This is a genomic window from Parasporobacterium paucivorans DSM 15970 (assembly GCF_900141895.1).
Taxonomy (GTDB): Bacteria; Bacillota; Clostridia; order Lachnospirales; family Lachnospiraceae; genus Parasporobacterium; species Parasporobacterium paucivorans.
Map to the genome: position 1 here is coordinate 1 of NZ_FQYT01000016.1, position 57,671 is coordinate 57,671.

At 41.9% G+C, this 57,671-nt stretch carries 60 protein-coding genes and 2 pseudogenes (1 of these 62 running past the window's edge); 10 read left to right on the forward strand and 52 right to left on the reverse strand.

Going from position 1 to position 57,671, the window contains the following annotated elements; translation table 11 throughout:
* The 4 genes from BUA79_RS07880 to BUA79_RS07895 all read right to left on the reverse strand — a co-directional run.
* Positions 1–716: reverse transcriptase domain-containing protein (locus BUA79_RS07880; RefSeq protein WP_242941668.1), on the reverse strand; the 716-nt coding region annotated here is incomplete at its 3' end.
* Positions 713–874 (reverse strand): hypothetical protein, encoded by a 162-nt coding sequence (locus tag BUA79_RS12540; protein WP_178138563.1) that lies wholly within the window; start codon positions 872–874, stop codon positions 713–715. The genes BUA79_RS07880 and BUA79_RS12540, both read right to left, overlap by 4 nt.
* A gap of 306 nt (positions 875–1,180) precedes the next feature.
* The gene (locus tag BUA79_RS07890) at positions 1,181–2,248 is read right to left on the reverse strand and encodes a uroporphyrinogen decarboxylase family protein (RefSeq protein ID WP_073993895.1); all 1,068 of its coding nucleotides are present in this window, start codon (positions 2,246–2,248) and stop codon (positions 1,181–1,183) included.
* 87 nt (positions 2,249–2,335) lie between these two features.
* A complete protein-coding gene (locus tag BUA79_RS07895) occupies positions 2,336–3,223 on the reverse strand; it encodes a LysR family transcriptional regulator (RefSeq protein ID WP_073993898.1) in 888 nt (295 codons plus the stop codon).
* A 279-nt stretch (positions 3,224–3,502) separates the two neighbouring features.
* Between BUA79_RS07895 and BUA79_RS07900 the strand changes: the two genes are divergently transcribed.
* A complete protein-coding gene (locus BUA79_RS07900; protein ID WP_073993899.1) occupies positions 3,503–4,381 on the forward strand; it encodes a carbohydrate-binding domain-containing protein in 879 nt (292 codons plus the stop codon).
* Positions 4,382–4,437: 56 nt separating this feature from the next.
* On the opposite strand, the gene BUA79_RS07905 is transcribed toward BUA79_RS07900, so the two are convergent.
* From BUA79_RS07905 to BUA79_RS12380, 10 genes and pseudogenes are all read right to left on the reverse strand, one after another.
* The gene (locus BUA79_RS07905; protein WP_073993900.1) at positions 4,438–5,544 is read right to left on the reverse strand and encodes a DVU_1551 family NTP transferase; all 1,107 of its coding nucleotides are present in this window, start codon (positions 5,542–5,544) and stop codon (positions 4,438–4,440) included.
* Positions 5,541–6,137, reverse strand: coding sequence for a histidine phosphatase family protein (locus BUA79_RS07910; RefSeq protein WP_073993901.1), 597 nt, complete (start codon positions 6,135–6,137; stop codon positions 5,541–5,543). The genes BUA79_RS07905 and BUA79_RS07910 overlap by 4 nt, the downstream gene beginning before the upstream one ends.
* Positions 6,138–6,152: 15 nt before the next feature.
* On the reverse strand, positions 6,153–6,281 hold the full coding sequence (locus tag BUA79_RS12800; protein ID WP_278308911.1) for a hypothetical protein: 129 nt from the start codon (positions 6,279–6,281) through the stop codon (positions 6,153–6,155).
* Positions 6,282–6,286: 5 nt separating this feature from the next.
* Positions 6,287–7,624 carry a radical SAM (seleno)protein TrsS gene (trsS, locus tag BUA79_RS07915; RefSeq protein ID WP_073993949.1) on the reverse strand — a complete coding sequence of 446 codons (1,338 nt, stop codon included), beginning with the start codon at positions 7,622–7,624 and terminating at the stop codon, positions 6,287–6,289.
* 16 nt (positions 7,625–7,640) lie between these two features.
* Complete coding sequence (locus BUA79_RS07920; protein ID WP_073993902.1) at positions 7,641–7,916, reverse strand: hypothetical protein; 276 nt, start codon at positions 7,914–7,916, stop codon at positions 7,641–7,643.
* Between the two features lie 6 nt (positions 7,917–7,922).
* On the reverse strand, positions 7,923–8,303 hold the full coding sequence (locus BUA79_RS07925; RefSeq protein ID WP_073993903.1) for a C-GCAxxG-C-C family protein: 381 nt from the start codon (positions 8,301–8,303) through the stop codon (positions 7,923–7,925).
* Positions 8,304–8,387: 84 nt separating this feature from the next.
* Complete coding sequence (locus tag BUA79_RS12805; RefSeq protein ID WP_278308912.1) at positions 8,388–8,519, reverse strand: hypothetical protein; 132 nt, start codon at positions 8,517–8,519, stop codon at positions 8,388–8,390.
* A gap of 163 nt (positions 8,520–8,682) precedes the next feature.
* Positions 8,683–10,167 (reverse strand): sodium:solute symporter family protein, encoded by a 1,485-nt coding sequence (locus BUA79_RS07930; protein ID WP_073993904.1) that lies wholly within the window; start codon positions 10,165–10,167, stop codon positions 8,683–8,685.
* A 137-nt stretch (positions 10,168–10,304) separates the two neighbouring features.
* Entirely contained in the window at positions 10,305–11,330 is a 1,026-nt protein-coding gene (locus BUA79_RS07935) for an XdhC family protein (RefSeq protein ID WP_073993905.1), read from the reverse strand.
* 15 nt (positions 11,331–11,345) lie between these two features.
* Positions 11,346–11,545: pseudogene (locus BUA79_RS12380) on the reverse strand (DVU_1557 family redox protein).
* 357 nt (positions 11,546–11,902) lie between these two features.
* Between BUA79_RS12380 and BUA79_RS07940 the strand changes: the two are divergent.
* Positions 11,903–12,793, forward strand: a complete 891-nt coding sequence (locus tag BUA79_RS07940) for a LysR family transcriptional regulator (RefSeq protein WP_073993906.1) — start codon at positions 11,903–11,905, stop codon at positions 12,791–12,793.
* 387 nt (positions 12,794–13,180) lie between these two features.
* On the opposite strand, the gene BUA79_RS07945 is transcribed toward BUA79_RS07940, so the two are convergent.
* On the reverse strand, positions 13,181–14,452 hold the full coding sequence (locus BUA79_RS07945; RefSeq protein WP_143147894.1) for a DVU_1553 family AMP-dependent CoA ligase: 1,272 nt from the start codon (positions 14,450–14,452) through the stop codon (positions 13,181–13,183).
* A 158-nt stretch (positions 14,453–14,610) separates the two neighbouring features.
* Between BUA79_RS07945 and trsM the strand changes: the two genes are divergently transcribed.
* On the forward strand, positions 14,611–15,252 hold the full coding sequence (trsM, locus tag BUA79_RS07950) for a DVU_1556 family methyltransferase (protein ID WP_073993908.1): 642 nt from the start codon (positions 14,611–14,613) through the stop codon (positions 15,250–15,252).
* Between the two features lie 11 nt (positions 15,253–15,263).
* Here the strand turns inward: trsM and BUA79_RS07955 are convergent, their stop codons facing one another.
* The 6 genes and pseudogenes from BUA79_RS07955 to BUA79_RS12895 all read right to left on the reverse strand — a co-directional run.
* Positions 15,264–15,458, reverse strand: coding sequence for a DVU_1557 family redox protein (locus tag BUA79_RS07955; protein WP_073993909.1), 195 nt, complete (start codon positions 15,456–15,458; stop codon positions 15,264–15,266).
* Complete coding sequence (locus tag BUA79_RS07960; RefSeq protein WP_073993910.1) at positions 15,458–17,692, reverse strand: pyridine nucleotide-disulfide oxidoreductase/dicluster-binding protein; 2,235 nt, start codon at positions 17,690–17,692, stop codon at positions 15,458–15,460. Before BUA79_RS07960 ends, BUA79_RS07955 begins: the two co-directional genes overlap by 1 nt.
* Before the next feature lie 243 nt (positions 17,693–17,935).
* Positions 17,936–20,773, reverse strand: coding sequence for a molybdopterin-dependent oxidoreductase (locus tag BUA79_RS07965; RefSeq protein WP_073993911.1), 2,838 nt, complete (start codon positions 20,771–20,773; stop codon positions 17,936–17,938).
* Between the two features lie 31 nt (positions 20,774–20,804).
* Entirely contained in the window at positions 20,805–21,902 is a 1,098-nt protein-coding gene (locus BUA79_RS07970) for an NAD(P)-dependent alcohol dehydrogenase (RefSeq protein ID WP_073993912.1), read from the reverse strand.
* Positions 21,903–21,924: 22 nt separating this feature from the next.
* Positions 21,925–22,263, reverse strand: coding sequence for a hypothetical protein (locus tag BUA79_RS07975; RefSeq protein WP_143147895.1), 339 nt, complete (start codon positions 22,261–22,263; stop codon positions 21,925–21,927).
* Between the two features lie 501 nt (positions 22,264–22,764).
* A pseudogene (locus tag BUA79_RS12895) lies at positions 22,765–23,093 on the reverse strand (tyrosine-type recombinase/integrase); the annotation flags it as partial.
* Positions 23,094–23,195: 102 nt separating this feature from the next.
* On the opposite strand from BUA79_RS12895, the gene BUA79_RS07985 reads away from it, so the two are divergent.
* On the forward strand, positions 23,196–23,993 hold the full coding sequence (locus BUA79_RS07985) for a PucR family transcriptional regulator (protein ID WP_207647329.1): 798 nt from the start codon (positions 23,196–23,198) through the stop codon (positions 23,991–23,993).
* A gap of 114 nt (positions 23,994–24,107) precedes the next feature.
* On the opposite strand, the gene BUA79_RS07990 is transcribed toward BUA79_RS07985, so the two are convergent.
* The 4 genes from BUA79_RS07990 to BUA79_RS08005 form a co-directional block, all read right to left on the reverse strand.
* Positions 24,108–24,605 (reverse strand): HD domain-containing protein, encoded by a 498-nt coding sequence (locus BUA79_RS07990; protein WP_073993915.1) that lies wholly within the window; start codon positions 24,603–24,605, stop codon positions 24,108–24,110.
* An 8-nt stretch (positions 24,606–24,613) separates the two neighbouring features.
* A complete protein-coding gene (locus BUA79_RS07995) occupies positions 24,614–24,943 on the reverse strand; it encodes a thioredoxin family protein (RefSeq protein WP_073993916.1) in 330 nt (109 codons plus the stop codon).
* A 201-nt stretch (positions 24,944–25,144) separates the two neighbouring features.
* Entirely contained in the window at positions 25,145–26,335 is a 1,191-nt protein-coding gene (locus BUA79_RS08000) for an MFS transporter (protein ID WP_073993917.1), read from the reverse strand.
* A gap of 14 nt (positions 26,336–26,349) precedes the next feature.
* Positions 26,350–27,333 (reverse strand): uroporphyrinogen decarboxylase family protein, encoded by a 984-nt coding sequence (locus BUA79_RS08005; protein ID WP_073993918.1) that lies wholly within the window; start codon positions 27,331–27,333, stop codon positions 26,350–26,352.
* Positions 27,334–27,593: 260 nt separating this feature from the next.
* Between BUA79_RS08005 and BUA79_RS08010 the strand changes: the two genes are divergently transcribed.
* Positions 27,594–29,114, forward strand: a complete 1,521-nt coding sequence (locus BUA79_RS08010; protein WP_073993919.1) for a PucR family transcriptional regulator — start codon at positions 27,594–27,596, stop codon at positions 29,112–29,114.
* Between the two features lie 84 nt (positions 29,115–29,198).
* Here the strand turns inward: BUA79_RS08010 and BUA79_RS08015 are convergent, their stop codons facing one another.
* The 14 genes from BUA79_RS08015 to BUA79_RS08080 all read right to left on the reverse strand — a co-directional run bounded on the left by BUA79_RS08015 (position 29,199) and on the right by BUA79_RS08080 (position 41,437).
* Positions 29,199–30,056 (reverse strand): ADP-ribosylglycohydrolase family protein, encoded by an 858-nt coding sequence (locus tag BUA79_RS08015; protein WP_073993920.1) that lies wholly within the window; start codon positions 30,054–30,056, stop codon positions 29,199–29,201.
* Positions 30,057–30,096: 40 nt separating this feature from the next.
* Complete coding sequence (locus BUA79_RS08020; protein ID WP_242941670.1) at positions 30,097–31,086, reverse strand: GGDEF domain-containing protein; 990 nt, start codon at positions 31,084–31,086, stop codon at positions 30,097–30,099.
* Positions 31,053–31,154: a helix-hairpin-helix domain-containing protein gene (locus BUA79_RS12900; protein WP_334292712.1), complete on the reverse strand. Its 102-nt coding sequence runs from the start codon at positions 31,152–31,154 to the stop codon at positions 31,053–31,055. Before BUA79_RS12900 ends, BUA79_RS08020 begins: the two co-directional genes overlap by 34 nt.
* A gap of 251 nt (positions 31,155–31,405) precedes the next feature.
* Entirely contained in the window at positions 31,406–32,194 is a 789-nt protein-coding gene (locus BUA79_RS08030; protein WP_073993922.1) for a DUF6577 family protein, read from the reverse strand.
* 321 nt (positions 32,195–32,515) lie between these two features.
* Positions 32,516–32,821, reverse strand: coding sequence for a hypothetical protein (locus tag BUA79_RS08035; protein ID WP_073993923.1), 306 nt, complete (start codon positions 32,819–32,821; stop codon positions 32,516–32,518).
* 11 nt (positions 32,822–32,832) lie between these two features.
* On the reverse strand, positions 32,833–33,678 hold the full coding sequence (locus tag BUA79_RS12265) for a hypothetical protein (RefSeq protein ID WP_094757373.1): 846 nt from the start codon (positions 33,676–33,678) through the stop codon (positions 32,833–32,835).
* A 39-nt stretch (positions 33,679–33,717) separates the two neighbouring features.
* Positions 33,718–33,969: a helix-hairpin-helix domain-containing protein gene (locus BUA79_RS08045; protein WP_073993924.1), complete on the reverse strand. Its 252-nt coding sequence runs from the start codon at positions 33,967–33,969 to the stop codon at positions 33,718–33,720.
* Positions 33,970–34,029: 60 nt separating this feature from the next.
* Positions 34,030–34,407 carry a PH domain-containing protein gene (locus tag BUA79_RS08050; RefSeq protein WP_073993925.1) on the reverse strand — a complete coding sequence of 126 codons (378 nt, stop codon included), beginning with the start codon at positions 34,405–34,407 and terminating at the stop codon, positions 34,030–34,032.
* Between the two features lie 64 nt (positions 34,408–34,471).
* Positions 34,472–35,986, reverse strand: coding sequence for a hypothetical protein (locus BUA79_RS08055; protein ID WP_094757374.1), 1,515 nt, complete (start codon positions 35,984–35,986; stop codon positions 34,472–34,474).
* A gap of 37 nt (positions 35,987–36,023) precedes the next feature.
* Complete coding sequence (locus BUA79_RS08060; RefSeq protein WP_073993926.1) at positions 36,024–36,224, reverse strand: hypothetical protein; 201 nt, start codon at positions 36,222–36,224, stop codon at positions 36,024–36,026.
* Positions 36,211–37,224 carry a hypothetical protein gene (locus BUA79_RS08065; RefSeq protein WP_178138564.1) on the reverse strand — a complete coding sequence of 338 codons (1,014 nt, stop codon included), beginning with the start codon at positions 37,222–37,224 and terminating at the stop codon, positions 36,211–36,213. The genes BUA79_RS08060 and BUA79_RS08065 overlap by 14 nt, the downstream gene beginning before the upstream one ends.
* A 294-nt stretch (positions 37,225–37,518) precedes the next feature.
* Complete coding sequence (locus BUA79_RS08070) at positions 37,519–39,945, reverse strand: DEAD/DEAH box helicase family protein (protein ID WP_094757379.1); 2,427 nt, start codon at positions 39,943–39,945, stop codon at positions 37,519–37,521.
* A gap of 20 nt (positions 39,946–39,965) precedes the next feature.
* Positions 39,966–40,559, reverse strand: a complete 594-nt coding sequence (locus BUA79_RS08075; protein WP_073993927.1) for a class I SAM-dependent methyltransferase — start codon at positions 40,557–40,559, stop codon at positions 39,966–39,968.
* On the reverse strand, positions 40,556–41,437 hold the full coding sequence (locus tag BUA79_RS08080; protein WP_073993928.1) for a DUF1643 domain-containing protein: 882 nt from the start codon (positions 41,435–41,437) through the stop codon (positions 40,556–40,558). Before BUA79_RS08080 ends, BUA79_RS08075 begins: the two co-directional genes overlap by 4 nt.
* Positions 41,438–42,231: 794 nt before the next feature.
* On the opposite strand from BUA79_RS08080, the gene BUA79_RS08085 reads away from it, so the two are divergent.
* On the forward strand, positions 42,232–42,561 hold the full coding sequence (locus BUA79_RS08085; protein WP_073993929.1) for a DUF3221 domain-containing protein: 330 nt from the start codon (positions 42,232–42,234) through the stop codon (positions 42,559–42,561).
* Between the two features lie 17 nt (positions 42,562–42,578).
* Here BUA79_RS08085 and BUA79_RS08090 read toward each other — a convergent pair whose 3' ends face one another.
* The 5 genes from BUA79_RS08090 to BUA79_RS12545 form a co-directional block, all read right to left on the reverse strand.
* Complete coding sequence (locus BUA79_RS08090) at positions 42,579–42,908, reverse strand: YolD-like family protein (protein ID WP_094757375.1); 330 nt, start codon at positions 42,906–42,908, stop codon at positions 42,579–42,581.
* Positions 42,898–44,166: a Y-family DNA polymerase gene (locus BUA79_RS08095; protein WP_073993930.1), complete on the reverse strand. Its 1,269-nt coding sequence runs from the start codon at positions 44,164–44,166 to the stop codon at positions 42,898–42,900. Before BUA79_RS08095 ends, BUA79_RS08090 begins: the two co-directional genes overlap by 11 nt.
* Positions 44,167–44,285: 119 nt before the next feature.
* Positions 44,286–44,627, reverse strand: a complete 342-nt coding sequence (locus tag BUA79_RS08100; RefSeq protein ID WP_073993931.1) for a hypothetical protein — start codon at positions 44,625–44,627, stop codon at positions 44,286–44,288.
* A 65-nt stretch (positions 44,628–44,692) separates the two neighbouring features.
* Positions 44,693–45,202: a YaiI/YqxD family protein gene (locus tag BUA79_RS08105; RefSeq protein ID WP_073993932.1), complete on the reverse strand. Its 510-nt coding sequence runs from the start codon at positions 45,200–45,202 to the stop codon at positions 44,693–44,695.
* Between the two features lie 60 nt (positions 45,203–45,262).
* Positions 45,263–45,418, reverse strand: coding sequence for a hypothetical protein (locus BUA79_RS12545; protein ID WP_178138565.1), 156 nt, complete (start codon positions 45,416–45,418; stop codon positions 45,263–45,265).
* A 343-nt stretch (positions 45,419–45,761) separates the two neighbouring features.
* On the opposite strand from BUA79_RS12545, the gene BUA79_RS08110 reads away from it, so the two are divergent.
* The 4 genes from BUA79_RS08110 to BUA79_RS08125 all read left to right on the forward strand — a co-directional run bounded on the left by BUA79_RS08110 (position 45,762) and on the right by BUA79_RS08125 (position 51,907).
* Positions 45,762–46,751 (forward strand): helix-turn-helix transcriptional regulator, encoded by a 990-nt coding sequence (locus BUA79_RS08110; RefSeq protein ID WP_073993933.1) that lies wholly within the window; start codon positions 45,762–45,764, stop codon positions 46,749–46,751.
* A gap of 30 nt (positions 46,752–46,781) precedes the next feature.
* Entirely contained in the window at positions 46,782–48,026 is a 1,245-nt protein-coding gene (locus BUA79_RS08115; protein WP_073993934.1) for an exonuclease SbcCD subunit D, read from the forward strand.
* Positions 47,992–51,486 (forward strand): AAA family ATPase, encoded by a 3,495-nt coding sequence (locus tag BUA79_RS08120; protein ID WP_073993935.1) that lies wholly within the window; start codon positions 47,992–47,994, stop codon positions 51,484–51,486. Before BUA79_RS08115 ends, BUA79_RS08120 begins: the two co-directional genes overlap by 35 nt.
* Positions 51,487–51,646: 160 nt before the next feature.
* Positions 51,647–51,907: an SHOCT domain-containing protein gene (locus BUA79_RS08125; protein ID WP_073993936.1), complete on the forward strand. Its 261-nt coding sequence runs from the start codon at positions 51,647–51,649 to the stop codon at positions 51,905–51,907.
* 59 nt (positions 51,908–51,966) lie between these two features.
* On the opposite strand, the gene BUA79_RS08130 is transcribed toward BUA79_RS08125, so the two are convergent.
* The 8 genes from BUA79_RS08130 to BUA79_RS08165 all read right to left on the reverse strand — a co-directional run.
* Positions 51,967–52,239: a 2Fe-2S iron-sulfur cluster-binding protein gene (locus BUA79_RS08130; protein ID WP_073993937.1), complete on the reverse strand. Its 273-nt coding sequence runs from the start codon at positions 52,237–52,239 to the stop codon at positions 51,967–51,969.
* Positions 52,240–52,266: 27 nt separating this feature from the next.
* On the reverse strand, positions 52,267–53,715 hold the full coding sequence (locus tag BUA79_RS08135) for an FUSC family protein (protein ID WP_178138566.1): 1,449 nt from the start codon (positions 53,713–53,715) through the stop codon (positions 52,267–52,269).
* 273 nt (positions 53,716–53,988) lie between these two features.
* On the reverse strand, positions 53,989–54,414 hold the full coding sequence (locus BUA79_RS08140; protein WP_073993939.1) for an arsenate reductase ArsC: 426 nt from the start codon (positions 54,412–54,414) through the stop codon (positions 53,989–53,991).
* Positions 54,407–55,498: an ACR3 family arsenite efflux transporter gene (gene arsB, locus BUA79_RS08145; RefSeq protein WP_073993940.1), complete on the reverse strand. Its 1,092-nt coding sequence runs from the start codon at positions 55,496–55,498 to the stop codon at positions 54,407–54,409. Before arsB ends, BUA79_RS08140 begins: the two co-directional genes overlap by 8 nt.
* A gap of 39 nt (positions 55,499–55,537) precedes the next feature.
* Entirely contained in the window at positions 55,538–55,843 is a 306-nt protein-coding gene (locus BUA79_RS08150; protein ID WP_073993941.1) for an ArsR/SmtB family transcription factor, read from the reverse strand.
* A gap of 99 nt (positions 55,844–55,942) precedes the next feature.
* Positions 55,943–56,362 carry a potassium channel family protein gene (locus tag BUA79_RS08155; RefSeq protein WP_073993942.1) on the reverse strand — a complete coding sequence of 140 codons (420 nt, stop codon included), beginning with the start codon at positions 56,360–56,362 and terminating at the stop codon, positions 55,943–55,945.
* A gap of 16 nt (positions 56,363–56,378) precedes the next feature.
* The gene (locus tag BUA79_RS08160; protein WP_073993943.1) at positions 56,379–57,032 is read right to left on the reverse strand and encodes a potassium channel family protein; all 654 of its coding nucleotides are present in this window, start codon (positions 57,030–57,032) and stop codon (positions 56,379–56,381) included.
* A gap of 13 nt (positions 57,033–57,045) precedes the next feature.
* Positions 57,046–57,671 carry the 3' end of a cation-translocating P-type ATPase gene (locus BUA79_RS08165; protein ID WP_094757381.1) on the reverse strand. It continues 2,188 nt past the right edge of the window, so the window shows 626 of its 2,814 coding nt (coding positions 2,189–2,814); the start codon falls outside the window, past its right edge; it ends in the stop codon at positions 57,046–57,048.

The window sequence follows — 57,671 nt, forward strand, 5'->3', positions numbered from 1 at the left end:
CCTATTTCTGTTCTCTCAAACATTCCGTTTGCAATAACTCCCGCATTCAGATATTTATGGATGAGTGAAATCAGTCTACCGTCTTTAATGGTTCTGCTAAGTACCTCAATCAGTTTACTCTGACTTACAGTATCAAAGAACTTTTCCAAGTCCATATCCACCACATATACATAGCCATCGTTTACATTCTTTTGGCACTGCTTGAGGGCACCATGTGCTCCTCTTTTTGGTCGAAAACCAAAACTGTTTTCTGAGAATTGTTCCTCATAGATTGGTGTAAGTTCCTGTGTGATTGCCTGTTGAATAACCCTGTCAACTACAGTTGGAACTCCTATCTTTCTAAACTCACCTTTTGTTTCTTTGGGTATTTCTACCCTTCGAACTGGGTTTGGCTTATATTTACCATTCCTTATCTCTTGGATTAGGGTATCTTGATTTTCTCTTAGGAAGGGCAGAAGTTCATCCACCTGCATACCATCAATTCCACCTTTGCCCTTGTTTGCTTTCACCCTTTTATAAGCCTTATTAAGGTTATCTTTTAGTAAAATCAAATCCAAAAGATTGTTCGTCCAATAGTCTGTGATGATACCGCTCTTTTCAGTAATCTTCCCGTAGTCGAACACTTCTGCATACTCTTTCTGTTCCGCCGATACCATTTGCAGATAGTCCTCAATATGAAGTTGTCTGTTCTTAAATCTACTATCAGTTACTTTCATTGCTTGTATCTCCTAAAGTTCAGCCCTTCGCCGATTTTTGCAACCATCGGTTTAATATGGCTTCTGCTGACTTCTCGCCATTCGTTGTTACTCACGGATTTCATACTCTGTTTCCATCCGCTGGCGAGATCTCCCTGGGTACCACACGTTTCTTTCACTCCATCCATCTGCCACATTTACTATAGTTGATTCCGAGTAGTAATTGGACTTTGGTTTGTCTGGCAACCTTATCCTCAACGTATAGCCTCATGTGATTTCTGTTCGTCAGACCAGAGTTTTGCCTCCACCTTCCTTCAGATTCCACCTCACGATGGACACCCTTGGTCTTGGCTGTATCCTTCCCACTACTAGGGCGGATTTGGGACTTTCACCCTTTAGAAACGTGCGCCGCCAGGCGCACCAGCAAAAAGGAGCCCGATTAATTAATAATCGTACTCCTTCTGCTGTCTGTCATAAACACTTTTTTATTTTAACAAAGATAATGTTGGTGCTTCTCCACGCATCGAATAGAATCCCATTCCATATTGGAAATGCTCTTCAAGAAGCGGACCTACAAAATCAAAACCAATGGTAATCGGAAATACTACATAGCTTCCGCCTGGCGCAAGAGAATCTATCACCCTTCTATACTCCTGCTTTATTAATTCCGGAGTAACATGTGGAGCTTCCAGTACATGCTGGTTATCAAACCCTCCGCAAAATGTTATCTTGTCTCCATATTTTTTCTTTAGCTCAGGAAGATTCTTATTACCTGCCTGCAGTGTATCAATAGCATCAATTCCAATTTCTACAAAATCTTCAAATAACGGTTCAATATAACCACAACTGTGATGTTGGTATATTACTCCTTCTTCGTGGCAGGCATCAACCATTCTCTTTAAGTGTGGTTTGATTAGTTTTCGCCATGTTTCCGGATCCATAAACAACCTATCAGCTGCGCCGTAATCATCATGAGCGTTAATAACATCTACTTTATAGTACCTGGCAATCTTCTTAAAGTATTCAATCTTCCAGTCAGCCATCGCTTTAAAATATTCATAGCATTCATCAGGATCTGAAACTAGTGCCATTAGTGCATTTTCAAATCCCATAAGTGAATGCAGACGTTCAAACATTCCGTTAATAACCATGCATAAAACCAATTTATCTTCATCATAAGCACTTCTATTGTCTGCCATCGGAACTATTCCTGCTCCAGCTACAAGCGCCATAAAATCAGTATGTACATCGATATCTGCCTGTTTTTCCCAATCAATAGCTTCCAAATCTGGAAACTTTACATATTCACGCCAATCTGCAATATCCTCAAACATTATTTTTCCTGCGGTAGGCATTGGTGCGTGGGCCTCGGGCACATATGTCCATTCAACTCCAAAATAATCCTTCCCTACAGCTCCTCCACAATATCTTTCCATTTGAGGGCATGACTGTATCATAGAAATATCTGTAAATAAAGTGGGAATATATGCGGGCACTCCGTGCCTGTATGCTATAAGCGCATTTTCTCTGGGTGTCAATTGCTTCTGTTCCATAAGAACCTCCTTGTTTTGCGAATTATCGCTACTAAGGAAATTATACTTTTACTTAATTAATTTGTAAAATGCCCACTTTTTATGCAACTATGCTTTTGAGGCATAGTAGTTTTTCAATAAATCCAAAGCAAAATTTTTATTTTCATCTAAATATGCCAACTCAATAAAGTTATCATCCCGTCCATCCTCGAAAGGATACATTTTCAGAGAGTCTGACCTTACAAGGTCCATTTCCATATTAAGCAGCGCACATCTCATGCCTGACTCAACCCATAAAACAACATCATCCATTGAATCCAAAAAATGCAGGTTTGGATAAAATCCGGCTTCAAGCAGAAATTTATTCACAATAAACTCAACTCCCCCAGGACATTCTTCTTTTTTCACAATGGCCAGAGGTTCATATTTGAAGTCTTTGAATTCCAATTTTTCCTTTTTCGAAAGAGGATTTTTAAGAGGTACCACAAAAGCCGGTTCATATTTTTTTAATTTTATAGTCTTTAATTCCTGATGCTCATTTATATGAAAAGAAAAAGAAATAATTGCGTCAAGTTCATTTTTATTTAATTCCTCCAGAAGTGCGCGAAAACTCTTTCTTTTTATTATAATCTCTATGTTGGGATGATTTTTTTCGAAAATACTGACCATTTCAGGAATGAATTCTTTTATGGAAAGGCCATCCAATATTCCAATATTTAATTTACCTGTAATACATTGACTGGCTAAAGATGCTTTTTTAACGGCTTTTTCATAATCATTCATTAATACAGACAGTTCTTCATACAAGACGATACCTGCAGGAGTTAACGTTAAGCCTTTATTACTACGCACAAATAAAAGCATATTTAACTCTGACTCTATTTCAGTTATCTGTCTTCCTAACGTCGGCTGAGTTATAAATAAATGTTGTGCTGCCTTAGTAAAATTCAGACATTTTGCGGTCTCTAAAAAATATTTGATTTGTGAGATATTCATTTTATTTACCTGCCCGTTTTTAATCTATTTAATTACTGTCATTCCTGTTTAATATCTCTTGATTATATCATAAGTTATTAATCTATCGCGTCACTACTTTCCATATTTACATAATAATTTATCGCAGCCCGTATGTGATGATTTCCTGAACTATATGAACATAACCTGAATATCATCTGAGCGTTCCCTGTAACCTATTGAAAGCAGCACATAAATACGGTAGCATATAAGCTCAGTAGAAAAAAATGAGACTCGTATTTGACTTGAAAGGAAAAATATATGAAAATCAGTGCGCTTAAAAAAGCCGGTGTCATCCTGTGCGGCATGATACTGGGATTCTCCCTTGTCGCATGTGCAAAAAGCCAGGAGAGCACGACGACCACGACCGCTTCTTCGACAGAAAGTTCCTCCACTGCAGAAAGCATCACAACATCAAATGGGAATTCAATCCTTGATGTTTCCGGGCTGCTATCGGAGCGTGACTTAGAACAATCGCCCGATTTGACAAATGCACAGGACATTGAACTCTTTAGCGGAGAAGATGTTACAATCACAGAAGAGGGCATTTACGTAATCAGCGGAACTGTAGAAGATGTCACAATCATTGTAGAGGCAGCTGCAGAAGCAAAAGTTCAATTGGTTTTAAATGGCGTGAGCATTACAAACCAGGATTCCCCTGCAATTTACGTAAAAGAGGCGGACAAGGTCTTTGTGACTACAACTGACAGTGAGAATCATATGGAAGCAACCGGAACATTTGTTGCTGATGGGGATACAAGTTTAGATGCAGTTATCTTCTCTAAGTCAGACCTTGTGTTAAGTGGTACAGGAACTCTTGAAATAATTTCTGCACAGGGAAACGGTGTTACTTCAAAAGATGATCTTAAGGTTACAGGCGGAACATATACAATTACTACAGACAGCGATGGTCTCGAAGCCAATGATTCAATTGTAATATCCGATGGCAATTTCACTTTTGATGCCGGAAAAGATGCTATCCATAGTGAAAACGAAGAGGATGCATCTCTCGGATATATCTATATCGCAGGCGGAACTTTAAATATCACCGCAGCTGATGATGGAATCCAGGGAACGAGTATTGTCCAGATCGATGGCGGAACAATCACAGAGATCACCCAGTCCCAGATGGGCGGCTGAGGTCCCGTAAAATAAACCTCGCAGCTTTAAAAAAAGGAATTCTGCATAGTCACGGACTATTTTAGAATTCCTTTTTTGGTATCTGGCAATGAGCCAAAAATCAACTCATATATCTCCATGGCCTGCTCTTTTCTTCGTTCAACAGCGGCTATGGCCTCTTCATCTCCCCCAAAAAATGCTTTTCTGGCGGTGAATTTCTCTTCTATTGTAATATCCCGGTCATCCTGAACCAGCTTGTCGGCCAGATAAACCACCTCCTTTTCAGAAGGCTTCCGGGGGACTGCGCTTAGAACCATGTGCTCGTCGACGATTTCAGATACATAGAGATATCCCATATCCTTAAGCCATTTCGCGGCAGTTTTTGCATGGTTATCCTGCCCCTTTGCGATGTCATGGAGCAGGCCTGCCGCGCGTATGATATCCGGATCCAGCTTTATTCCTCTTTCCCGCAAAACCTGGCCGATTGAGGCAGCCACGGAAGCGACTTTTTCTGAATGGGCTTTCAGGCTGTCCGCTGCCTTGAAATAATCCTGTATTTCCCTGCAGAGTTCTTCTGAGGGGCAGTCCTTCGTCCTGTGGTATTCCGTCAGCTTACCATAATCCTCCGGGGTGTCCGCATCCATCAGTATGCCCGGGTCGGCAAAGGCCATATTCACAGTCTGACCCTGCAGTCTGGCTATTGCACCCTGCAGCCCCTGACTACCATCATGGTTCAATATCTGATCTATTATCCTTTGATTAAGAAGAAGAGGATGCCCTTTTTCTCCGTGAAAAGTCGGCTGTATCAGGTCAGTTATCCCTTTTTCCATTTCCCTGATCATGGCTTTAAGAGTGAACTGCTGCACAAAGGGGCTGTCCGAAGGGGAGACAAATACCATGTCCGTTCCAAATTTTACCTTTTCGAGCCCGATTTTTACCGAATCGAACATCTGGGTGGAGTGGTACTTTGGATTCTCCAGGAAAACCACGCCGGATCCTGCCATCCTGTTTTTGATTTCATCCCCGCGGTATCCGGTCACGACCACGATTTCTTCTATTCCGGCCGATTGAAAATTTGATATTGTCTTTTCTATCATTGCCAAGCCGCCTATCGGCAGAAAGGGCTTGAATTCCTTCATTCTGGAAGAGAGGCCGCCTGCGGCAATCACTGCTGCTGTTTTCATATGCACATACCTTCTGTCTTCAGATGAACGCCGTCATACAGAAGCATATTCACGCTCCCATACCCCGGCTTATTCCGGAAGCTTTCCTGGATTCCGGTTCCGGCAAGATGCGACAGAATCATCCGGATGACGCCGGCATGCGTTACGATAACTATATTTCCGTCGGTTTCCTGTATAGTCCTTGAGAGCTCCGACATGGCTCTGTCCCTGCACGCAGCCAGGCTTTCGCCTCCCACTATGACATAATGCTCCAGATTCATGCCGCGTTCTTTATACTCCTGGGGAAATTTTTCTTTTATTTCCTCAAAGGACAAGCCGTCCCATCTTCCAGTGTTCAATTCCGAGTAACTCTCTTTTACAACAACATCCCTTTTTTTGTCTGCAATAATTATGGCCGTCTCCCTGGCCCGGGACAGAGGACTCGAATAGACGCAGCTAATGTCCCTGTCTGAAAAAATCTTTTTCAGATTGTGGGCCTGCTTCCTTCCTTCATCATTGAGAGGAATGTCCTTTTTTCCCAGGCAGAAGGAGGCGTCCTGGGGCAGCTGGGGTTCACAATGACGGACCAGATAAATCCTGCGGGTTTCTTCCATAATACGACTCCATTCTCACTGCCTGATCCTTCGTTTCTGGCCGGAAATATTTTCCGTTTGCGCCGAAAAATGAAGGTCGACCCCGGGTCTCATGGCCTTGCCGGGAAGCTTCTCAAAAATATCGGTTTCATAAAGATTATCCATTCGTTTCAACTCCTGTATAATGACACCCCGTCTGTCCCGGTCAGGTTATAGGCGCAAAAAGGTATGATCCGCCTGTCAGGACTCACGACATGGATGTAGCATTCCTTCAGCCTTTCCAGATCGAGGTTCCAGGCATCCTGAAAAGCCATGGCAGATACCACAAATGTATACTGTTTCGTACGTTTTATGAATTCGTCCAGCGTCTCGGGTATCTGGTTTCTCGACACGACTTCCGTATGGTCTGCGGCACCCTTCCATTTGCTTGATACGTATTTCCGGGATTTTTCCGATTTGTTTTCCGTAGAACAGCAGCTGCCTTCTGCTTTGCGAAGAACGGAAAGGGTTTCATCCGGGTTCAGCAGAAAGCTCCCATTGAAAGAGCAATACGGATTTTCTGCCGTTCCCGGCTTAAAATCGCCCACTTTCATTTTGCCTTCTGTCTGAGCCTCGATATCCCGCAGCAGCTCCGGCAGCGTGTAACGAGCTGTGGAATCATCCGGATACCTGCCAAAATAACTGACCGGCTGAAAATGCACCCCTCTCACATGGGGCATTTTTTCAATGGCAAAACGCAGGATTTCTCCTACTTCTTCTGTGTTGAGGCCCTTCACCAGGGTCGGAACGAGCACCACACCCAGCCCATACGCGGCACAGTTTTCGATGGCCTTTTTCTTCAGGTCATTCAGTCTCTTTCCACGAATTCGTTCCAGCACGTCATCCCTCAATGAATCAAATTGCAGATATACACAGTCCAGTCCTGCATTTTTAAGTTTTCCCACATAATCTGTGTCTGCGGCCAGCCTGATTCCATTCGTATTCAGCTGAAAGAATGGAAACCCGAGCCGTTTCCCCATTTCAATGATTTCCGGTATATCGTCTCTGAGGCTTGGTTCGCCTCCCGAAATCTGGATGTTAAAAGATCCGCCCGCTTCCTTCAGAAGCATGTACCATTGTTCGATTTCTTCCAGCGTGGGATCCCTGTCCGCCGATTCTCCAGAAGACGCAAAGCATATAGGACAATGCAGATTACAGTTCCTGGTCACTTCCAGCAGGACGCAGCAGCCATGCTGCCTGTGATCCGGACATATTCCGCAGTCATATGGACATCCATTTTTTCTTTCGGTTATACTGTGGATATCTGACACTGGGTTTCTTACAGGAGACCAGGAATGATACGATGGCAGTCCTTTCCAAATGAGCGTGGAAAAATCCCCGTGCTCACTGCATGTCTTGCTTAAATATACGTCCTCTCCGTACCGGATCTTCTGCGCTTTGATCCTTGCCAGGCAGACTGGGCAGACGCTCTGGGTTTCCCCAATCAATACACCTTCGGTTACATCCATTTCATCCGGTTCCCTTCTATATTTCTTCCTGAAATACTTCAATCTGTATCCTGTGGCAATACGCATTTTGCACGGTGCAGTTCTTATCTCTCTTGAAATATTCGACCCAGAAGGTTACAGACCCAATCTGCAGGTGGGAAATACAGCTTCCCTTTTCAGGAAGAAATATCCTGTCATTATGCTCTTCCGCATTTTCTATGACCCTGCTTATATGTTTATATAATATTCCCTCCTGCTCCAGCTTATCCCTGAGAGCATCCGGAATTATGATTTCGCCGCATATCTTGCTCATTTTCCGCTACCTCTCTGGCAATCGATCTCTTTCTTCAATTATTTCCATACATCGGTCTATGACCCCGGTCGTGATTTTTATGCACAACTGAGGGTTCTTTCCTCCAACTCCCATAAGGTCGCGGCATTCCACGCTGCCATATTCCTCTTCAAACCAGTCTGCAAGTTCCGGTATAAATTCCTCCGATTCATACAGCGAGAGCACGCAGGCCGCCGCGCTTAATGCCCCGCAGAGATGCTGGCCGGATACCCCATAGCACAAGCCCTTCACTGCCTTAATCATATCAGGGTTTTCCTTTCCAGACAACTCCAGACCGATTCTCATCACAACCTGGGCACAGCATTGGTTCTGAAGCGCCAGTTCCATGACCCTTTCATCAAGATTCAATATCTTCACCTCCAGTACAATTCTTCGTAAAGATAAAAGAAGCCAGAGCGAAGATATCCCGGCTTCTTTTTCTATTATACACTTCTACTCGTTAATATCTCCATTCGAAATTTCTCCGCGTTCTACCTGCTTCCTATAAGCAAATATCGAACCAATGCACAATACCACAATCGTTCCAACAAGATATGCTGCTACTACTATATCAACTGTTGCCATATTATTTCCTCCTCTGTTAGCTTTTGCTTGTTATTCTACTAGATATTTTATAAAAGATATATATGATCAGCTGTATGCCAAGCGTTACTATCAATTGAAACAACAATACTTTTACAACCCAGTTCATACTATTCCTCCTTTGAAATTTCTGAAATCCTGGTACCTAAGCCTGGATCTGGACTTTTCCAATTAAATTTTCCTCATCTTTTATCTTTCTGAGCATACCTTTTTCACCAGGCAATGCAATGTTCAATATGATTCCAAGAACGACGCTGACTGCAAACACCGGATAGAAGCTCAGAACAAACTGTGGAGGGCACCATGATGGAGTAGCAAACGTCCACCAGAAATTCACAAGAACTGAACAGATCAGATTGATCCATGCCGCTTTCCGGTTTATTTTCCAAAGCAGACCGATCAGGTAATTGATGAAAATCGGCAAGCTGAGGGAGAAGCACCAGAAGAATAATCCCATCAGGATGGTTACCTTCAAGGCAGGGAGACAGGCTGCTGCAGTCACGATCACGACCATCCAGCGGCTTAATCTGACATGATTCTTTTCTGACATCTTATCGCCTCTGATTGGTTTAATGATATCGTCCGTCACAACATGGGCAATAGCCAGTATCATTCCGCTGGATGTTGACAGCAGAGCCGCCAACAGACTGCACATCAGGATTCCAATCAGCCATGGAGGCATTAACTGAAGTGCCAATTCCGCAACAGACAGTCGGACATTCGGACCAATCGCTGCTGCAACAGAAGGAACTGCCAGTGCAGTGATGCCCAGCACAACAAATGGAGTCGAGGCAAAACTGTTGATTAATCCTCCTAAAATCGCTCCTTTACGGATGGATGCCTCATCCTTGGCAGCCAGGATTGGCTGATAAAGGGCATGTTCCGAACTAACGGAAAACAGATTCAGCACGATTACCGGTATTATGATACCAAATACAACCGTAGGCGTGAAATTAAACAGGTTCATCCTCCATCCCTCGCCCAGGGATTCATAGAAATTTGAAACGCTGGCATATCCGCCGGGTATGGTATTTCCCATATATATGATGCTCAGAAAACCGCCGCCCAGCAGGACCACCGCATTGATAATATTCATATAGGAAGCCTGTAGCATACCGCCAAACAGGACATAGATTGCGGAAAGAGCTCCGGCAATCAGGACACAGTAAGGTGCATAAGCAAGTCTTCCTCCGGTCAAAGTATAAATAACCGTTGCGATACCAAGAATTTCTGCCATTGTTATGCCCAACCATCCTGCAGGGGCCAAACACGTATTGACGATCTTGATTTTCGGGCCAAATATCTTGCCCAGTGCCTGTGGAAATGTATCTACCTTTAACTTACGGAACCATGGTCCGAACCAGTACATGAAAATCGGAACGAAAACCGACCCGGTTAATATACTCCACCAAAGCACCGAAACGCCCATAAAGCCCTGCTGCTCAATTAAAGAGGTTGTATGCCCTCCCCCCAGCGGAGCCAGTGTAAACGAGCACATAACCGCAAACCATCCCAACCGGTTCGAAGCTGTAAAGAAATCTTTGCTGCCTGTCAATTTCTTTTTGGATTTCATTCCAAAATAAACTCCAAAAAAGACAAAATAAACAATCGCAATCAATATTGGTACCATCTTTTTCCTCCTTTTTTATGAAACATCAAAACCCCTCCGGAAATTATCTCCTTTCGGATGATATGTTCACCTCCCTGTAATCCATACTTTTCCTCCCGAGACGCTGGATGCTCCTTTGATCATGTATTTAAAATATTTCAAAATACCGGTTCCAGAAAAACTTCAATCTTTCCGCCACAAACCATTCCTTCGGCTTCGGCATCTGTATTTGTCATATCCACTTCGCAGATCATGGGGCTTCCTCCTTGCAGAAGAGACAGTCCCTTTTTGAAAATATCCGATTCCATGCATCCGCCGCCAATCGTTCCTACTGCTCTTCCATCACTGCAGATCAGCATCTTAGCCCCGCATTTTCTGGGTGCAGATCCTTTTCTTGAAACAATGGTCGCCAATATCTTTCGTTTCTCTTTACAGTCCGTGCTGTTTATCTCGGATATTATTTCTTTTGGATAACCTGCATCCCGGCTGTCTGTGTTCTTTACAAGTATAATTTCCCCCATAATGGATACAGCGATTTCTTCCGGTGTTTCTGCTTTTATATCGGTCCCTATCGGAGAATGGATCTTGTCCAGGATTTCTTTATCAATCCCTTTTTCTAACAGGGTTTCTCTGACCTTTTTCACGCGGATTCTGCTTCCGATCATGCCTATATATGCATTTCTTTTTTGGGAGATACTTTCCAGACAGGACTCATCATGTCTGTGGCCCCGGGTCACGATTACAAAATAGGTGTCCTCATCGCCTTCTATCTGCTCCAGACCTTTCGCAAAGCAGTCGCATATTACCCGATCGGCGTTTGCATTCCTTGCATTATCTGCATACATAGGTCTGTCTTCCAGCACGGTGACATGAAATCCCAGCATCAAGCCGATTTTTATCAATGGAATGGAGATATGCCCTCCGCCGCATATTACCAGCTTCTTCTCCGACCCGATCCTTTCAAAAAACACCTTCTGTGCTTCCAGCTGATATGTACCGGTTTTTTTCCATCCCAGATCATTCGAAAAGGTTTTCTCTAAAAATCCATTTTCCACAGAGGAAAACAGCACTTTCTCCTGGCTGACCAGCAATTTTTCTCCAATATTTTCACCGCTGACAACGGTTATGGCTGCAACATTTCCGCTCTTGTCTATCTCCGGAATCTTTTCATAAAATACAGACATCTTGTCGCTCTCCCTTTACTTATCCTCAAGCAATGTCTCCACTTCCCTCATGCGTCCATATTCCAGCTCTTCAGAAACAAGTACCTGTCCGCAGGAGGGCAGCATGGAAGCTCATGGATGACCTGATGTTCCAGGTAGGTCAATTTTGTCTTCTTGAGCTGCAGTTCAACATTGCATTTTTCGCATATCAGTTTTTGATTTTCCGAATTGCTCATAACAGGCCTCCTCGATTTTCAGACGGTGGCAACTTCTGATATGCAGTAAATATCAGAAGTTTCGTCTTTCGGCGATTCATTGCCTGTATCTTCTTCCCATAATCGCTGCTTTCATCTTCATATTCGTCTCTCTCCCTAAAAATCCAAAAGGCCAATAGATTGATATGACCTTTTGGTAGGTAAAAATAAATAGTTGGGGGCTATTTCATAATAATTATATGCTTTATATGCCACTGGGTACAGAATAGTGTTTTGATGGTACCATCTAAAAAATCGATGGACTGTATTGTATTGACACAGGCAATAATCGATAATAGAATGATTTCATATGCCAAATAAATGTGAAAGAGGACGAATATGGATATCAATCAGTTGGAAATCTTCATCACTGCCGCACAATATTTGAATTTTACAAAGGCAGCAATCAAATTATCGATTGTTCAGTCAGCCGTCAGTTATAACGTTGCCACTCTGGAGGACGAAGTTGGGGCGAAGCTGTTCTACAGACACAAAAACAAACTGACCCTGACAACAGAAGGAGAATCCTTTCTTCGGGATGCCTATAAAATGACTTCCATTGCCAAAAGTTCGATTGCCAAGCTGAAAACTACCCGGTTAGGCCAGCTGGGCGAACTCCATCTTGCCTTTGTTTTCCCTGAATTCATTGAACCTTTTTTGCCCGAGCTCAACAATTTCCATCTGACTTATCCTGATATCAACACACATTTCATGCAATACGACTCCGTTTCTGTCGCACGGAAATTAGAGAAAGAAGATCTGGATATTGCCTTCGGGCGTAAAGATACTTTTATCCAGAGCCCAAAATTGAGATGGAAAAGTCTATATAAAGATCCTTTCAAGCTCGTACTGAACAAAAACCACCCGTTGGCCATATTTGATTCTGTCACTCCTCAGATGCTGGTAAACGAAAAAATCCTGACCATGAACAGAAAAGCGAATCCCGGGATGTTCGACATGATAACCCATCTCTTTATGTCCAACGGGATCGTCCCTCTCCTGAACGACAACTCAAACCACCACTATACGACTCTCTTACTGGCGAGCATCAACGACGGGGTCGTAATTATTCCCTACCAAAACATCAAATCTATCAACCTTCCTCCCGATCTGGTTCTTCTTGATATTGATGATCCACACGCGCAGCATGAAATCGGCGTCGCTTGGAACGAACCTGTAGAAAACCTGGCCCTGTCCTTGTTTCTGAAAATTTTCGGTGTATACGAATAACTACAAAATATAAAAAGGCATCGTTTTTGAAAAATATGTTGATGGTATTTACATTCATTTTCTCCCCACTCTACTTAAATTAAGGCCTTACCACTGCTAGGGCAGACCGTCATATTTCTGGCACTTAACAAGAAGAGCTATTGTAGCATAGACCTTCATCTATCTACAACAGCTCCTCTGGATGGGGCTAAATTTAAAACATTTTATTAATCGAGATTATCCGCTCTCCAATTTAAAATGGCAGTTTTCAGTGCCTGACCATCTTCGCTAGATTTTTCATCGATTTCAGAATATACATCTTCTACGGTTGTAAGAAAGTCATCACACTGTTCATCTGTAAAATAAATGATATCTACATCATATTCTTCAAGCGCTGTAATAGATGCATCATACTAGTAATTCCATCCTTTTTTTCGTATTTTGTGCCTCTTCAAAACCATGTAATATATTGCTTTCAATTGAAATATCAATCCCTTCTAATCCTGCATTTTCTTTTAGTCGGTACCGCAAACCCTGCGTATCTGCAAAATCTCCCTCGAGAGTCCTTATAAATAAATGAAGTCTTCCATTCCCGACAGCACATTCAAAATCTGCGATACTGCTGTCTGCGTAGACAATTTCTGCAATATCTCTTATGAACATTCTTCCATTTGGGAACAAAACGCTGTTGCATCTGCGTCCACGAATCGTTTCTATTCGCATCAAAGGGCTTTTACATACACATTTTTCCATTTTCATCCGGCCAATATCTCCTGTCCTGTAACGCACCAGCGGCATAGATTCATGGTGAAATGTCGTCAATGCGATTTCACCGAACCCTTCTTCATCCGGTTCGAGTATCTCAAATAAATGATCGCAGGCCCTCAAATGATAACCGTCCTGCCCTAGACATTCTACTGCTCCGAACATCCCAAGCTCTGTCATACCATAGTGACGGAATGTGTTACACTTCCATGAATTTTTAAGACGCACGCAAATTGCTTCAGGTACATCATCTGCGCTCATAAGAACACTTTTCACACTGAACTGCTTCTTCTTTTTATTCATATATCTTTCCAGAGCAGCCATTTGGAATGGGATTCCAATAATCACGTCAGGCCGAAAAGAGACCATGCACTGCATTGCCTTTTCAAGATCTGTTAACTGCCCGAAAACCTCTACTTTCATGCCAAAAGGTTCCAGGCTTCTGCGCACATTATCTCCGATGCTTCCTGCAGAGCCGCCTGACATCATAACAAGCACCTTATCTCCCGGATTGCACATCATAGCAAATCCATAAGGAGCGAACTCCATCGCCTTTTTCAGGTCATTTTGAGTAAAACTGATACGTTTACGGCATCCGGTAGTCCCTGTTGTCGAAACGGTAACAATTCTTTGCACCTCTGAAGCATTTACACACTGAAAACGCCACTCCTGATCAATCAGATCTTTTTCGCATGTAGTAGGAAGCTTCCTAAAATCTTCCATTGTTTCTATACTATCCGGATCATAATCACAAAACAGCTCCTTATAAAAGCTGCTTTTATTTTTTACAACATGGAGCATCTTTTTTATTTCATTTAACTGATATTTTTCCAATAACTGCTGTGAAAGATCCTCTGTATCTATGACTAATTTTTCTGCAGTCCATAAGTCGACCGGTGTTCTTGGTGCTTCCATTTTTGCTCCTCTCTGACGGAACGATCCTATCATTTCATCTAATATTTCCAGCGCACAATTCACATAACCCGGGCACCTGTTGCACCTCCATATTACAACTTGCTTTCCCCCACTCTATCCTATAAAATATATACATAAATTTATATGGGGAGGCAAAAATGCAAAATAATATTTTCCGTCCGGGCGGACTGGCCCTTACCGATCGCGGTGCCAAAAAAGCCGGGCTAAATAGTAATACCTCTGTACTTGATATTGGATGTGGTACCGGAACAACCTTACATTATCTAACCAGTAACTACGGATGCCACATCTCAGGTATTGATCTTTCGGCCACTGCAGTATCTGCAGCATGCAAGCTTTTGCCGGGTGCAACGCTTATTCAGGCTGATGCCTGTAATCTCCCTTTTGGCTCAGATAGCTTTAATGCAGTTTTTATGGAATGCACACTGACACTTTTTCCTGACCCACTAAAAGCCCTTAAGGAAGCTTTTCGCGTTCTTTCACCCAACGGCACACTTATTATTTCAGTACTCAGTCGCGAAAAAGGCTCATGCCTAATTGAAAATGGTACTGCCAGCATAGACCAGCTGACAGATGCTCTTTGTTCAATCGGATTTTCTGATATCGTCTGCACTGACCATACTAATGAGCTGGTCCAGTTCGTTGTGGATATTATTTTTAAATACGGAAGCCTTGACGCCTACCTTACCCAAGCCTCCGAAACACTTGGCTGTTCTGTTTTTGCCTGCGGTATTCAGCCTAAAAATACACATTATCATATGCTGACATCCAGAAAATAAATTCTGGATGTTTATTTATCTTCAAGCTGGGCTTCGACCTCGACCATTTTGCCCACTGCAAGGTCTTTTGGGATCAGCACTCTTCCACATTTCGGGCATCTCAGGACTTTTTCACTAAATGTAAGCGAAAGATAATCAAAAACGACCTGACGCTTACTTAATTCACAGCCACAGCACCTGCATTTCCATTTTTCTTCTTCACTCATCAAATCTCATCCTCCCGAATATGCATACGATGTGAATAGACTTCCTGTATATAATATATCTCATTTTCTTTTTTGTACCTGACCCAGCAGGTCAGATATTCTCCGACCATACGGCATACCACTTCACCGACTTCGTTTTCATAGCCTTCACAGTTCTTTTCATTTAGCCATATCGTCTTTTTTACATCTCCTGCCGGAATCAGTGCCCTTTCCATGTCCACTAGCACATCTGCCGGAATTTCTATCTGAAGATCATCCCATTCTTCTTTTTCAGGATCAAATTTTTCCGCCCAATAGTTTTCCATTAAGGTCTGCTTTACCTGTAAATTATTATTTCTTTTTTCTTCCAACGATGTTAATGGCTTTTCCTCCAGTCCAAAAACCATATCCAGAATGTGCTTTGAAGCTTTTCCATGACTCTGGAATACTTCACGGCAGTTAACACAATAAACTAAATACGGGAAATCGGATTCTTCGATTCGTTCCATGGCAACTTCATCATAAAACTCTGGATTTGCGAGCTGTATATGTCCGCCAAATCCGCAGCATTTCCCATTACTTTCATAATCTGTGGTCTCACATCCGGCTTTATCAGCCAGCTTACGGACAGCTTCCCTGACCTCTCCCATACCATATGCCGAACAGGAGTCAAATATAGAAAATGTCCCGCCAACAGATGGCATATTTTCTTTTTCGAGCAGTTCATAAAGTGAAATCAACGAAACTTCCGGTAGAAAACGCGCAAAAGTACGGCGGCAGCTTGTGCATGCATAGATCACCACAGGTTTTCCCAGTTCTTCCCAGCTTTTCCTTAAGCGTTCCACATGTTCACTGAACCGGCCCTCTTCTCCCGCCCACAATGCAGGAATACCGCAGCAGTCCAGAATAACACCTGTCTTTTTATACTGTTTCAGTAATGCATCATAGGAAGCCAGGACATAATCGGGATTAGATGCACCTAAGCGGCATCCGGGAAAAAATACATAATCACAGCCTGTTTCTCCAGGTGCAGGACGCATCAGTCCTGACTCAGATACTGCCTGTTCCATCTCTTTTAACCAGTATCCATGAAAAGCTGGTGGATAATTTCCACTTTTTACTCTATCCTTCCTTGAAAGTTCAAATACATCACCGATATTTACATTTTCTCCACATACATCAGCGCAGTGCCCGCATAAATTACACGACCACGTCTCCCGTGTAATGCATGCCGAACTTACCGAGTTCCGAGTCATTCCGTCCTGTGCCACATCTATCGCTATTCGTGGCGGCTTTTTCTTATATTTGGCAAGAAGGCTGCAGTCCTTCATACATTCCTCACAATCACACTGCATACAACGGCCTGCCTCTGCCTGTGCTTCTTCCACTGAATATACATCTCCTGCCGGAACGATATGAGGAGCCGGTTCAACATTATGATGCGGTGCATTTTTCTTACAGTCCATTTTTTCCCACTGGATATTTGCATGTTCAGCACTTCCCGTCTGAATGTATGACTCTATTGCTTTTGCTGCCATTGAAGCATGAGCCATTCCCTCAACGCAAGACATCCCAAGCAGTTCACCGCCAAGAAATACATTTTTAATTTCTGTCGTGCCCAGTTCAGTGTCACAACTGTCCAAAAGTCCGAAATTCTCACCGTTTTTTCCAGTCGCAATAAAAATAACATCAAATTCATCCAGCTGATATAAGTCTGTAATTTCTTCTCCAAAGCGAAAATCAACATCCAATGATTCGAACTTTTTTGCAAATTCAGCCTCATAGACTGGGAACCGCTGATGGGTACAAATACTTCCACCCCATACTTTATTTTTATCGAACACTACTACCGGATAACGTTTCCTGCTAAGATACAATGCACAGGCAAGTCCCACCGGTCCTGCCCCTACAACTACTGCACGCTGTGGCAGTGGCGGTAGCTTATAACTTTGTCTTTCCTTTTTTTCCTTTGCCTGCATACAGGCCTGTGCTGACATCCGAATAGAAATCGTTTCTTCATGAAGTACAGTACTTCTCTGACAATATTCTTCGCATGGTGCAGGACAGATTTCACAAATCATGGCTGGAAACGGCAAAGTTTTATGCATTTCCTGCTGCGCCGCCTCAAGTCTTCCCTTGTAAATCTTTTTCAGAACAGATTTGACATCTAAATGAAACGGGCAGGCAGCTATACAGGTAGCCGGTTCTCCATTATAACAATTTTTCACTAGCTCAAATACTTCCTCTCGTTCCATAAATCAATCTCCTTTTTTCACAAAAAGCCGTAATACGATCCATAGTAATATTTCTATTCTACGGATGCACAACAGCTCTCCATCTCTTATTATTTATTATAACATTTTTTATTTGAATGTAAATCGCGTTGCATTTCCTAATTAAATAAAAAATCGTGGGATCACAGAGGCGCGGATAAAGTAAATATTGTTACGCAAACGCGCCTCGCGAGAGAGTTCGCAGGCGAACTCTTCGTTCTTTATTTAAATTGGATTCTCACGAATATATTCAAGTTCATCCTCAAACTCTGTACCAAAGAAATACTTAGGCGGAGTCAGATCTTCTCCATTCTGGAGCTTCTGCCATCCGGCTTTGACCTTATCCGGTGTCGCAGGCAGATCATATATACGCACACCACATGCATTGTTGATACCATTAATGACCGGCATATGCGTACATGCCTGAAATACTTCTGCACATCCGCTTGAGCCATGTGGTCCATGTGGTCTTGGATCTCCTGCATAATAATCCACGCGGATATCATCCGGAATCATTTCACAGCTTGGCACTCCACAGTAAGCCATATTATTCGCCTTGTCAGACGCATCATAATCTTCACTGAGTGCAAATCCGATTCCATGTGAAATACCGCCATATGCCTGACCTTCTACTGATAACATGTTGCCGATCTTTCCAATATCTACAGCAATCGCGAATTTTAATACTTCTGTCTTGCCTGTATTAACATCAACTTCGACCAGAGCTGTACTTACACCATAAGTATATGATTTAAAACGGCTTCCTTCTCCGGTATTTGGATCCTGACATGGATCAAGTCCATATCCCACTTCATCTACATGTCCCCTATATCTTGTCGGAATATTTTCTTCGATCATTTCCTCATATGTACGATATGTCCCATCTTCTTTACGCATTGCATCCAGCAGTTTATTACATGCTTCTATAAGCGCGCGACCACTCATATAATGAGAACGGCTTGCCGCTGAAAGACCAGAGTCTGGTGCAAGTTTTGTATCATTAGTGACCAGACGTACCTTGTCTGGGGTCACTCCAAGTGGTTCAAGATTCTTAAGAACATGAGTCATAGTTCCAATATCAGCACCCTGTCCAAGATCCTGCCATGTATTATAAACATTTATATAACCTCTTTCGCAAAGCTCAATATCATTTTCACAGTGGTCAATAAATCCTTTACCTACATTAAAGCCTCCCATGCCTATACCAACACCGACATGACGACCTTCTTTCTTCGCATCATCAGCAATTTTCTTAAATTCATCGTAATGAACTTTTATCATATCCAGTAACTGTGGGTATGTATAAGTCAGATATGGTCTGCTGTTAATTGTCAGATCACCCGGTACTGCCACATTCTTCTTTCGGAATTCCCATGCATCAACTCCGACCGCCTCTGCTGCCATATCTGTAAGTGCTTCACTCATCGTATAGATCTGCGGTCCGCCAAACCCTCTGTATGCACATGTAAATGCATGATTAGATGAACCTGCACGGGCAAGAGCCTTGATATTTGGAATATTATAGCCCTGAAATGGTACGGAGATCAGGTTACCAAATGCAATTGACGCTGTTCCTGCATAAGAACCATGATCCATTGCCACATCGAATTCTACCGCTTCTATCATACCGTCTTCACTACATGCAAGTCTGCCGTTGGAATAAGTTGCTGAACGTTTTCCTGTCATATGCATATGCTCTTCATAAGTCAGTGTCATTGATACCGGCATATTTATCGTCATTACAGCAACTCCGGCAAGAGCGAACAGATTTGAAATCGTAGAATATCCAAAACATCCGCCCGCAGGATTATTGACCATACGGATCATTTCAGGCTCCAGACCTATTGCAGGTGCCAGCTCGTCACGGCATCCATAAAGATCATGAGTCTTGCTCATAATAGTGAGCATTCCATCCTCATCCCAGTATCCCTGGAATACATCCGGTTCAATAGTCAGATGCGGCTCATGCTGACTGTGCCAGCTGCCCTCAACAACGACTGGGGCTTCCTCAAAAATTTCTTCTGTATCTTTACCTTTATACAAAGGTGCAAATAAATACTGATTTGGCACATTTGGATGAAGCTGAAGTGCATCTGTTGCAAAAGATTCTAAAACATTCATATATGATGGTAATATCTCTAAATCAGCTTTAACTTTTTTAGCAGCCTCTCTGGCAATATCTGTTGATACAGCCGCAACAATTGCATAAATGTCGCCACGGCGGTTGACTACCTCGTCACAGATCAATGGAAATTTAGGCGCTCCCTGTCCTTTCTGACGCGGCACAACTGCAGGAAATGAAATATCATTACTTCCCTGAACATTAGCCGCAGTAATTACTTTAATAACTCCTGGTATTGCTTCTGCTTCTGATACATCAATACTCTTTATACGAGCATGTGGTACGCCTGCCATGACCGGAGCAAGATATGCAACGGTTCCAGGCATTTTCAGTCCTATATCATCACCATAATCTATAGTGCCGCATACTTTTGCCAGTGCTGTCGGACGTGGCAATGAACTTCCATAATACTCTTCACCTTCGCCAAGTTTCCATGTAATATCCTCCATGGTCTTTTCACCGCGAAGAACTGCTGCTGCATCCATAGCTGCATCTACTAACTGCTTATAACCTGTACAACGGCATACGTTTTTATTTTTTGTATACCATTTACGCACTTCTTCTCTGGTCGGACTTTTGTTTTCCAACAGCAGTGCATAGGTCGAAACAATAAATCCAGGTGTACAGAATCCGCACTGAGCACCGCCATGTGTAATCCATGCCATCTGAATCGGATGTAGATTATCCGGTGTTCCTATTCCTTCAATTGTAGTAATTTCTGCATACTCTGGAACTTTCTTCATCTTTATAACGCAGGCGCGAACCAGTTTATTATTCATAATAACAGAACATGCTCCACAAACTCCTTTGTCACAGCCTATTTTAGTCCCAGTCAGCCCGAACCTGCGCAGAACATTTGCCAAACTGTCTTTTTCGGAATTATATACTACATGTCTCTGTGCTCCATTGATTACAATAGATTTTCTTGATATTTTCCCCATTTTTCACCTCATATATTTAGTATCTATAATATTATTCCATATATAAAACAGCTTTTAATACAGAACCTTTTTTCGTATCTTCAAATGCCTCATTTATTTCTTCAAAAGGATAATATTTTATAAGCTTATCAAATGGGAACATTCCTTTACGATAATAATCTAACAGCTGTGGAATAAATATCTTCGGAATTGAACATCCCTCTACCAGACCTGCTAATGTTTTTCCAACTCCCATCAGATCTTCTTCAACATTAATTGTCAGATCCTGTGTCGCTCCCAGAACAATGCATGTTCCAAGCGGACGTGTGCACTGCAAACTCTGACGTACACATACACCGATTCCTGTACAGTCAATTGCATAGTTGCTTCCCAGACCTCCTGTAAGTTCACATACACGTTCCTGAACGCTCTCTGCTTCTCTGGAATTAATAATATCTGTCGCTCCCAGTTCTAAAGCCAGTTCCAGACGTGACTGGACCACATCACAGGCAATAATAGTCGTACATCCGGCAATTTTAGCTGCCATAACAGCACTCAGCCCGACTGGACCGCATCCTGTAATAATAATTGAACTGTCTGGTCCGGGTTTAAGATAATTCAAAACCGCACCTGCACCTGTCTGGATTCCGCATCCCATTGGCGCTACCATTTTAAGATCTATATCTTCTGCTACAGGGATAAGATTATTCACATGAACAACCGCATGTGATGCAAAAGCTCCCTGGCCAAAAAATGAAGAAACATATGTATCTCCCTTTTTCAAACGTTTAGTATCATCGAACTGTACTCCTCCAAAATTCAGTCTTCGATTTTCTATACAGCCATAAGGTCTTCCTGTTCTGCATGCTTCACAGGTGCCACAGTAACCATATGAAAATCCGACCTTATCTCCAGGTTTAAATTCTGTTACACACGGGCCCACTTCCAGTACAGTCCCACATCCCTCATGCCCGAATACCGCAGGTAATGGAACCGGGATGATCTGCTGCCTTGCAACTTCATCCGTATGACAGACTCCACAGGCTGCTATTTTTATAAGAACTTCTCCCTGTTTTGGAGGTTCTAATTCCAACTCACAAATATTAAAAGGTTCTCCCTTTGTTTCTATCAATGCAGCTTGTATTTTCATTCACAAACTCCTTTCAATTCATCTATATTATTTTTAATATCTTGATCTTAGGTCCAAAAACTTTTCCAAGTGCCTGTGGAAATGTCTGTACTTTCAGTTTTCTGAACATAGGTCCGAACCATAACAGAAATACCGGTACGAATACACCTCCTGATAAAATTCCCCACCAGGCAATCGCTGCACCCAGTCCTGCCTGAGACTCATAAAGAGATGTCGTACGACCTCCTCCTAATGGTGCCAGTACAAAAGAGCACATTACCGCGAACCAATCCAGACGGCCTCTTGCAGTAAAAAACTCTTTATCACTTTTCTTTTCTACGCCCCCTTGTCTTTTTTCTGCAATCTTGTACGATATGCACAAAGAGCGCTGAAAAAGCCAAAATACGCAATAGCTATTATAATAGGTATCATGTTTTCTCTCCTTTATTAAATTTTTTACAACTAACTAATTTCTATTTTCCCCTTTTTCCTTTTTCACCTCCGCTTGTTCTTTATACTTTTCCGGAATCTCAAGCCTTTTTGCTATGAAGATTTTATTTCCTTTTTTATAAAATAAAAATGTCTGAGTTTGTCAGAATAAACGTTGTAATTTTTTAACAAACAGGCAGTTTTTTCTAATCTGTTTATCTAATTCTAGCATCTCGGACAGCCACAGAACAGATGAAATCTTAGATAGAGCAATCAAAAAAATTGAAGGTATAAAAAATACCACAGAACCTGTTAAAGTTCGTAAATGATTCAAAAAACGTTGTTATTCCAGAAAACTCCTGATTATAGCTCTTTATCAACTCAACATACTCATTCGAGGTGAACTGGGTCCCTTGATCACTATTTATGATTTCCGAAGCTCCATACTTACTTACTCGTCTTTTGTCCAATAAAGCATTTCATCTGCTTTGCTCTTTCCAATGGTGCCAGCTTTTTACACGGATTATTTTTTAAGTCATAATACCGCTCCGCATAATTAAAAATTGCCGCCAGTTGATTATTAATAGTCTTTAAATAAGTCGCTGAATATCCATCTTTCATCAATTAATTTTGCCATTTCCGAATATCTGCCGCCTTGATATCATTGATTTGTTTGTCTTTGAAATAAGGCAAAATCTTGAGATCAATAATATATTTCTTTGTTCTCATAGTTGTCTCTTTCAAGCGCTTCTCAATATCTTCGTAATAAAGCTCCACAATACTAAAAACTTATATCCTCAGTCACCAATAGATACTATTTTTAATCAAACCACTCAAAAAGGTTATTTATTATCGGAAGATATGTCCATATTTATTGAAAATGACATGAAATTCACGATAGCAAAACGCCAAAAATTTGATTACCTTTTTGCAGAGATAATCGAAAGTGAATCTCTTACCGAATTAGATATACAAGATAAAATAAAATTTACTGAAATTGATTATGAGGCGTCTTACCGTTTACTATGTTTAGATCTACCATTTTTAAACGAGTTGCCAAATGAACATATTTTACATGAGATTTCAGATTCACTCATTAAGTCATATACCACAATTTATAAAAACAAAGTCTATATTTTACTTGTAGATGCTATTAATCTTACTGACATACAAAAGAAACAGAATCTTAATTTTACCTTCACAGTACTTTCCGGTATTTTAAAACGATATAATGCCAGGTGTGGAATCAGTCTGCCTTTTTGCAAACTCAAGCAAATGAGTGAAGCATATTTACAAGCTACTTCCGCATTAGACCTTGGTAATTTTCCGAAAAAAAATGATGGTTACTTTGATTATAATGATTATAGAATCTTTCATTTACTGACTATTTGTAACGATAAAACACCTATTAAGAATTTCAGTAATCCTAAGCTTTTGAAAATATATGAAAATGAGAATAACAAGAAAGCTGACAGACTCCAAATTCTTAGGACATATCTTGAGAATAACTGTAAAATAACTGAAACCGCCCTTGAATTACATATGCATAGAAACAGTATCATTTATCATATACAGCAGATTGAAGAACTCTACCAAATAAATACTAATGATTTTAAGGAACGCCTTGATTTAATGTTAACATTTGAAATCATGGATTTTATAAATTATCAAACTCAAGGATAGCGGTTTACCGTTATCCTATTGGAAGTATGGAGTAGGAATATCTTATTATTGAAACGAGGCATGAATGCTGGATACCCAAGCACTCATGCCTCAAAATTTATATAGAAAGCTATTTCACACTCTTCTCTTATACATAGAATCCAGCATGGATGTCCCTGATTTTGTCCTGAATATCCTGGACTTCACGTTCTCTACTGCTTCACTGTTCATTTCATCCTCCCAGGCATTCACCAGAAAATCCGATTCCACAAGTATCTGATAATCACTGGTATCGATATTCTTGTAGGTATGGTGATGCGCAATCAGCCAGCATACTCTTTCGATGATGGGAGCTTCTGTCCCCAGATTTTCCAGGAGTATCTTCGCCTCATTAGGACCTTCCAGCTGCTGATAATGCCCGGAAGAACTATGGTACTTCTCTTCACTAATCTTGATGCCGATGTCATGGGTAATGGCGGCAATCTCAAGTATTTCCTGGGTCTTTTGATCCAATCCTTCCAGTTCCCCGATTGTTTTGGCGAATGCGTATACTTTGACAAGGTGATTGATCCGTCTTATATCTCCCTCAAAATATCCGATCATTGCCTCCATGACTTTTGCGCTTTGATTCATGTCCTCACCTATTCCCCATATAGTAAACTATAATACCTTGAAACCCCCTTATTTAATTCCTGAACGCTGAAGCATCTGGCTTCTCTTATTGTCATTTTCCCCTCGACAAACACAAGAACGGCAGGAATGGTAAAAAAGTTGTAGTAGGCTGCGATGTCCTGAGATTTCTCCGCATCTACGTGCATACTTTTAATCTTTGGAAATGCCTGCAGCATTTCTTCAATCTTTGGTTTCAAGGCAGTACACACTCCGCAGGATCTGCCACTGAAGTAAATCAAAACCATTGCGTTGTCATTGATTGATTGCTGGATTTCATCCAGCGAGGCTGTGTTTTGCAATAGGGATCAGCTCCATTTCATCTAGAGATTTTGGACCGAAGTGTTGCTGTCAGTATGTGATAATTGTATCTCTGAATTTTCATATTAACAACTAAATCTCGTAAAATTTATTTGCATGAAATCACTTCCTTTCTAAATACAGTATATGCTTTTTATATGCCAAAAATCTCCAACAGGTTGCCCTATTAGAGATTTTATTAATTAAGCTTCTGGCTGAACTTTCTTGATATCCGTCATCAGTAAGGTGAACACCAGGCAAAGAGCCATACAGACAGCGGCAGCCCAGAAATACTGATGGAAATCTTTTGCAAGCGGCGCTACGATGTAGGTAGGAATAACAACAGCACCCAATACCATCAGGGAAGAAGTGATTCCGCCTGCGGTACCGGCATATTTAGGACCGATTCCTTTGAAGAAGAATGGAAACGAAATAACAATTGTAATGAATGCGCTTCTGACAAATCCTAAAATGAAGGAAGCTCCATACATGAAGGCCGGCGGCATCTCAATCATAAACACTGTGCAGACGACAGCGATTATCAGTATGGCTACCAGGAAGGGCTTCATTCTCTTTGCACGCAATACCAGGAACGGCCCGATAAAGGTTCCGGCGATGTTTCCGATGGTCAATGTGGTTGCAAAGCTGTTTGCATAAGATTCCGAGAAGCCTCTTAAGGTGATTAATGCCAACGGCTGGAAGGTTGAAGTGACCATGATGCCGCCTAACATGAAGGCGAACGCAAGTCCCATAAACCAGATATCCTTGCTCTTGGCTGCATGCCCTATCGCTTCTTTAATAGGCACAGAAGTTTCCCGGGCTGCGCCATCGCCTTTTAGCGCTTTTGTACTTACAAGGACAAACCAGGCTAACATGACTACCACGCTGAAACCAGCGGAGAACCAGAAAGCAATTTCCAGCGTTGGGAAAAATACGGCTGTGGAATATGCTGCTGTCATGGATACCGTTGCGCCCAGCATGATTACACCGATTATACGGCCTACCATTTGAGCAGGGAAAAGTTGGCCTACAATTTTGGACATATTTGCGTTGAAGATACAGCATCCAAGACCGGTCAGAATCATGGCAATCAGCATGACACTGTATGTGGTTGCAAAAGGCCGGATGATGAACCCAATGGAGGATAAAATGAATCCTACCGCTACAACCGGTTTAATTCCGAATTTATCCATTAATGATCCGGAGACAAAACTCAGGACGATGGATAACATCATGGGTGCAGTCATGATACTTGCAAACTGCTGGGATGTAAGGCCCAGCTTCGTGAATACCGCTATCGGCATCGCTGCCAGCTGGTACTGTCCAAAATTGCCGATAAACAATCCGAAGAATGCCAATACGGCTATAATGGCCGCGACATGTGTTTTTCTCATTGATATGTTTCCTCCTAATTGAAATAAATTTTGCTTTGATTGTTGATTTCATCCTGGATAATGAAATCCACTTCCGGGAAAATGCTGCCGGGTCCTCCGTAGGTCAGACATGGAATGAATCCACCACCTGGTGCATATTCTTTACAGCATCTTGCAACTTCTGCACGGATGTTTTCTTCAGTAATATCTTCAAAATCGATTTTCTGTGCATCGACTCCGCCCATAAGAATCATTTTCCCCTCCAGTTCTTTCTGAAGTCTGGGAATGTCGTTTTGCGGAAGGACACCCTGCCAGATATCAATTCCCACGTCCACCATGTCATGCACGATCGGTTCCAGGAAACTGTCTGCATGTACCATTACAATAACGCCATTGTCTTTGAAATATTTGAATATTTTTTCGTAGCGCGGTTTGAAAAACTCTCTCCATATTTCTGCACTCATGAACAGGCTGGTTTTTGAGCCCCAGTCATCATGCCAAAGAATCACATCCGGATGCAGATTCTCCACCAGCAGCTTTGCATACATCATTTTATATTCTGTCAGATAATCCAGCAATTCATGCATGGATTCCGGCTCTAGCAGGAAATTCATCAATGCATCTTCAAATCCCATCAGATAATGGGCCTGCTCGTATAATCCCGTAGCCAATAAAGAGGTTACCAGTTTGCCTTCTGCTTTTATGCCTTCAACCTGAGGAACCGTCATAGACCAGTCCAAATCCATATTTGCAAGATCCGGATATTTGACCTGCTCTTTCCACATTGTGATGTCTTTGCATACTTTTGTATCGTCATTAATGATTGGCATGACACCAGGTTCGTTTTCACCCCAATATACGGTAACACCCCATGGATCAATAACCGTTTTCCCCTTCTGGCCGGTTAATGTAGCTGCCATCAGAGGGTCAAAAACCAGTCCAAATGGTTCCCATTCATTAACAAAGGCTTTCGGTGTCCCTCCCCTAAGGGTTTCTAAAAAATTCTGTGCAGCGTTCATTACGATCTTCCTCCTAACATATTATGTAATTTAATAACCTCATAATATGTCCCCGAAAACCTATAATCAATCTTTATCTAGAAAATAACGGGATATATTTTGTATACACTCCAAAAAACTTCAAAAATCCGCCAAAACACGACACATTTTTAACAATACTGAACAGATTATTCATTCTAAATATTTTTTCACTCTACATTTTGTAGTGTCCTTGTGTTTTTTTCGTCGGAGTGTTACCATAAAAAAAAGAGGAGGCAGACATGAAATTAAATCTGGATATTTTGTACTACCAGTTATCCAACATTACGAAAATCGAGTACTTTCCGGGGGTCAGGAAAAATGTGACCGTAAAGAGTCCGATCTTTTTCGAAAAGAGCAAATATTTATCCGGACACCTGGTTGTAATCACTCCAGAATATCTGCCGGAAATCTCGGATTCGGTAAAAGATGTCATTTTCCTCTGCGTGGGAGTTCCACAGGAGATGCCAGCGAACTTCGTACATGACCTCTTCGTCATGACAAAACCTGCTCCGATGGAACAGGTTTTCAATGCGCTGCAGCAGATTTTTGATTTATTCGAAGAATGGGATGAGCATTTGAAAGACGCTTTATATGAAAATCTGGGGTTTGGGGAAATAGTCGAATCCTGCAAATATGTCACTCCATCCCCCATTTCCATCATTGATGAAAACTTCTGTTATGCGGCTTACTCTAAAGATGCCTCAAAAAAAATGGGACTGACCGCAGCATTTGTAGATGATTATAATCACATACCGCTGAATGTTGTGAATATAATCATTTCACATCCCGATTATGAAAGTGATTTGAAAATCAAAGATGTGTTCTATATTTCAAGGGACGCAAATATCATTGCGAAAAATGTATTTCATAATGACTCTTACGTAGGCAGAATTTCCACTCCAATGGAAAAAAACGATTTATCCAACAAGTATAATGCCAGCATACTACTTCATCTGAATTCCTATGTGGAAAGAATGTACGCAAAATACAATGGATTCAATCCCAAAAATCCAAAGCTGGACAGGATGCACTCACTCCTCCCGGAAATGCTGGAAGGGGAAAAAGAAAGCCTGGACGAACTGGAACTGGAGCTGAAGAAGCTAAACTGGCTCCCGGATCATATATATGTTCTGGTCTGCTTTGAACCGGGGCATAACTACAGCAAGGAAATCTATGCTGATTATTTTTGCCCGCAAATAGAAAAAATGTGGAAAGGCACCTGTGCCTTTCCTTATGGATCCAGAATCGTTGTCCTGGTGAATCTCACGATTTTCAGCGAATTCTCAGAAAGTCCTTTCAACCAGGCACTTTCTGTATTCCTGCGGGAAAGCCTTACCATTGCAGGAATCAGCAGAAACTTTAAATATTATAAGAATATATACGCCTCCTACGAGCAAACCCTGATTGCGCTGGAATACGGGAGTTTAAAAGACCCCACAATCTGGGCCTTTTATTACAATCACTATGCACTGGATTATCTGGTAGAGCACGGCAGCAAAAACCACCGTGTAGAAAGCGTCTGCCACACGAGCGTTTTAATCCTAAGAGACTATGACCAGCAGACGGGAAGCGAGCTGTACAAAACCTTGTATGCCTTTTTTGATGCTGGCTTCAATTCTTCCCACGCAGCCAAAAAATTAAACATACACCGAAGCACCTTCCTAAACCGCATGGAGAAAATCGAGCAGATGACCGGAATCCACCTGGAAAACTGGGAACTGAAGCTGCACATCATGCTTTCGTTTCAGATTCTGGGGTAGGATGCTGGGGTGGGAAAGGAAGCGAGCTTAATGGTTTAATGGTTGTTCGAGCTCGATGATTATATCTACAAATATGCATTTGATTTAGTGTGAGCGTGAAATTTGTCGGTCTCTGCCTCCATCACCTGTAAAATCGTTCCAGGCATTCAATATTGCGAGCAGCTCATCATCCAAATAAGTTAATGCTCTCCCTCTGATGGGTTCCGGCACCCCGTAATAGGCTTCGGCGATTGCACCCGTGATAGCAGCTAATGTATCGCTGTCACCGCCTATAGAAATTGCATTCCGAATGGCATCCTCAAAGGACGCAGCTTCCATGAACGCCTCTATGGCCTGTGGTACCGTTTCCTGGCACGTCTCGTTAAACTGGTATGAGTCCCTTATTTCATTTAACGTGAAATCCAGAGGGTAATAGCTGGTGATAATCTTGCATCGGATCTCGTTTTTCGTGAATCCATGCCGTGACATGTATATGGCTACTGCTGTAGCTTCTGCTCCCTTGATCCCCTCTTTGTGGTTATGCGTCACCCCGGTTATCGCTTCAGAAAGGCTGATTGCTTCACTTTCAGTTCTTGCGGCGAACCCCGCAGGGCTTATGCGCATGGCTGCCCCATTTCCAAAACTATTGTATGGTCGGGGATTCTTGCCAAAAACCCATCTTGAAAACATTCCGCCATAGCCGCAGTCAGGATACTTTCGTCCTATTTCCTGCATATAGTTGACAGTCGTTTTTTCAAGTAGGGAATAGTATTCTTTATTATGTTCCCCGGAAGACAATTGAATCATTTTATCCGTTTCAATAAGTGCCTTGGCTACAGCAAGAGTCATAATGCTGTCATCCGTTACCTGGCAGTCCTCTGTAAACAGCTCAAAGTCCTTGCTCCTGAGATTATTGAATTCAAAGCGGGAACCTACTATATCCCCAATAATGGCACCAATCATATTATTCCTCCATTTTATGGCTGTTTTAAATTAATATCATCTAATATTCAATCCTGTTTCGTCCATTTCTTTTTGCCAAATACAGCTTTTCGTCCGCATGTTTCAGCAAATCCTCGACCTTCTCGCCTCCCGTGGATTTTATGCAGTACACTCCAAAGCTGGCCGTTATGCTGAATTCCTTGCCGTCAAACTGTATAACCGATTTTTCCAGGGATTTGCGCATATATTCGGCAGTTGCCTTTGCCGTCTCGAGACCGGCTCCCGGCATGCAAACCAGGAACTCCTCCCCTCCATACCTGGCAATCCAGTCGCTGCCTCTTTTCATGGAATCGGATAATGTCTCTGCAACCTTTTTCAGCACCTGATCCCCGGCAAGATGCCCGTAATTATCGTTTACAGCTTTAAAAAAATCAATATCCACCATAATTATTGACATTTCCTTTGACAGAAGAACTGCGTTCAAAAGGTCGACCGGGAGCTTTTCAATTATATACCTCCGGTTATACATACCCGTCAGTGGGTCGCTGAAAGCAAGCCTGTTCAAATTATCAATGAGCGCATGGACGCCGGCCTGTTCAATACCGGCATTCTCAGCCGAACCGAAAAACATGCTGCTTGTAATATCTTTGATAATCTCAATCACAACTCTTCTGTCCGACAAATCATGGGGTACCGCAGTAATCATGTACGTTTTGTCTTCGCTGTACTCTATTTTTACATATGTTGTATTGTCGTTATAGGCCCTCATGGAAATGCAGTTATCGCACACTTTGTTTTTGCCCCAAAAATCAAAGCAGTGAATTCCATCCATACTCACTTCTTTATTCTTATGCTCAATAACTCTCTTTCGCAACGGATCGACAACCCGCGTAATATCACTGATTTTATTGAATATCGCCCCGCTGCTTAGATAAGCATTTATATCATCATCCATCATCCATCTCCTAATTCTAGTGGGTATTCCGGAACCCATTATCCGGCCACAGGAAACCACTTTTACGTCTCCTGGACATCTTTCCAGTTCCACCACTTCAGCTTCTCCGGATCATGCGCCTCTTCATTTGCATAATATACTGCGCATCTGAAAACATAGAGCACGCACCGGTCAATCTTATACCCTTTTGTCGCACGCCTCCATGCTATTCTTTAATCCCGCATAACGACTCCCTATTCCCAATTTTTGTTTACTTCAAAATGTATTCACTTATACTTTTACAGAGTACCCGAATGTGAAACCTTTTTGCCAGTTATCCCTTGAACATTGCGAGTTAAAACCTCCGTCAGTCATGCGTTTTTCAATCTCACTTCTTAGGAAGACCTTTTTTCAAGAATAATATTATCGTTGTTTATTAATTCCATTTGGCCTCCTTAATTTGATAACTCATGAACTCTATAGTTTTCTCCGATGCTTTGTTCATTTCAATAAGCCAATTTATCTCAACAGAGACGCCTCTGTCTTTAGCTGCTGCTTTCATTTTTGCCATTGCAATAGAATTATTTCTTTGCAAACTTTGATATATTCGAGACAATTCAGGTACCGAAACTCCATACTCCATTCTTGTAACTGCATAATACAAATCGATGAAGCCTTTTTCTTTCTGAGATATATTATCCGTTGCCAAAGAAAAATCTTTTCCCCTCAGCAAAATCACATCTACTTTATTCCTCAGAATTGTTTTTCCTAATATATCACGTTCTTTTTCTGTAAGAACAATCATGTCCTTTTCATTCAACACTTCTTGAATTTCTTTGATGCCAGATTCTTCGACAATTATAAGTACTGGATAATTCTCCGGCATGTGTAGGATTTCTCCTACCAATGAATCCATTCCTGTGATATAAAAATCGTATCCATACTCTGTTAAAATATCATAGAGTTCTTTAGATTTTCTCTGCAAATATTCATAGCCTGCTGATACATTATCTTCATTATTCCTATTCAGAGAATAAATCCCATGCCCAGTTCTATAAAGCTTTCCCTGTTGTACTAATGAATAAAGTCTCCATGAAATTGTCTTCCTATTCATTTCTGGAAATAAGGAGTATATCGCTTTGAGACTCAATTCATCACTATTATTCATATGTATTGAAAGCTCACTGAGAAACTTTTCATGCGCGGTCATATTTTCTTTATTCATATCATCCTCCTCCAAAACATTGTCAGCAAAACTTTGTTTTGATATCTATGTTTTGATAACCTAGCTACACAGCGCGTAGTTTTTTCAACAAAAAAGAAATTATAACAACAAAATTGCCCTTACTTACATGTCGGCAAAAATTTACATCCTTCTTTCGATTTATAAATGGCTGAAATACATCTATTTATTCTATGAGTTCTTGTTAATCAACTTTTTACAAGCATGTTGCAAGCACCCCAAAGGTATAACTCATTACCGTTTTATCTACCGAATCGGATAACAAGCGGATTGCTACTATGTTTGTCTCATTGCTCATTTTGCTTAAAATTCACCCTCATAAACGTCTTCTTCATAATATTCAGCAAGATCTAATATTCCAGTTTCATATAGGTTATCAAGCATTTTATCAATAATCTGTTCAGAATCACTGTAAAGACAAAGGCAAATTGCGCCTTTTCCCATGACCATTTCTACTCGTTCCATTTCCACTTTGCAAGGATAACAAAAAAGAACGTGAGATTCCATCAATGAGCTGTAGCTAATGTTTATACTTTCTATTTTAAGTCTCCAGTGATTGCTGTATTTCAATTCATAATTCAAGGTAGATATATCTTCCTTTTTATTCAATTGAATTCTCCTTATATGCCGAACAGATACCATGCATCCCGGAATTGGTTTTCCTCGTCTTCATCAATAAATTCAAATGTTCGCATTGAGGTTTCTGGATGATTGTTGCCATCTTTTCGCGGAGTATGCAACCATTTCGTATAATCTTCTTTTATCCGATAGGCGATATACTCACTGGGGACAACATAATAATAAGGTTCGTTCCCTTCTCGTAGGTTCACCAAAACATAATACAAATTATCCTTCACATTCTCTTCCGAACTTTTGCTCATTTTCCATTTCTTCTGGTTTTTTTTGTTACAAGCTTTTACTTGAACACCAACAAACGAGTCTCCTTCTTTTTGAGCAACCAGAATGTCAATCGCTTTTGTGTTTTTTGAGGTCAATGTTGCAATATAGCCTCTTCTAGTCAACTCAGCTGCTACAAATAATTCGCCAGCAATCCCCCAACTTCCAGCCTTGTCACTTTCAGAATCTTCATTGATTGCCGCCTTCTCTAATCTATTGATAATTTCTTTGATAATGCAGGGTATTGTTCCATTTTTATAGGTTCTTGTGTAGCTAGCTCCGTACTCGTACCCGCCGCACATATGCTCTTCTCTTGAGTAGATAAACAAATAAACAAATAGAGCATACAATGTCAGTTTTTTGGGATTTCGCCTGTTACATCTTTCAAAAGCATACCAGCCATCCTTATATAAGTCATAGCGCCTACAAATCAATCCATGTTCATAAATGAATTTTTCAAGACGATCAACAAAATCAATGATTCTTTGATCGTCGTCGATTGATATACCATCCATCTCATCATTAAATTCCGACATTTTGAAAAATAAATAATCATTATTATATTTCATCCAGTATTATCCCTCATATAATAGTTGCGACTTCCCCGCTTATATATCTTTCCATTTCCACCACTTCAGCTTCTCCGGATCATGCGCCTCTTCATCAGCATAATATACTGCACATCTAAAAACATAGAGTACGCACCGGTCAATCTTATACCCTTTTGTCACGCATAATCTTTCATAAAGCTCTTCCGGGTTTTTGTCCCTTAAATCGTTTATGCTATTTATGCCAATCAGCATTAAATCTTCGGCAATCTTCTTCCCCACTCCTGGTATCCTTTGAAGCTCTTTGTTCATGTCGCAGGCCTCCATGCTATTCTGAAATTCAGCTAACGGCTCATTATATCCCGGTTTTGTTTACTTAAAAATGTATTCACTTATGCTTTTACAGAGGGCCAGGATATCAACGCCGCCGGCAAGTTCAAATTTGACGCGGCCTACTCCACTCAGCCACACTTCAAGCTCCGCATCCAGGTCAAATGTACCTGCCGTTTCGACAGAATAGGTCTGGATCTTACTGTAAGGGATAGATGTATAATCAACCTTCTTGCCGGTTATCCCTTGAACATTGCAGCTAATAATCCTCTTGTTCGTAAAAACGACCCGGTCCCTCATGGCAACGTAGCTGCCCATCACCGTTTCGCCGCTTATCAGCAGCTCCCCAACGACTCTTTCGCCGTTAGAGATATTTTCCCCTTTTAATTTAATGATGCCCTTGTTGTTGAAATCAATCATACAGCCTCCTTTGGATTTTTCAATGACTTTGATTCGTCTATTTATTCTATGAGTTCATGTTAATTCATTCTCTCCCAATGATATGCTTTGTCTTTTCAATTGGGAATGGTGCTTTCTCCTCAGAAAAATATTCAATATTTACAACTTCAGCCGTAGCAGTATTTTCGTCCTTACCGACCGGTACTATAACAAAATCTCCAACTTCTATAGTATCTTCATCGCTGATATAATAATAGCTCTTGCCGTCTTCACTAAACTCAACACTACAAAACATAAACTCACCAGCTCGGCGTTTTGCTTTGCTGTATACAGATGAATCAAGAATTTCACCCAAATTGTAAAATCGCATGAAGTTAAAAATGTCTTCAGCAAACTCAGGCCAATCTTTCGGGAGACCATTTTTATCGTATGATCCTTTAATTACCCGCTGTGGTTTTTTCTTAAAATCAACAGTGATCGCATAGTCCTTAGTTTCATTCGTGTTATCATGTGCATCTGGAGGGTTTCCTTCTATATTTTCAAACAATGAGTCTGCATCCAAGTCATCAAGTAAATCAGCCACACCTTCCTCAACTTGATATTTTCGAGTGACAATGCAACCAGACCCAATTCTTTGTATATGCTCTACACTTTCTGACTCACGGTCAATAATCAACTGCTCCGAATAATCCCAGGTTACTGTGTCAATCTTTTCACTCGGAGGAACTTTAGGTTTAATTTTTGTAATCCTATGATATTCAATTAAAAGCCTTTCAACCTTTTCTGGTTTATCATCGCCATCAAAAACGAAGAGGTTTTCAATGCCCAAAGCATCACGCAACATTTCCGAAAGATCTTTACCGTCGATTTCATAATCTGCACATAATGAACCTTTGAAAGGAAATTCATGCCCTTCCGTATTGGTGATCGTCATTTTCCAAGATCCTATATCAGTAGCAAAGACATCTCCAAATTCTCCACTGAAGAATCTACTAAAAGCCGAAAAAATATATTCAGTTTTTTCTTTATCTAAGCTGAAATTTTTAGTACGGCCACGTTCGTATTTCCCATCCCCATTTCCAAAATTATATCCAGTGAACCAGACACGGCCGTCAGCTGTCATCGTTAGGTGTTGCTCCACTTCGCCTTCCGGCATTGGGCAGGGACCATAGCCAATATTATTAGATATAATTTTGATTTTCTTTGCCTGACCATCTAAAACAAGTGAACTATAGCCATTTTCTGAACTTAATACCGCCAAACGTGAAAATGCGATTATGAACCACGGCCTGTTTTCCGGCGAAAGCAACTCTTCACTATATGACCAATGGGTAATATAACGCCACTTTGAGAAGATAGCCGAACCCAACAATGATATATCGTCTATCCGATTAATAATCTGTTCAAAATGGATACAGTCGTCAAAAGCCTGTGTGTTTGGAAACGCTTTCTGAAATGACTCTCCGCAATCCATCTTAAAGCCAAGGGCGAAACACTCTTCAGCAAAGCCCTCCTCAACTTCAATTTCTGAGGTCTTTGTACTTCGATATTTTTTGAACCATTTAACGGCAAATTCATAGACTTGTTTTATATCTGCCACTGTGTTCACCTCAGTTCTTTACACATTTATTGTATCATTATTTTTTAGGGTTAATCTTCCCCTTGGTTACAAATGCCAAAACAGGAGCGCCAACTAAAACTACCACGCCTGCTACTGCTTTTCCTGCATCCTTAATTCGTTTAACGTGTTCATTTCTGCAATTTTCACAATATTTATGCTTATAACTATCTGGGAGAGGTCTTTGGCATTTCTTATTCTTGCATTTACTGATCTCCATCATATTCACCTCCTAACAGTTTTTGTTCTATGTTACAAGGTAATGCTTGGATTTTCTTTTCAATATCCGGTAGCGTCTTTGACCAATAATTCTCTGGTGATGGATCTATTAAATCCAATCGTTCCACCAATCCTTTGGTTCCAAGATATGTTTTTTGTATGTATTCAGCATAATACTTAAGACTTTGCTGTGCTGCCTCAGTTTCTCCCATTTCGTGATAAGCAATTGCCTCCGATAAAGAAACCATATTTACTGCATATAAGCTTTCTCGAATTTCATTCATTCTAGAATTCACTTTTTCCGGAGCTGCACCTGAGATAAATTTTCCCCAGAATGATTCCGGCTGATTCTTTACAAAAGACACATTTGTATTTTGACTTTGCATCAAAAGGTTTCTGCTGTCTTCGGCATCAGAGGCAATCCGTAATAGAGCTATTGCTTTTAGTTCAGGATTCTTGATTGTCATAGCCTGCAATAATTTCTGTTGACAACTATATGCTGTAGCCAATCTATCATATTCTTGCCCTTGTCGAACCTCTTCAACAGCAACCTTTATAAGTTCAATCTGTTCAGCTATCTGAGCCATTTGCATTTGAGTTGCATAACTCGTCATAGCTTGAGATATTTCTGGTGTAACCTTTACGGTCTTTAGTGAAACTGTAGACACTATTTTCTTGGTTTCTGGATTCACAAGGTTTGCCATCAAAGACCCATCTTTTTTGGTCATCAGCGTTAAAGCACCATTAGCAAACTTTGATTTCTGCTCATCTGTCAAAATAGCTTGGAATGTTTCCTCTGGAATACTTGCCTTTACTGCGTTAATAAATGCGGGCGCTGAATAGAGCATCTCTTCAATTTTAGACAATACAGCTTTTGCATTTCTTAGCAATGGTTTCGCAACTTCTGGTACAGAAGAGAACTGCTTGGCCACATCGGTATAATAATCCTCATTGGAAACTACATCAATTTCATCAGGCATTATATAAATTATGTCATCCATATGCACACCTCTACTTTCATTTTGATTTCTATAGAAGAACTTGTAGTTTCTGCGAATTCAAATCATCCTAATCCTACTATAGGATTTCGATTTTATAGTACCTTCTTGCCTCACTTATTTCTTGCCATTCGAAATCATATTTTCCTGACAAAATAATGCTTTCATTATTTCTGGCTAATCCAGTAGGCTTAAATATTTCACCATAAACCGAAAACCCGGCGCAATAGCATTCTTCCCGAAAAAGTCCGGGTTCCTTGCTCCTGAGATTATTGGACTCGTTGCCATTCTATGATATCAAATTTCATCCTGCTCCGAATATCTTCTCCGATAATACAGCATGGTCCGGTATTCTATAATGTCTTTCATATGCCTGCGGAATGCCGGTTGCCCAATTACATCTTTAAGCTCTTCACGCAATGCAATCGCATAACCTTCTTTATCGACGAAAAATCCTTTTCCGGATGCTTTTAAGAATTTCACCGGATTCTTTTTTGCGTTGCTCAGGTGCTGTCTGTCTGTAATTGATTTATACTCTTCACAGGTTATATCTTTCCCTAAGTCCTTCCAGTTCGTACCCGTTGCAAAAAATGCTTTCCACTTTTTCAGAATATCCTCTTCTGTTAAAGCCATCTTCACATTGCCCTCATTATAGAACGCTGATAAAATAGGCATTTTATACACTTTCTGCATATCAGTGGTTTCCAACAGCGCAAGAAATTCTCTGCCAATCCCATTGTAAACCAGCTTCTCCTCCTTGGATAATTCACCTAAATCATATAGATATTCCATGTATCTTCGGAATGGATTCTCCTTTGCGTTTCTCAGGCATAACTGATAGACCGAATCTTCCATATAGGTAAACAACTCTACTCTGCCTGGTACATGGCCGCCCAGACACTCCTTCACCCGGAAGTACTCACCTTTGATGAGTTCCCGTGCCGTAAGAAGACGCTTCTCCATTTCCTGAAACAGATCAATCAGGCGCATGTCAAAATCCACGAAACAGTCATTGGGGAACATGAGATCCTGCTGCTGATTTGAGAGTCCCTGCTCTCTGGAATAACTTTTCCCGCTGAGGAGATACGGTGCTCTGCCGGCTTTCTCATAATTCCCGATAAAGTCCAGAACATTGAGATGTTCTTTGCCTCTGCTGTTACGAAGTCCCCTACCCAACTGCTGCAGGAAGACGACAGGGGATTCTGTAGGACGCAGAAAAAGAACCATGTCGACCGAGGGAATATCCACTCCTTCATTGAACATATCCACCGAAAAAATCACTTTCACTTCGCCGCTGTGCAGCTTTTTGATCGCCGCTTCCCGGTCTTCAGAAAACTCCCCATTGGCATTGCTGTACACCGCGACTGCCGGAACTCCTCTCCTCACAAACTCACGTGCCATTTCCTCCGCATGAAGTCTGGAACAGCAAAATCCCAATGCCCGGCAGGAGCGGTATTTCATATAATATTTATAAATCAGATCCTGCCGCTTTAGATTTCCTATATAGGTCTTGTTCAGCTCCTTTTCATCATATCTGCCTTTGACAATACGTAACCCGGAATAATCCGTTTCATCATAGATTCCATAATAGTGGAAAGGCACAAGCATTCCTTTGTTGATGGCATCTTTCAGCGAAATTTCATAGGGGACATTGTAATCGCAGATTTCATAAATATTCCTGCCATCCATTCTTTCCGGAGTCGCAGTCAGTCCCAGAAGGAATTTCGGCTTGAAATAATTTACGATTCTCTGGTATTGGTCATTTACTGCATGATGGAACTCATCAATGACTACATAGTCAAAATAATCGGGCGCAAAATACTCTTCCTGCAGATAATTTTCTCTGCCCAAGGTGGATACCGAGGCAAAAATCACTGCTTTGTCCGTATCTTTCTGTATTCCATTAAAAAATCCATAATCCTCCGATTTCCTGACATTCCGAAAAGATATGGCGGCCTGTTTTAATATTTCTTCCCTGTGGGCTACAAAAAGTACACGCTCATATTTTGCCGAATCGAAGGCGGCCAAAATCGTTTTTCCCACACCGGTAGCTGCGTGGATCAGTCCCTTTGCCGCTCCTTCGGCTCTGCTGTCTTCCAGCGCATATAAAGCCTCAATCTGAACACCTCGGGGCTGCAGCAATTCTTCCACATTAGTGTCTGAATATACATCCTCTTCATCATATTTTGCCAGGTCTTTTGCGACCGCCGGCTTTGTCCAGTTTCTGGAATACCTTTTCAGCTCCGCATCATCGATTACAATCGAGTGGTAGTTGAACAGGTCCTCAAATGTATCCAGGAACAAATCAAAATTCCTTTTATCTGTACAACTGCCAAAACGGTAGTTCCACTCAATCCCTGAAGTCATGGCACTTCTGGAAATATTGGAAGAACCAATGTAAATTTCACTGTCTGATTCACCGTGAAAAATATAAGATTTTGGGTGGAAGGATCGTTCCTTATCATTGTAGAACCTGAGATCGATCCTGTTGCCCAGTTCCTTTTTTATAAGGTATAATGCAGACGGCTGTGTAATTCCCAGGTAATTCCCCGTAAGCAGACGAATCTGCACTCCCCGGTCCAGGGCATCTTTCAAATCAGCAAGTAGCATCCGGACCCCGGATTCCATAAGGAAAGATACGATAATATCTATCTTTTGTGCATGAAGGATACTCATTTTCAGCTGGTAGTAAAGAAAACGGCTCTTATTTCTGCCGCCTGTCATTACATCCGTTGTTCCGATATTTATATTTTCCGCAGGATAATATTGAGCCACTTTTCTTCCCCTCTTTCAGGCCGTACGTCTGAAGTGATCCACTGGTCTTCCAAACGAAAAACTTTTGTTTCCTGTAATAGGTTTTCAAATTTTTCCTCTGTCATATCCGTGAAATATCTGCCGTTGCGTTCCCCTTCGAATGTTCCGTATTTAAAGGAAGTGTATACAATTCCGCCGTTTTTCAGAGCCCGGGCCATTTTCACCAGAACATCCCGCAGCTGGGCATAGGGCAGATGCAAAATGGAAGAGCATGCCCATATGCCCTCGTAGATTTCAATATCTTCAAGATCCTGGAAGAGCATATGCTTTACTTCTGTCCCTGTATGTTCTGAGGCCAGCCTGCACAGCTCCTCCGATCCGTCCGTTGCCGTCACGCGGTAACCCTGTTCCAGAAAATATTTTGTATCACGACCGGAACCGCATCCAAAATCCAATATTGTACTGCCAGGGACTAATTTCCCCAAGAAGCGTTGCTGGGTAGCCTGAAAATCCACATTCCGCGTTCCTGCATTGAAGTCTTCTGCATTTTCGTCATAATAATTGATTGTTTTTGAGCTGTTCATCGGTTTGTTTTCCTTATTTCCCTCGTCATCAGATTACCCTCTTCAGCCCCCGGGCCAGATTCCTTGTATAGCTTTTGAAGTTTTCTTAGAACAGCTAAGAGATTTCCGTTTTCTACCCTTCTCATTAATGCACCATTCGAAAAATAATCTTCTCTCATAATGGCAGTAAGCAATGCTCTTGCGTGTTTGTAGTCAGCATTTTTTAAAGCTTTCATTTCTGCATCAACATCTACCGGTCTTGTGCTAAGGCATTTATTGTATTGCCTGTCCATAAAATCCGCCTTATAAAGTGATTGAATAAAATCCGACTCATTATCTAATGTGCTGTTTTTCAGTCCCTTGATGTGAGAGAACACCTGATCAACACTAGCCTTTTTGATATATTCATCAATGTCAAAGGCTTTCAGCTTTTCTGTTTTTTCTAAGTATAGCGGGTGATGTGGGTGTCCAAGCTTTGAGACACGGCCAGCATTATACCATTTACAATCGTAATCTTTTGACATATCAACAATCTGATATAGGCAGTTCAACAGATATGGTCGCTTGGTAATCACTGTACCCCACGCTGCCCAAATTGCTGGTTGTTTATTTTTCATTACATTTTCGATGTGTAGCAAGTTCTCAAATATTAAGTCATAGTCCGGCTTGTCATGCATATCCTCTGGGTCTGTTGCTCTTTGCGGGTATACATTGAGCATGATCCAGCTGTCAAACCCATTTGCTTCACATATTCTTGCAACCGATTTCAGCGTATTATCCAGCATCCCTGGCTCTGCGGTACTAGGATTAACTCCGATACAAATAAGCGGTTTTTCACCGACAGTACCAAGTAAGTATCGACCTGTGTTATCTTTATTTTTCTCATAGATCCAGTTCATCTGTTTCACCTCCGGGTGGTCTTATACATTTATTCATGTCCGTTAATCAAAGAGGGGATACAGTCATAATATGTCAAATCACATCATTATAAGTATCTCACTCAATTGTTTTAATTGCCGTGGCTTTTATAATAATTCATCAGGTGTCCCAAAAACAGTACTTTAGACGCAAAAAACCAGTCAAGGATATCCCTGACTGGAATCATATATTACCCAAAAACGGACTATGCTCAGTAGTATCAGCTTAATAGTAAATATACCCGCTAACTTTGCCTTCAAAACAGTCTTTTTACAAGTAATATAATTAATGCACGTAGATTCTGTCCAGAACAACTCTCTGTTGATATTCTATCATATTCACATAAATAAATCATTAAATTTGCCAGAAAATCAGATGTTTTCGAAAAATAATGAATGAATTTATCAACCACTTTTTCTCCAAACCAAATTATGAATGCTTTTGCTTTTTCAAGACTCGCGGCAAATCAACATCACATGTAACGGTATGGATTTCCATCCAAAAATGAATAAAGCCAAGTAGTTTCGCCTGCTGTGGCGGGATGGTCGACTGCAAGGTCAAGATTGATAGGAATCAGGGACTCTCAGTGCCTTCCTGAGCCTTCAATCTGAGTGAGGGATTTAACATTTCCAAAACTCACAAAAAATCCATGGTACAATCTACCGTTTGGGGAACATATCCGGTAGAGATTTGACTCTCCCCCAGCCCGCCATTATGATATAATTAGAGTGACCAAACTCATACACGGTCTAAGAATTTTGAAGGTGGTGATTTCATGAAGCGATTGAAAGTTTCTATTCTTTTTCTTTGTCTGATTTTTGCGCTCTGTGCTTGCACCAAAGACGACAAAAGGATTTTCATGGCTACAGTAATTGAAAATACTGACGCTTTGCTTGTTGAACCGTATAAAGATTCCGTTGAATATACATCCTCCGACAGGATTGTTGTTCACGCAGACAAGGCGATCGTACTTAACAGTCAAAGATTGAAAATAAACGTTTCCGACATCGTTGCCGGTCAGACGGTCCGGATAACCTACAACGGCGTAGTCGCCGAAAGTTATCCTGCTCAAATTTGGGCATACAAAATAATGATAGTTGAATAGGAATATCAGATTTATTTTTATCCATTTATATCCAAAACATCATCGAAAGGGATTTTTGTATCTACGATCCTAAGTATGCGATTGGGCTCATCAATCAATGCAACCATGCCCGTGATTTGCAGATACTCATCCTCATGGAAGTAAGTGATGGTGGCAACAGTCCCTCGCTTAAGCTGGCAGAACTTTTGATTTAGTTCCTGGGCCATTTCTTCAGACAGCTCAATCTTCGGTACTATGATTTTCTCTTTCTCCGCCAGCGCTTCCGGCAACCCCTTCAGCGCTGCAAACGGCAGGAATTGCTTGGCTCGCTCGGAAACGGGCATCTTGCCCCTAGGTTTAGTCGCCACTTTTGTGTCCTCCGATCTGCCGGTTTCGATCCAGGGTTGTAGCCGCCTCTTCTAAGTTTATCCCTTTGAGAATAGCGTTTTTTCCGTATTTCTTTTTTATATTCAATATCGCAGACTGTACCATCCGATTGCGTTCCAGGTTTTCAGGTGCATCAAAAAGGCTATATTGGGCATACCCCTCTGGTATAACATGGTTGCAGATAATATTGATCCTGCGGACCGGGTATTTGGCGTTTACAATACGCTCATATAATGCTGCAACAGCAGGAATGATTACTTTATCAGAGTTTGATTCCGTGTCCAGAGAAGCGGTTCCTCGTGCCGGTTCCAGGTGCAGGCCGTTGGAATAGCCGACATGCAGGGTTATTGAGCCAGTCACAAGCCCTTTATCCAGCAGATCCAGGCACAGCAAATCTGCCATTTCTTTTACAATGAGCTTACCTTCTTCAAATTTATAATCCCGCATCAGGACCTGCCCGCTGCTGAGGCAGTGGGTCTTTGATCTATAGGCTTTTATGTCGGAAATTGTGGTGGATTCACGTCCCCAGGCGTGATCGATCAGAAGTTCTGCATCGATGCCAAACATTCTGTATAACAAGTCTTCATTCGTTTCGGCAATCTGTCCCATTGTGGTAATGCCCATGTTTTCGAGTTTTTTTGCAATCCCGGCTCCCACACGCCAAAAATCCGTGAGCGGCTTGTGGTTCCAAAGAGTATTCCTATATAATGTTTCGTCAAGATAACCGATGAAGTCCGGTGAATGTTTCGCCGTAATATCCAGTGCTATCTTGGCAAGATACAGATTCGTTCCGATGCCGCAGGCAGCGCGGACTCCCGTCTTTTTCAGAATTTCCGCTATAATCGCTTCTCCCAGTTCCCTGGCAGTCATGTTGTAGAGCGCCATGTATCGGGTAACGTCAAGGAATGCCTCGTCAATGGAATAGACATGAATATCGTCCTTAGAAACATATCTGAGATAGACCGCATAAATTTCCGCTGAGCAGTCAATATAGAGCTGCATCCGTGGCTCAGCCATAATATATTCGATATTTTTCGGTATCTCAAATACCCTGCACCGGTTTCGAATGCCAAGAGCTTTCATTGAAGGAGTAATCGCCAGACAGATAGTTTTGTCACTGCGTTCCGGATCGGCAACCACAAGATTGGTGGTCATCGGGTCAAGCCCCCGCTCCACGCACTCCACAGAAGCATAGAAAGATTTCAGGTCAATACATAAGTAATATTTACTTTTCAACATGCCCCTCCTATCTGGTTCATCCAACCTGCACGCAGCAAACTGGCAAATCCTTAGATTTTCCCATGTCCGCTAATCTCAAAATGGCGCTGCGTTCTGATTCGTAACTGCGACAATACGAATCATCTCATTTGTATTGCATCATATATTTCTTTATAAAGCCTGTACCATCTTTGAACCCCATTTTCAAGTCGGTAGTAGTGTACAATATAAAACAATTCAACAACGCTGAAAATCAAAGCAATAACCACAAGACCCCTCAGGTCGATCATCATGCTCGCTACATAAAAAGCTATCATAAAGAATGCGAAGACAAGTGTAATTATCAAGTGCACAAATCTTTCATGCTGCATGAATTCAATCTGGGTTTTATGGTAATTTAACAGGGCTCCGAAATCCTGTTCATCTTTTGATTTCAAGCAGTTTTTGATGTACTCTTCATGATCTTTCATATATTTGTACATTACTTCCTCCCAATGAATTTCCACCCGCTTCATCGAACAAATCATAATCTCTTCCATCTATCTTATTATCGCCATTCCAGTCCTTCATGTTTTATCACCTGTTCTTCTTTTGCAGCCTTGGACATGTTTTCTTTTTTCTTCGTCTCTAATAATTTCAAAAATGACTCTTCGAATCTCCGGTCATCTTCCTCCGTCCGTTTTGCTGGTCCTTTCAGATGATGTTTGCTTTTAGCTCTTCTTGCCTTTCCGCTTAAGTGCCGTTCCATCAGCATTTGGTCTATGTTTTCGTTTGTGTACCATTTGCCACCCTGATGAATACAGGCTGCACCTTTTCCCAGTACCATTGCTGCTACTCCGTAATCCTGGGTAACAACAAGATCTTCTCTGGTGCAGATTCCTACCAAAGCAAAGTCAACGGCATCTCTTTCTGCACCGATGATTTTTACTTCACAGTAATCCGACTGCAGAACATGATTGGTGTCACAGAGCAGCATTACCGGTATTTCCTGTTCTTTACCTATTTCTTCAACGATTCTTGTCACCGGACAAGCATCGGCATCTACCAAAATTCTCATAATGATTCACTCTCCTATAAAAATATTTTATCATATGCCAAAGTTCTTGTCTTTCAATTGTTATCTTAGAACAACTAGAAGCCACTTTTCCATATTGCGGATATATGCCGTATTTTTACCAGCGCCCGTCTTCATGATATATCCCTCTTTGAGGAGGGATGCTAGTGCAATTTCAACAGTTGATGTGCTGACATCTGGACATTTTTCTAAAATCATGCGTTTCGACAGCTTTTGCATTGTATTATCAAATAGCCCGCGAATACGTTCCGGCTTGGAAAGATTTCTATTTTGCATCAATTCTACACGCGCTGACGTTGTTGTTTGCTATAAACCTTATTTTCGATATACAAAGATTTCATCCCAACAAAAATGCCTGAATACCGAGTCATTGCTGTGAAACAAAACCTCAAAGTGGTATAATGCTTGCATGGGAGAAATTCCATGCTTATACGAGTCCGTTTTATAACCCTTTTATTTGGTTATATTTAGATAGCAGATAACCAGCAGTTTGAATAGCTTGATCAAAAAAATAACCGGCAACACTACACCAGGAGGACCCATGGCAAAATCACCGAACCAGAAACTGAAATTGATTTTTCTGATGAAAATATTATTGGACAGGACCGATGAAACCCACAGCATGACGATGAACGAGATTCTCGATTCTTTAAACAGCTGCGGAATCCAGGCGGAAAGAAAAAGCATCTACAACGACCTCGAGACGCTGCGGGTGTACGGAATCGATATCATTGGCCAGCCGGAGAAAGGCACATACAGGTACTACGTGGCAAACCGTCAGTTTGAGCTGGCGGAGCTCAAGCTGCTGGTGGATGCCGTCCAGTCTTCGAAATTCATCACTGCAAAGAAATCCCATGAACTGATCAAGAAGATTGAAAGCTTTACCAGCATCTACGAGGCGACGCAGCTGCAGAGGTATGTATTCGTTTCGGAACGGGTAAAGACGATGAACGAGTCCATCTACTACAGCGTGGACAAGATTCATACGGCTATCAGTGCGAACGCGCAGATCAACTTCAAGTATTTTGAATGGTCCGTGGACAAGAAAATGCAGCTGCGCAAGGATGGCGCCAGCTACATCATCAGTCCCTGGGCCCTTACCTGGGATGATGCCAACTATTATATGATCGGGTTTGACGGCGCTGAAGAGAAGATCAAGCATTACCGCGTGGATAAAATGATTGGGATTGAAATGACAAAAGACAGGCGCGACGGAGCGGAACTCTTTGACCGATTCGATATGGCCGTCTACTCGAAAAGGATGTTCGGCATGTTCGGCGGCAGTGAGAAGAATGTGAAAATCATTTTTGAAAACCATCTGATCGGCGTGGCCATCGACCGGTTCGGGAAGGATGTCACAGTGATTCCGGAAGATAACGGGCATTTTTCCATAAATGTCCGGGTTGCAGTAAGCAACCAGTTCTTCGGATGGCTATTCGGCCTGGGAGGCGGGGCGAAAATCGTTTCACCGCCCGAGGTGGTCGACCTGATGCGGAAGGAAGCCCGGAGGCTGGCCGCACAGTATTATTAACATCAGAGTACAAGATAAGGGGAACAGCACATGAGAATTCTACATACCGCCGATTGGCATTTAGGAAAAAACCTGGAGGGATACAGCCGGATGGACGAGCAGGAGGCCTTCCTTTCGGACTTCGTCCAGACCGTTAAGGAGAACGAGGTTGACATGGTCGTCATTTCCGGTGATATCTACGACGGTCCGAACCCTCCGGCCAGAGCCGAAAAGATGTTTTACGATACTTTGAAGAAGCTCTCTTCCGACGGAGAGAGAGTCACTCTGGTAATAGCGGGCAACCATGACAATCCAGAGAGGCTTGTGGCAGCGGGACCGCTGGCCAGAGAACATGGAATTATTATGGTGGGGACGCCGAAGACGGTCATCGACACCGGTGAGTACGGCAGACACAAGGTTGTTGGTGCTGGAGAAGGATATATCGAGATTGAGATAAATGGAGAAAATGCGGTCATACTTACGGTTCCATTCCCGAGCGAGAAGAGGCTCAACGAGGTGCTTTACGGAGCAATGGACAGCGAAGAGGAACGGCTGGATTCTTACGGCGACCGGATAAAGGCGCTGTTTGACAATCTGAGCGGCCAGTTCCGGGAAGACACAGTAAATATTGCTGTGTCCCATTTGTTTGCTATGGGAAGTGAGGCATCCGGGTCGGAGAAAAACGTGTCCCTTGGAGGCACATTTATTGTCAACGGAAACTGTTTTCCGGACAAGGCACAATATATTGCCCTCGGACATATCCACAAGCCGCAGGTCGTGCCCGGCACACTTGGAAAAGCCCGGTATGCAGGCTCTCCCCTGCACTACAGCAAGAATGAAATCAACTTTCAGAAGAAATGCTTTATCGTCGATCTGAAAGCTGGAGAAGAATGCAGCATCCAGGATGTGGAGTTCAAGGTGTACAAGCCCATAGAAATCTGGAAATGCAGGAGCATAGAAGAAGCGATTGAGCGCTGCCAGGCAGAAGGCGAAAGGGATTGCTGGGTATATCTGGAAATCGAGACGGACCGTTATATCCAGGAAGATGAAATCAAGCTGATGAAGAATGCCAAAAAAGATATCCTCGAGATTATGCCCAGGATTATCGGCGAAAGCAATGAAGAAATCGACATGAGCAGTTTTTCCGAAAAATCGATTGAGGAGATTTTCAGGGAATTCTATCTGAAGGAAAGAAAGGTCGAGCCGCAGCAGGAGGTTGTGGATTTATTGCTTTCCATCATTGACGAGGAGGAAGAAAGCGTTGAAACCAATTTCACTGACCATCAAGGGGCTTAACAGTTTTATCGAAGCCCAGGAAATAGATTTTGAAAAATTGACACAGCAGGGTCTGTTCGGAATATTCGGTCCGACCGGCAGCGGCAAATCCACGATACTCGACGGCATCACCCTTGCCCTGTTCGGGGAAGTGGCCAGAAAGAGCGCGAATTTCATCAATACCAACTGCGACTCGGCAAATGTCAGCTACGAATTCCAGATTTCCGGTCAGGAAATGAAACGGTACCGTGTTGAGAGGGAATTCCGGAGAGAAAAGAAAACGGATGCCGTCCGGACCAAATCCGCAAAGGTTGTGGAGCTTGCAGGCGATACGGAAATTGTGCTGGAAGATGGGGTAAAAAGCGTCACTTCAAAATGCGAGGAAATCATTGGACTGAAACTCGACGATTTCACAAGGACCGTTGTCCTGCCGCAGGGAAAATTCAGCGAGTTCTTGAAGCTGACTGGCAAAGAAAGAAGCGAGATGCTGGAAAGGCTCTTCAATCTGCAGAAATACGGCGATGACCTCTCCGGCAGACTGTCCGGCAAAATCAGGACTGCAAGAAACAACGAAAGCCGCCTGGAAGGTGAGCTGAATGGCTATGAGGACTGCAGCGAAGAAGTTCTCAACGAGAAGCAAAAAGAGCTGAAAGAAAAAATCAAACAATTTGACCAGTGCCGAACAGAGCTGGCGCATGCGGATGTAAATTGCAAAAGCGGCGAAACTTTGTGGAACCTTCAGCTAGAACTGGAAAAAGAGAAAGCGAACGAAACGGAGCTGAAGAAGGCTGATGCCAGAATCGCCGAAATCCAGAACAAGGTCCTCTTAGGCGAGTCCGCATTGAAGGTAAAGCCTTATGTCGGTCCCTACGAGGATACTCTGCATAAGATGAACGATTCAGAATCGAACTTATCAAAACTGACGGAAAGTTTGTCCGGGATAAAGATAGACAAGGAAGAGAAAGAATCCGCCTTTGAAACGGCCAGAAACAGAAAGGAAATCGAATTGCCGGCTCTCAAAATCAAAGAGCATCAGGTAATGGAGTCCATCGATGAGAAGGTGAATCTGGATAAGCTTCTGGCAGAAAATGAATCTCTGCAAAAGGATATCCGTGATTTGGAAAAGGTGATCGTGACCGCAGATGCAGCTGTCGCAGCAAACGAGAAGAACATTGAGGATATCAGGGAGGAACTCGCTGCAAAGACAGCAAAAACTGAAGAGCTGAACGTTCCGGCAGAATATAAGGACAGGATCGGCAAGGCCCTCCTTACCCTCAACGACTTCAGAACCCTGCAGAAACACCAGGACAATCTTTTAGAAACAATCCGTACGAAATCAGAAGCCCTTGCACTGATGATCGAAGACCAAAAAAATAAGTATGCCGAATCTAACTTGAAAACCGAAGAGACAGACAAGGCTGCCCGCGCATTGAATGACCTGATTTCAAACTGCCCCGGCGACCAGGATGCCGTGTTAAAACTCAGTAACAGGCTGTTTGATGTAAAAACCGCGTGGGAAAAGAATGTGGAGTGCAGTTTGGTCCTGCAGAAGGCAAATTCCGAGATTGAGGCACTGGAAAAGGATGCCGCAGACAAGACAGGGATAAAAGATCCCCTGAAAATCGAGGTGGATGCGATCAGCAGCAGGATCAGAAGGGCCGAAACAGAGTGCGCAGCCTATGCACTGCGCGAGGCCCTGGCAGAGGGAGATATCTGCCTTGTGTGCGGTTCAAGAGAGCATCATCTGGAGAATATCGAGATTCCGGCGGTTGAAAACCTGGAGCAGGTAAAATCGGAGCTGCAGGAAAAAGCTGAAAGATTTCAGAAGCTATCCGATGAGATCCTGACCGCACAGGCAGGCATCGATCAGCAGAAGAAAATCGTTCAGGAAAACAGCAGCAAACTGCTTGAACTCGGTGAAGATTACAAGGCTTTCTCTCCAGAAAGCCTTAAAGTCGAATTTGAAACACTGAATGCTGCGGTCAAGAAATACACATCTGACAAGGAGAGCCTGGATACCCGCATCAAGGTTCTGACGCAGGAGAAAAGCGATCTCGAAAGTGCCTGCAAGGTAATCGACAATTCCATCAGCGGACTGGAAGACCAGCTGAATGACCTCAGAAAGAGTCTGCAGGAAACTGCCTCGGACCTTGAAAGCGCAAAGAAAAAATTAGACAGTCTGAAATCTGAACTTTCCATAGAAGATTTTGAAAGCGAGAGCTCCAAAATCAGCCGGATGGAAAAGGAGAAATCCGGTCTCGAACTGGAGATCAAAGAATTACGGGAGAAACTCCAGACCGCCCAGACTCTGAAGGATGAAGATTTCAAAAAAGCAGGGGGATATAAAGAACAGCTGAGCGGCATGAAGAATGCATTCACAGAAAAAAGCAAATCCGCAGAAGAAAAGCGCAATTCCATCCGGGCAAGAGCCGGCGAAATCGACAATCTCGAAAAGCTCAAAGAAACAATCTCTGAACTGATCAAGGATATAGAATGTAAATTCGGCCTCGCGGAAAAGGATAAGAATGATATTACCAGGAAGTATGACGAATGCAGCCAGGCAATCATACATGAACAGAAAACCCTGAGAGACTTGAGTGACAGACTCGCAAAAGACAAAGTAAATCTTGAGAGGGCACTGGCAGAAGAGAACATGAAGGATATCCAGGAAATCAGGAATCACCTTCTGACAAAGGATGAAATCGAACAGTTCGGGATAGAAATAGCCAGCCATAAAGAATCAATTAATAAGATTGCCGGTACCATCGAAACACTGGAAAAGAAAATCGATGGAAGAAGTCTGACTGAAGAAGAATGGAATGCCCTTATAGCAGCAAAAAAAGAAAAGACAGAGCTGCTTGAAACTCTGAACAATACGATGATACAGATAACTGAAAACATAAAGACGCTAAGCATAAGACTGGATACAAAAAAAGAAATACTGAAAGAGAAGGAAAAGCTGGACCACACCCTCTCCCTTCTGAGTGATCTGGAGAAGCTGTTCAAGGGGAAGAAATTCGTGGATTTCGTAGCCACGAACCAGCTCAAATATGTGTCCCTTGAGGCCTGCAAGAAACTGAAAGAGATCACCGGCGGAAACTACGGTCTGGAAGCAGATGAAAACGGCCGGTTTATAATCCGGGATTACAAGAATGGCGGGGCGCAGCGGGATGCCACGACATTGTCGGGCGGGGAAACCTTCCTGGCTTCCCTGTCACTGGCCCTGGCATTGTCTGCTCAGATCCAGCTAAAAGGAACTGCTCCTCTCGAGCTCTTCTTTCTGGACGAAGGATTTGGGACACTGGATGACAACCTGCTGGAAACTGTCATGGATTCCCTGGAAAAGGTGCATCACGAAAGGCTGTCTATCGGCATAATCAGCCATCTGGAGGCCATTAAGAACAGGATGCCCGTAAAGCTGAATATCACCCCTGCCGAAGCCGGAATGGGCGGAAGCAAGGTTAAGATTGAGCGGAATTAGTGGCTGGCAATTCCATTTGGTAACAGTATACAGTTCAGTTTAAGGAAAATTCATCTGGTTTTCATAAATCCATCACAATTATTTGATATATTCAATGTAGATATTATATCGTTTTTGCACGGAGATACAGAACCAATAGGTCAAAGGAGGAAAAATAGAGATGTACGGTTTTTACGGGACGGGACACAACTTATTCATGCAAGGAGGTTTTGGGTGTATAGGAATAGTATTTATAATTTTACATATTCTTTTTTGGATAGCAGCCATCTGTTTTGCAGTAAAGTTGTATCATAAATATTTCAAAAGAGTCGGCGAATCAAAAACAAAAAATAATACAGCCATGGCTATTCTTCGCGAAAGGTATGCTAAGGGAGAAATTGATTCCGAGGAGTTTAATAAAAGAAAATCAGATCTTGAATAAATAACAATCGATATTATAACCAGAATAAGCTGCCCTAGCTGCAGCTTTTTTTGGTCCCTTCATTCTTTCGTAATGACTACTACCTTGTCGCCGGTCACGTCAGCCTGGCATGCAAGCCTGTATCCTTCTTTTATTTTTTTATTTCCCAGTATATCTATCTCACTCTTTGTAGGCTCTGTAAGTTCGCCTGAAACAACCTTAACTACACATTTTCCGCATTTTCCTTTTCCATCACAGGAAGTCTTGAGTTTGATATTTGCATCCCCAGCCGCTTTTAATAAGCTTTTCCCTTGTTTCACCTCTGTTTCACTAATAAATGTTACTTTCGCCATAATATTAAGCCCTCCTTCGCCGCGACCTTATAAATACCGCGTAATAGTTATCATATGTCTTTTCATGTATTCCGAAAAGTCTGTACCCGTTTGCCTTAATTTCAAAGTATTTGAGTACACTTCCAGCCGGCTTCCCAGAAGGTAGGACAACAAAATCAAACGGTTTGTCTGATATTTCTGTCCATTTCTTTCCATGCCTTTAAAGCCGGGAATAGTCTCCCTGATATCGTCCAGTAATTTCATTATATATTCCACTTCCTTCGTAATGCGAATTGGAAATACAAATCGATTTCCCGTGTATGTAATTGCTGCGCCAAATATATTATAGCCAAATACTCTTGCCAGCATAATTACAGGCATTGAAGCTAAATCCATCGCAAGACATGCGCATGTAATGTTCATCATAAGCAACGTATCATTTTTCAGAGTATAGATAAAGAAATTTGCAATTGTCAAAATGATGACCCTGGATGCAAAGTCATTAAAAACAGGGAATAGGACTGCGCATGCCAATATCCCTGCTATTGTACCTTTCACCCTGGCAGCAACACGTTTTTCAACATTATCATAGATTGGCAGCATCGTGAAAAACACCGCTATAGGCAGCCAGTATATATTTGCCCAGGACGTAACATATGCAAAAGCCAGGCATACCGTTAAGACAATTCCCGTACGGAGGGCGAAACGTAATCGAAATGAACGGATATCCAGTTTTTTAATACGGAGATACAGCCGTCTGTTATCGGTCAGTGCGATATCTGCCTGTAAAGCCGCCTCAAAATTGGCAGTCATATTTTTGATCATTTCCAGGTCATTATAGAACGGCGTGTCTTCTGATTCCTCATGGGTCTTTGTGTCTGATATCTGCTCATTTATAAATAAATATACAATTTGAAAAAAGGCCACATAAATACAATATTGATTTGCACTTACTTTACTGCGGATGCTGTTGCGATTGGCCATATATATTTCACTGCTTATTTTACGGTTGATTTTAAATAAATTTTTTTGCTTAATTTCCAACCCAACATTATCCCCTGCTTCTATTATGGAGATTATCTCCTTGCACAAGGATATGCCTTCTCTGGTGAATTTCTTCAAAGGATCCTCTTTCTTAAAAGCACCAATAATTATTAAAAACAAAAACAATATAATAAAAGAAGCAAGAATTGCAGCAAAACGATTTAATAATCCATCCAACCCCTCTGCCCGAAAATTCTGAAAGAAAATCAATGCCAGTCCGGGAGGATAATAACCATCAGGCTGGTACTCATCCATAAAACTGTACCCAATCCAGAAAAACACAAGGCCGTTCAACAAAATGCACAAAACAATATTCATAACTGCAAAATAGGAAATAACAGCTATTGCAATATATATTATTAATGTCTTAATCATCGACCCAGAAAAATCCGTCTGATCCTTAAAATGAAGAAAAGACATCGTTGCGAATACACCGATTGTAATATTCTCCATTCCAAAAATAAAGTAGTTAACAAAAAATATAATTGTAATAACAATAGTAGGTAATATTGATTGGCTTAGATATTTTTTTAAAACAGCTAATATCATTACACTGCCCCTTGCCTTCGTTTTTTTAAATAATTGTGTTCTTCTGATTTTATTATACACCTTCTCCGTAGCCAAGCAATACAATCATCTTATTTCCACGGAACCCCGTAAATCAGCACGAAAAAACAGCCTGTTACAGCTGCTCATTTTCGTTTCCTATAATTTGTTTCTGTACATTTAGGAATATAACTGGGAGATTTTTCCGTTCGTTATCCGGCTCTTCAAATCCTCCACTTTTTCCTCAATTATCTTAGCTGTTTTTATGAATTCTTCTTTACTTTTTCCTGTCGGGTCCTCAAGTCCCCAGTCTTCTCTATGTTTGCTGGGAAGGTACGGGCAGTCCACGTTGCATCCCATGGTAATTACTATGTCCACTGGAGGAATATCGGATATCAGTTTGGATCTTTGGGAAAGGTTCATATCTACCCCATACATTTCCTTGATTACCGCAACCGCATCCTGATTGATCTGCGGTTTTGTTTCGGTACCTGCAGAATAGGCTTCATATACGTCTGCTGCACGCAGTTTTGATATTGCTTCGGCCATTTGGGACCGGCATGAGTTATGAACGCATACAAATGCGACCTTTATTTTTTCATCCATGGTTAGACCTCTTTCCGGATTTGTGCTTTGGAAATCCATTTTCATCAAAGAATTTTCGTTTGAAAAGCAGTGCGGAATCAACCAGTAAAATCATTACCGGCACTTCCACCAACGGACCTATGACTGCCGTGAAAGCGACATTCGAGCCTATTCCAAATACTGCCACTGCAACAGCAATAGCCAATTCGAAATTGTTGCTGGCTGCCGTAAAGGACAGCGTGACAGTCTGCTCGTATTTGATGCCTTGGCGGTATGACACGTAGAAACTGACAAAAAACATGATCGCGAAATAAAGTAAAAGAGGTATAGCAATTCTTACAACATCTAAAGGATTTTTGATTATCTGCTCACCTTTGGTGATGAACATTAAGATTATCGTATAAAGCAATGCTATCAATGCCAGAGGGGATATTCTCGGAATAAATACCTTTTCATACCACTCCTTTGTTTTCACTCTTGTCAACGTGAACCTGGTAATAAAACCTGCCGCAAAAGGAATCCCCAAATAAATAAGTACGCTTTTTGCTACTTCCCACATGGAAATGTCGACAATCTGGCCTCCCCAGGAAAGTCCAAGCCACTTTGGTATAAGAGTTACAAACAGATAAATATAAGCCGCATAGAGCAATATCTGGAATACGGAATTAAGTGCTACCAGGGCTGCGCCGTATTCGCTGTCTCCTTTTGCAAGGGAATTCCAAATGATAACCATGGCAATACACCTTGCAAGCCCGATGATAATAAGGCCAATTGCAAATTCCGGCTTGTCCCCGAGAAATATTATTGCCAAAATAAACATTAAAATTGGACCCGCAATCCAGTTCTGAATTAGTGAAAAGCCGAATACTTTTTTATTTTGCGTCACTTTTCCTATCTCTCCATACTTTACCTTGGCAAGAGGCGGATACATCATGACAATCAGTCCGATAGCAATTGGCCATGATATTGTCCCGGTACTCATTTTACTCAGCGCGGTAGACAGATTGGGCAAAAAATATCCGCCCAAAACCCCCACGGCCATAGCGATAAATATCCACAGTGTTAAGAATCTATCTAAAAATGATAGTTTTGACTTCTTTTCCATTTCATTATCCTTCCTCAAATTAACTTCAGAATCTCTGTTTTAGATTTTTTTGCAAATGCAATCATTCTTATCCCTTGTTATCTGGGCAAAAAATGATAGTACCTCATTCGCCTTGTCTTTATTTAGCGTATATCTCATCCATGCGCCATCCCGGGCAGCGTTTACAAGACCGCTTTCAGCCAGAATTTTCATATGGTAGCTGAGCGTGGATTGCGATATGCTGAATTCCTCTAATATTTTGCAGGCACACATTTCTCCGCAGGACAGCATGTCGATAATCTTCAATCTTGTTTCATCTGATATGGCCTTAAGTATCGGAACATATTCCGCATATAATCCGGTCATAGAATTCCCCTCCAATACATTTATATATTTCAATGTTATCGAATTCCATCGATATGATATGTAAACTATAGCAACAATATCGAACCTTGTCAATATTTCTTAAATTTGTTCCCTCAGATCCATTTCCTCTACTACAAGATGTGCTATTATGTCTGCCTGATTTACGCATACATCTACACCCATCTGTGCGTCGTAAAGCCATGCATTCTTTGGATTATTAACTCTTGCAACCACGCGAGAAATTCCAAATTCCATTTTGGCCAATGTTGATACAACCAGATTGATCTCATCAGCGCCAGTAACGGCCGACACAACATCCGCAGATGCTATACCTGCCTTTTTCAATATTTCAGGGTCAGAACCACTTCCCAAAACAAGCAGATCCGGTGAGAGTTCCTTTAAAAGTTTATTATAGACACTTTCCGAGTGTTCGATCATATGAATGGTGTGGCCTTTCGACATTAACAGCGAGGCGATATATGTTCCTACCTGCCCTCCGCCTACAATAATAATTTTCATTCGGCTCCTCCCTTTGCTAGTGAGCAAGATCTAACATGTTTTTCAATTTATTCGTGGCTGAACAGACAACTGAAATATACAGGATATCTTCGGGTTCAAAAATTGTCCCTGCCATTGGAATGAAAGCCTGTCCGTTCCTGTTAATGGTAACCACCTGGATTTCTCCATGAATGGAAAGATCATGGACTTTATGTCCTACCAGCAGATGCGGAATCTCAATGCGAACCAGATTGACATTGCCATCTCCCATTTCATATACACTGTCCAGGGAATTAAATGTTATCATTTCCGTAGCTCTTTCAATTCCCCAGGCAGTAGTCGAAATCGTCTGAATTCCCAATCTTCGATATATATCTGCCTTTTTGGGATCGTATAGACGTGCAATAACTCTTGGTACCAGGTATATGTTTCTTGCCACCCTTGCAATAACAGCATTGATTTCATCGCTGCCTGTACATGCCACAACTGCATCCACACGGTCTATCTTTGCTTTGATCAACACATCCTTGTCAAATACAAATCCTTCGACCTTGGTTCCCTTGAAATTATTTCCCAGACCTCCCAATGCTTCAGCATCTTTATCAATGACTGTAACAGTATGGCCTTTTTTTTCAAGGCTCAATGACAGACCCATTCCCATTCTTCCCATACCTACCACAATTACTTTCATGCCGGTCCACCCCCTATATTATTTGATTATTCCCATTTTTTCTGCGCATGAATAATTTTCGTGTTTCTTCTATCAATAGAATCAGTGGCGGCCATGCGCACAACAGCATCCAGTCAGTCACTCCGAGTGCCGTTGTATTAAATACGGATTGCAAGGGCGGAAGATAGACCATGGCGACAATAATAATAATTTCAACTGCAATTCCCAGATTGACCTGCTTGTTCTTAAATATGCCAACACTGAATACCGACTGTTTTTCAGTACGACAGTTAAAAACCGCTCCAATCTGACAAAATACGATTGCTGCAAGGGTCATGGCCGTCGCTTTTATATATATTGAAGTGCCCTCAGCAGCGAGCGTAACATTTGGCCATCCATTCTGTACGTTTACAAAGAAATATGAATCTATCGAAAAAATCGAACCCAGCATTCCATACCAGAGAAAGGCCTTAAGAACGAGCTTTCTGCTGAGTAATGGCATATTTTGTTTTCTTGGTGGCTGGTTCATGATGCCTTTTTCAGGCTTTTCAGTCCCTAGGCCCAGCGCTGGCATCATATCCGTGCCTAAATCTATTGTCAGAATCTGCATAATCGTCAGCGGCAATGGAATTGCTCCCCGGGAAAACAGGAACAGTGCCG

What these genes read in the sequence shown, in the direction of transcription:
- BUA79_RS07890 (WP_073993895.1), bottom strand. Translation starts at nt 2,248, where the DNA reads ATGGAACAGAAGCAATTGACACCCAGAGAAAATGCGCTTATAGCATAC.
- BUA79_RS07895 (WP_073993898.1), bottom strand. Translation starts at nt 3,223, where the DNA reads ATGAATATCTCACAAATCAAATATTTTTTAGAGACCGCAAAATGTCTG.
- BUA79_RS07900 (WP_073993899.1), top strand. Translation starts at nt 3,503, where the DNA reads ATGAAAATCAGTGCGCTTAAAAAAGCCGGTGTCATCCTGTGCGGCATG.
- BUA79_RS07905 (WP_073993900.1), bottom strand. Translation starts at nt 5,544, where the DNA reads ATGAAAACAGCAGCAGTGATTGCCGCAGGCGGCCTCTCTTCCAGAATG.
- BUA79_RS07910 (WP_073993901.1), bottom strand. Translation starts at nt 6,137, where the DNA reads ATGGAAGAAACCCGCAGGATTTATCTGGTCCGTCATTGTGAACCCCAG.
- BUA79_RS12800 (WP_278308911.1), bottom strand. Translation starts at nt 6,281, where the DNA reads ATGGATAATCTTTATGAAACCGATATTTTTGAGAAGCTTCCCGGCAAG.
- trsS (WP_073993949.1), bottom strand. Translation starts at nt 7,624, where the DNA reads ATGGATGTAACCGAAGGTGTATTGATTGGGGAAACCCAGAGCGTCTGC.
- BUA79_RS07920 (WP_073993902.1), bottom strand. Translation starts at nt 7,916, where the DNA reads ATGAGCAAGATATGCGGCGAAATCATAATTCCGGATGCTCTCAGGGAT.
- BUA79_RS12805 (WP_278308912.1), bottom strand. Translation starts at nt 8,519, where the DNA reads ATGGCAACAGTTGATATAGTAGTAGCAGCATATCTTGTTGGAACGATT.
- BUA79_RS07930 (WP_073993904.1), bottom strand. Translation starts at nt 10,167, where the DNA reads ATGGTACCAATATTGATTGCGATTGTTTATTTTGTCTTTTTTGGAGTT.
- BUA79_RS07935 (WP_073993905.1), bottom strand. Translation starts at nt 11,330, where the DNA reads ATGTCTGTATTTTATGAAAAGATTCCGGAGATAGACAAGAGCGGAAAT.
- BUA79_RS07940 (WP_073993906.1), top strand. Translation starts at nt 11,903, where the DNA reads ATGGATATCAATCAGTTGGAAATCTTCATCACTGCCGCACAATATTTG.
- BUA79_RS07945 (WP_143147894.1), bottom strand. Translation starts at nt 14,452, where the DNA reads ATGGAAGCACCAAGAACACCGGTCGACTTATGGACTGCAGAAAAATTA.
- trsM (WP_073993908.1), top strand. Translation starts at nt 14,611, where the DNA reads ATGCAAAATAATATTTTCCGTCCGGGCGGACTGGCCCTTACCGATCGC.
- BUA79_RS07955 (WP_073993909.1), bottom strand. Translation starts at nt 15,458, where the DNA reads ATGAGTGAAGAAGAAAAATGGAAATGCAGGTGCTGTGGCTGTGAATTA.
- BUA79_RS07960 (WP_073993910.1), bottom strand. Translation starts at nt 17,692, where the DNA reads ATGGAACGAGAGGAAGTATTTGAGCTAGTGAAAAATTGTTATAATGGA.
- BUA79_RS07965 (WP_073993911.1), bottom strand. Translation starts at nt 20,773, where the DNA reads ATGGGGAAAATATCAAGAAAATCTATTGTAATCAATGGAGCACAGAGA.
- BUA79_RS07970 (WP_073993912.1), bottom strand. Translation starts at nt 21,902, where the DNA reads ATGAAAATACAAGCTGCATTGATAGAAACAAAGGGAGAACCTTTTAAT.
- BUA79_RS07985 (WP_207647329.1), top strand. Translation starts at nt 23,196, where the DNA reads ATGAAATTCACGATAGCAAAACGCCAAAAATTTGATTACCTTTTTGCA.
- BUA79_RS07990 (WP_073993915.1), bottom strand. Translation starts at nt 24,605, where the DNA reads ATGAATCAAAGCGCAAAAGTCATGGAGGCAATGATCGGATATTTTGAG.
- BUA79_RS08000 (WP_073993917.1), bottom strand. Translation starts at nt 26,335, where the DNA reads ATGAGAAAAACACATGTCGCGGCCATTATAGCCGTATTGGCATTCTTC.
- BUA79_RS08005 (WP_073993918.1), bottom strand. Translation starts at nt 27,333, where the DNA reads ATGAACGCTGCACAGAATTTTTTAGAAACCCTTAGGGGAGGGACACCG.
- BUA79_RS08010 (WP_073993919.1), top strand. Translation starts at nt 27,594, where the DNA reads ATGAAATTAAATCTGGATATTTTGTACTACCAGTTATCCAACATTACG.
- BUA79_RS08015 (WP_073993920.1), bottom strand. Translation starts at nt 30,056, where the DNA reads ATGATTGGTGCCATTATTGGGGATATAGTAGGTTCCCGCTTTGAATTC.
- BUA79_RS08030 (WP_073993922.1), bottom strand. Translation starts at nt 32,194, where the DNA reads ATGAATAAAGAAAATATGACCGCGCATGAAAAGTTTCTCAGTGAGCTT.
- BUA79_RS12265 (WP_094757373.1), bottom strand. Translation starts at nt 33,678, where the DNA reads ATGAAATATAATAATGATTATTTATTTTTCAAAATGTCGGAATTTAAT.
- BUA79_RS08045 (WP_073993924.1), bottom strand. Translation starts at nt 33,969, where the DNA reads ATGAACAAAGAGCTTCAAAGGATACCAGGAGTGGGGAAGAAGATTGCC.
- BUA79_RS08050 (WP_073993925.1), bottom strand. Translation starts at nt 34,407, where the DNA reads ATGATTGATTTCAACAACAAGGGCATCATTAAATTAAAAGGGGAAAAT.
- BUA79_RS08060 (WP_073993926.1), bottom strand. Translation starts at nt 36,224, where the DNA reads ATGGAGATCAGTAAATGCAAGAATAAGAAATGCCAAAGACCTCTCCCA.
- BUA79_RS08065 (WP_178138564.1), bottom strand. Translation starts at nt 37,224, where the DNA reads ATGGATGACATAATTTATATAATGCCTGATGAAATTGATGTAGTTTCC.
- BUA79_RS08070 (WP_094757379.1), bottom strand. Translation starts at nt 39,945, where the DNA reads ATGACAGGCGGCAGAAATAAGAGCCGTTTTCTTTACTACCAGCTGAAA.
- BUA79_RS08075 (WP_073993927.1), bottom strand. Translation starts at nt 40,559, where the DNA reads ATGAACAGCTCAAAAACAATCAATTATTATGACGAAAATGCAGAAGAC.
- BUA79_RS08080 (WP_073993928.1), bottom strand. Translation starts at nt 41,437, where the DNA reads ATGAACTGGATCTATGAGAAAAATAAAGATAACACAGGTCGATACTTA.
- BUA79_RS08085 (WP_073993929.1), top strand. Translation starts at nt 42,232, where the DNA reads ATGAAGCGATTGAAAGTTTCTATTCTTTTTCTTTGTCTGATTTTTGCG.
- BUA79_RS08095 (WP_073993930.1), bottom strand. Translation starts at nt 44,166, where the DNA reads ATGTTGAAAAGTAAATATTACTTATGTATTGACCTGAAATCTTTCTAT.
- BUA79_RS08100 (WP_073993931.1), bottom strand. Translation starts at nt 44,627, where the DNA reads ATGTACAAATATATGAAAGATCATGAAGAGTACATCAAAAACTGCTTG.
- BUA79_RS08105 (WP_073993932.1), bottom strand. Translation starts at nt 45,202, where the DNA reads ATGAGAATTTTGGTAGATGCCGATGCTTGTCCGGTGACAAGAATCGTT.
- BUA79_RS12545 (WP_178138565.1), bottom strand. Translation starts at nt 45,418, where the DNA reads ATGATTTTAGAAAAATGTCCAGATGTCAGCACATCAACTGTTGAAATT.
- BUA79_RS08110 (WP_073993933.1), top strand. Translation starts at nt 45,762, where the DNA reads ATGGCAAAATCACCGAACCAGAAACTGAAATTGATTTTTCTGATGAAA.
- BUA79_RS08115 (WP_073993934.1), top strand. Translation starts at nt 46,782, where the DNA reads ATGAGAATTCTACATACCGCCGATTGGCATTTAGGAAAAAACCTGGAG.
- BUA79_RS08125 (WP_073993936.1), top strand. Translation starts at nt 51,647, where the DNA reads ATGTACGGTTTTTACGGGACGGGACACAACTTATTCATGCAAGGAGGT.
- BUA79_RS08130 (WP_073993937.1), bottom strand. Translation starts at nt 52,239, where the DNA reads ATGGCGAAAGTAACATTTATTAGTGAAACAGAGGTGAAACAAGGGAAA.
- BUA79_RS08135 (WP_178138566.1), bottom strand. Translation starts at nt 53,715, where the DNA reads ATGGAGAATATTACAATCGGTGTATTCGCAACGATGTCTTTTCTTCAT.
- BUA79_RS08140 (WP_073993939.1), bottom strand. Translation starts at nt 54,414, where the DNA reads ATGGATGAAAAAATAAAGGTCGCATTTGTATGCGTTCATAACTCATGC.
- arsB (WP_073993940.1), bottom strand. Translation starts at nt 55,498, where the DNA reads ATGGAAAAGAAGTCAAAACTATCATTTTTAGATAGATTCTTAACACTG.
- BUA79_RS08150 (WP_073993941.1), bottom strand. Translation starts at nt 55,843, where the DNA reads ATGACCGGATTATATGCGGAATATGTTCCGATACTTAAGGCCATATCA.
- BUA79_RS08155 (WP_073993942.1), bottom strand. Translation starts at nt 56,362, where the DNA reads ATGAAAATTATTATTGTAGGCGGAGGGCAGGTAGGAACATATATCGCC.
- BUA79_RS08160 (WP_073993943.1), bottom strand. Translation starts at nt 57,032, where the DNA reads ATGAAAGTAATTGTGGTAGGTATGGGAAGAATGGGAATGGGTCTGTCA.